This is a genomic window from Bacillus velezensis, from assembly GCF_001461825.1.
Classification (GTDB): Bacteria; Bacillota; Bacilli; order Bacillales; family Bacillaceae; genus Bacillus; species Bacillus velezensis.
The window spans coordinates 1-57671 of record NZ_LLZC01000022.1; the positions used below are offsets into that span (position 1 = coordinate 1).

Here is a 57671-nt window from a genome sequence, read left to right on the forward strand (position 1 = left end):
TTGCTCCTGTTGCTCCCGTTGCTCCTGTTATACCCGTTGCTCCAGTCACACCCGTTGAACCGGTTGGGCCTGTTATTCCGGTTACACCAGTTGCGCCTGTTGATCCCGTTGATCCCGTTACTCCGGTTGCGCCTGTTTCTCCCGTTGAGCCCGTGACCCCAGTTGCGCCAGTCGCTCCGGTTGGACCCGTGATTCCGGTTGGGCCTGTCGATCCCGTTGGGCCCGTGACCCCAGTTGCGCCAGTCGCTCCGGTTGGACCCGTGATTCCGGTTGGGCCTGTCGATCCCGTTGGGCCTGTTATTCCGGTTGGACCGGTTGCTCCAGTCGCGCCAGTTGAACCGGTTGGACCGATTTCTCCAGTTACACCCGTTGCCCCTGTCGGTCCTGTCGATCCTGTTGCTCCTGTTGGGCCGGTTTCTCCGGTTGAACCTGTGGCTCCTGTTACTCCAGTTGATCCCGTTGAGCCAGTCGCGCCAGTTTCTCCTGTTACTCCAGTTGCTCCAGTTATACCCGTTGCTCCAGTCACACCCGTTGAACCGGTTGGGCCTGTTATTCCGGTTACACCAGTTGCGCCTGTTGATCCGGTTGAGCCCGTTATTCCGGTCGCTCCCGTTGGGCCCATTTCTCCAGTTATACCGGTTGCGCCGGTTGCGCCGGTTTCTCCAGTTGCTCCGGTTACTCCAGTTACTCCTGTTGGGCCAGTTTCTCCGGTTGAACCAGTTACACCAGTTGAGCCCGTGACCCCAGTCGGGCCAGTAACTCCTGTTGGCCCTGTTACTCCGGTTATACCAGTTGGGCCGGTTTCTCCTGTTGCACCGGTTTCTCCAGTTAATCCCGTCGCACCAGTTGAGCCGGTTTCTCCAGTTGCTCCTGTTGCTCCCGTTACTCCTGTTGCTCCTGTTACTCCAGTTGATCCTGTTGCTCCTGTTACTCCAGTTGATCCTGTTGCTCCTGTTACTCCAGTTGATCCTGTTACTCCAGTTGATCCTGTTGCTCCTGTTACTCCAGTTGCTCCTGTTACTCCAGTTGCTCCTGTTACTCCAGTTAGTCCTGTTACACCAGTTATTCCCGTTACACCAGTTATTCCCGTTACACCAGTTGGACCCGTTTCTCCGGTTGAACCTGTTACCCCTGTTGCGCCAGTCGCTCCGGTTATCCCCGTTGCCCCAGTCACTCCAGTTGCTCCGGTTGATCCCGTTACTCCGGTTGCGCCGGTTTCTCCGGTTACTCCGGTTGGACCTGTTGCTCCTGTTGGACCCGTGATTCCGGTTGGGCCCGTTTCTCCAGTCGCCCCTGTTACTCCGGTTGGGCCCGTTTCTCCGGTCGCCCCTGTTACTCCAGTTACTCCAGTTGCTCCAGATATACCCGTTGCTCCAGTTGCTCCGGTTGGACCGGTCTCTCCTGTTACACCTGTTGATCCCGTTACACCAGTTGGACCCGTTTCTCCGGTTGCTCCCATGATTCCGGTTGGACCCGTTTCTCCCGTTGAACCTGTTACTCCAGTTGGGCCGGTTTCTCCTGTTACACCTGTTGGCCCTGTTGCGCCGGTTAGGCCAGTTTCTCCGGTTGGGCCAGTTACACCGGTTGCGCCTGTTTCTCCCGTTGAACCGGTTACACCAGTCGAGCCGGTTGTTCCTGTTACTCCGGTTGAACCCGTTGCTCCTGTTATCCCCGTTGCTCCAGTCGGTCCTGTTGCTCCTGTTACTCCAGTTGATCCCGTTGCGCCAGTCGATCCGGTTACTCCCGTCGCTCCAGTTTCTCCTGTTGAACCAGTTACACCAGTTGAGCCGGTTTCTCCTGTTGCTCCTGTTGGGCCAGTTTCTCCGGTTTCTCCTGTTACTCCAGTTGCTCCAGTTATACCCGTTGCTCCAGTCACACCTGTTGAACCGGTTGGGCCTGTCGATCCCGTTGGGCCTGTTATTCCGGTTGTACCGGTTGTTCCAGTTGAACCAGTTACTCCCGTTGCTCCGGTTTCTCCCATGGCTCCGGTTGCCCCGGTTACTCCTATTGCTCCGGTTTCTCCTGTTGGACCCGTGATTCCGGTTGGGCCAGTTTCTCCCGTCACCCCTGTTACTCCTGTTGGACCCGTTTCTCCCGTTGAACCTGTTACTCCAGTTGGGCCGGTTTCTCCGGTCGAACCTGTTACACCTGTTGCCCCTGTTATTCCGGTTGAGCCTGTTGGTCCGGTTGGACCGGCCTCTCCCGTTGGGCCGATTTCTCCAGTTACACCCGTTACCCCTGTTGGGCCGGTTGCTCCGATTGAACCTGTTGGTCCGGTTGGACCGGCCTCTCCCGTTGGGCCGATTTCTCCAGTTACACCGGTTGCTCCGGTTGCCCCTGTTGCTCCAGTTACACCAGTCAAGCCGGTTGGGCCTGTTATTCCTGTTATTCCTGTTGCTCCGGTTGAACCGGATGCACCCGTCGCCCCGGTTTCTCCTGTCGATCCCGTTGGACCAGTCTCCCCAGTTGACCCGGTTGATCCTGTCGCGCCTGTTACCCCCGTTACTCCGGTTGAGCCGGTTGATCCCGTTGCACCAGTTGAGCCTGTTACTCCCATTGCCCCGGTTACACCAGTCGAGCCGGTTGATCCCGTGGTTCCGGTTTCTCCTGTTGATCCGGTTGGGCCAGTTGAGCCGGTTGCGCCAGTTACACCAGTTGAGCCCGTGACCCCAGTCGGGCCAGTAACTCCTGTTGCCCCTGTTACTCCGGTTATACCAGTTGGGCCGGTTGAGCCGGTTGAACCTGCTACCCCAGTTGCTCCGGTTATGCCAGTGGCGCCCGTTGCGCCGGTTATTCCTGTTACACCGGTCTCTCCTATTGCGCCGGTTGGGCCTGTTACTCCAGTCGCTCCGGTTGGACCGGTTTCTCCCGTTGGGCCGATTTCTCCAGTTACACCGGTTGCGCCGGTGGCTCCTGTTACACCCGTTACCCCAGTCGCTCCTGTCGATCCCATTGCACCCGTTGAGCCGGTGGCTCCTGTTGGCCCAGTTACACCAGTCGCCCCGGTTTCTCCCGTTGGGCCGATTTCTCCAGTTACCCCGGTTGACCCGGTTGACCCAGTTCCTCCTGTTGGGCCGATTGCCCCCGTTGCGCCGGTTTCTCCTGTTGGTCCTTCTGGGCCGATTGCCCCAGTCACTCCCGTTGAACCCGTTTCTCCTGTTGATCCTGTTGCTCCAGTTACTCCCGTTGCTCCGGTTTCTCCTGTTACACCTGTTGATCCCGTTACACCAGTTGGACCCGTGATTCCGGTTGGGCCGGTTTCTCCAGTCGATCCTGTTGCTCCAGTCGAGCCGGTTGGTCCCGTTACTCCTGCTGGGCCGGTTTCCCCGGTCGAGCCAGTTTCTCCGGTTGCGCCAATTACTCCAGTTGGACCGGTTGGACCAGTTTCTCCCGTTGCTCCGGTTACTCCTGTTGCCCCAGTTGGGCCGGTTGCTCCGATTGAACCTGTTGCTCCGGTTGGACCGGTCTCTCCCGTTGGGCCGATTTCTCCAGTTACACCGGTTGCGCCGGTTTCTCCCGTTGAACCAGTTGAGCCGGTTACTCCTGTTGCCCCGGTTGCCCCTGTTGCTCCAGTTACACCAGTCAAGCCGGTTGGGCCTGTTATTCCTGTTATTCCTGTTGCTCCGGTTGAACCGGATGCACCCGTCGCCCCGGTTTCTCCTGTCGATCCCGTTGGACCAGTCTCCCCAGTTGACCCGGTTGATCCTGTCGCGCCTGTTACTCCCGTTGGGCCTGTTGGGCCTGTTGAGCCGGTCGTTCCCGTTGCTCCTGTCGGCCCGGTTATTCCTGTCGCACCGGTTTCTCCGGTTACTCCCGTCGCCCCGGTTACTCCAGTTGAACCCGTTTCTCCTGTCGATCCTGTTGATCCGGTTACACCAGTTGAGCCCGTGACCCCAGTCGGGCCAGTCACTCCTGTTGATCCGGTTACACCAGTCGGACCCGTTTCTCCCGTTGAGCCAGTTGCTCCTGTTTCTCCTGTTGGACCAGTCTCCCCAGTTGACCCCGTTTCTCCTGTCGATCCGGTTGGGCCGATTGCACCCGTTTCTCCGGTTGCGCCTGTTGCTCCTGTTATCCCCGTTGCCCCAGTCACTCCCGTTGATCCCGTTGCTCCGGTTGAACCTGTTACCCCGGTTGTCCCCGTTACACCAGTCACTCCTGTCTCCCCGGTCGGACCTGTTATTCCTGTCGCTCCGGTTGGGCCGATCGGGCCAGTAGCCCCTGTGGCTCCCGTTATCCCCGTTGCCCCAGTCACTCCAGTTGGACCCGTTTCTCCCGTTGAGCCAGTTGCTCCTGTTTCTCCTGTTGGACCAGTCTCCCCAGTTGACCCGGTTGATCCGGTTTCTCCTGTCGATCCCGTTGCGCCGGTTATTCCTGTTACACCGGTCTCTCCTATTGCGCCGGTTGGGCCTGTTACTCCAGTCGCTCCGGTTGGACCGGTTTCTCCGGTTGAACCAGTTGACCCTGCTGCTCCTGTTGGTCCAGTTACTCCCGTTGAACCAGTTGATCCCGTTATACCAGTTACCCCAGTCGCTCCTGTCGATCCCATTGCACCCGTTGAGCCGGTGGCTCCTGTTACTCCCGTTGCTCCGGTTGAGCCGGTTGGGCCGGTTGGGCCGGTTGGGCCGGTTACACCCGTGACCCCAGTCGGGCCAGTAACTCCTGTTGCCCCTGTTACTCCGGTCGATCCCGTTTCTCCTGTTGCACCTGTTACTCCGGTCTCTCCTGTTGCACCAGTTATCCCAGTCGCTCCTGTTACTCCCGTTGAGCCGGTGGCTCCGGTTGGACCGATCTCTCCCGTGGGCCCAGTTGAGCCTGCTGCACCAGTAACTCCAGTTGGACCGGTCGAGCCGGTTGGGCCTGTTGCTCCAGTTGAACCGGTCGCTCCTGTTGATCCTGTTACTCCAGTGGCTCCGGTTAACCCCGTTTCTCCGGTTGAACCTGCTACCCCAGTTCCTCCTGTTGCCCCGGTTGAACCTGTTGCGCCAGTTGGGCCTGTAACCCCGGGTGCACCCGTTGACCCAGTCGCTCCTCTTGCCCCGGTTGAACCTGTTGCTCCCGTTACACCAGTTACTCCGGTCGCTCCTCTTGCTCCGGTCACTCCTGTGGGGCCCGTCACTCCTGTGGGACCTGTAATTCCTGTAACGCCAGGTTCACCCCCGGTTTGCGCCAATGAAACGTCGTCTATTAAAACCGTGCCGGAAGAAACTTTACTTAATACAATGACGGCAGAGGCCGCGCCAGAAGGCACACTGCTTGTTTTATAGATTTCAGACCATGTGTGAAAGAGCACGTTCGGCAAATTTCCGGGTGTAATATTTTCTTGAATGGAACTGATTTGTTCACCTGCTGCGCTGATATAGATGATCTGGAGAGTTACTTGGGGACTTGGCTCATTTCCGAGCGTTGCGAGTGATACGAATAGAGTCAGTGACTTGGCTGAAATGGGAACGATTTGACTGAGGTAAGCATATGGCTGAGCTCCAATAAATTGCGCGGAATATCTCCCTGAATGTGCAAACAAACTGTTAATCTGGGTATTGGCCGAACTCCAACCCGCTAATGTGCCGGTTTCAAAGCTCCCGTTTATAATCGGATTATTCATTCAATCTTTTTCCCTCTCCTTCCCGTTGTTGACCGTCTTACCTATTAAGACAGCATATTAATACGGGCTGTGTTTTGACAACCTAAATAAAAAAGGTGATTTCTATTCATCACCTTAGTCCGATCCTTGAATGGGGAATCCCGTCGCAATGAGGGAGCGGTTTGCCGCTGCGACTTGTGTTACGAGATTCGAAGAAAGGACGGATAAATAGAGCTGGTACGCGGCTGTTTCATCCGCCTTCATTTCGTCGATGTACGTAAAAGGAATTCCTATGATTTGTCCGCCTGAAGAAAAGAGGTTCCGCTCTTGTCTCTGTGTTTGTATCGATACGCCATTTCTTTGCAGATCGACAGCTAAGACCAATGAGAAATGAGACGCGAGCGGGTCTAATTCCACATTTACTTGTATGACGGCATCCGTTTTCACCAATTGATCTGTCGGCGCGGCTATCACTGTGCTTAACACGTTTATCGGTGTTCCTTCTAACGGAATCATCATCTGGTCTGCTGTATTGTGAAAAGCTACCGCAGGAACCGCTCCCGGCGGACCCTCAGGCCCCGGGGGACCGGGCGGACCCGCCTCCCCTTGCGGACCGCGGGAGCCGGCGGGTCCTCTTTTGCCTTCGGGACCTCGCAGCCCGGGTACGCACAAGGCAGATCGATTTTCATCTGAAGATGGAAACTGTTTTTCCGTCTCTGTTTCAGGTCTTTCAAGTTCACATGGTAATTGTTCATACCGGCGTTTCATATGTCTGCTCATATATTTGTAAGGTTTCTGTTTCAATATCATGTATTGATCACGGCCGCTGCTCATATTATCACCCCGGCAATATTCTATTCGCACTGAAGTCATCATGTGCAGGCCCTTCCCATTCCCTACAGAAATAAAAAAGGCAGACCTGAGTCTGCCTTTTTTCTTCTACCATAACCCTAATACTTTCCACCATAATCCGCCGATCACAAGCCATGTCACAATATGGACGATTGACAGGATAAAGCCGATGGACCACCATTTGCTTTGCGATATATAACCCGCTCCGAAAAAGACCGGAGCCGCTCCCGAGCCGTAATGCGTCGTAGAACCGAAAAGGTTGCTGAAAAACGCCAGGCTGAGCGCCGCCAACAGCGGCGGAGCGCCTGCCGCCACGATGACGGCGAGAAATGCCGCATACATGGCGCTGATATGCGCGGTTGCGCTCGCAAAGAAGTAATGCGTGTAATAATACACGACAATCAGAATCATAAATGCCACAATCCATGAAAAACCGGAAACAGAAGATTTCATCATATTGCTGAACCAAGACACCATACCGAGCTCATTCAGGAAATTCGCCAGCATCACAAGCGCCGCGAACCAAGTCAGCGTATCCCATGCACCTTGTTCTTTTTTGATGTCCTCCCATGTTAATACCTGTGACAAAAGCAAAACGGATAATCCGATCAGGGCCGTCGTCGTTGCGTCAATATTTAAGCTTCCTCCGAAAATCCACAGCGCAAGCACCAATAAAAAGACGATGACCATGGAGAGTTCGGATTTTTTAAACGGACCCATTTCTTTCAATTTTTCCGTTGCGATTTTAGCCGCATCCGGTGTTTCTTTAATTTCCGGCGGATACAGCTTATAAATGACGAGCGGCGTAATGATTAAGCTCGCCAATCCCGGTACAATGGCCGCGATTGCCCAGCTTGTCCATGTGATGTCCACCCCTGCGACATCGTGGGCCAGCTTGGCGATCAGCGGGTTCGCCGCCATTGCCGTCAAAAACATCGCAGACGTAATCAAGTTTCCTTGAAAACCGGTTTTTAATAAGAAAGCGCCGATTTTCCGCTCTGTTCCGTCTGCCGGCGTTGATCCGAAAGTTTCGGATAATGATCTGATAATAGGAAAAATAATGCCGCCCGCCCGTGCCGTGTTGCTCGGAATGGCAGGTGATAAAATTAAATCACTGAAAAGCAGTGAATAAGAAAGGCCGAGTGTTTTCTTCCCGAACCGTTGTACGAATACGTAAGAAATCCTGGCGCCGAGCCCGGTTTTGATGAACCCCCGGGAAATAAAAAAGGCGATGACAATCAGCCAGATTGTCTTGTTTCCAAATCCGCTTAACGTATTTTCAATAGATAGCGTTCCCGTTAACGCGGTGACTGCCAATGCAAAAATTGCAATTGCGCCCATTGGCAAGGGCTTGGAGATAAAGCCGATAATTGTTGCGACAAAAATAGCGAACAAATGCCATGCTTTAGGTTCAAGTCCGGACGGCGCGGGAATAAACCAAATGATTAATCCCACAGCAACAGTAATAAGCAAAGGAATGATTTTTACTGCCTGCTGTTTTTTTGCGTCTTTTTCTGAAGCCATTACAGGTCTCCTCCTATTTTGTTGTCTTCCATCCCCTATCCCATTTTACTACTTAACTAAGTTAATAAACGTTTTTGTTAATTAAAAAACACAAAGGAATATTTTCCTTTGTGTTTCTTGTTTCTTATTTTAATATGCCCGACCCGGCTTTAGATATAACATCTGATTTTACATTTGATGATGAGCCGATGGAACCGTGCAATGACGGTGTCCAGCCGACGGACTGACTTAATCCGTTGGCTGCTGACGCGTTAATGGAGGCGCCGTTTAAAAGAGTGCCGTCTTCATGAAGCGCTTTTCCGCCGCTGAAGACGCTGATGACTTTATCAGCAGCCAGTCCCGGCACTTCAAAGACATTATTCTGGGCATACATTTTTGACGCGTGGCCCGCACCCCACGCATAGCTGAACGGGTATGCGGCGCTTTTCGAGCCTGCGTAAAAATTATTATAAATATGAACCTGCCCGTACCGGACCCGCGGTGCGCGCTGGACGATGTTCTGGTAATAGTTATGGTGAATGGTCACCTTCAGTTTTCCTTCATCCGACGTCTTGCTGTCGCTGTTTCCGATGACGGAGCCTTTGTCATGGTCATGATATTTATTATAGGACAATGTAATATAATTCGCCCCGTTGGCTATATCCGTCTGGCCGTCATGGTGCTGATATTTTCTCCCGTAATAGTAGGGAAAACCGCTGTCGGGATTCGATCCGTCATTAAAGGTGCAATGATCGATCCAGATGTGCGTCGCGCCGTTAATGGTGATATTGTCATATTCCGAGTTCCAGTTGCCGCTGCTGCCGTCCGTCGGGTCCCATTGCGGAAAATAGTCGTAAGCGTCTTGAAATTCAATGTTGCGGATGATGACATTGTCGACGCCGTTCTTTATATTAAAACTTCCGCCTGTCACTTTGGCATTTGAACCCGAGCCGATGATCGTCGTATTTGAAGGAATGTCAACCACGACCCGTGCCTTCTGGTTTTTTTGCGATCGCTGTCTGGCGTCTTCCTGGGTGCCTGACGGCGCTTTTTTTCCCCATTTGTCCGGGTCGTACGCCTTCAGATAGGCGTTGAGATCATATGCCGGATCTTTATAATCATTAAAGCCGAGCGTTTTATTGCGGTCGTCCGTATTCATATTGATTGTGCCTTGTATGTAAATAATCTTCGGTGTGCTGTTGGCGCTTCCCCCTAATGCAGAAACGAGCTGCTGTCTGTTTGATACGGTGTATACATTCGATGAAGAGGCTTTCGCGCCGCCGGTTGTCCCGCCGGAAGCGGCTCCCCAGCCGTCATTTGTTCCTAACGTCTGCCGTCCCAGATCAGCGGCATAGACGTCCGCAGGGATCATACATAAACAAATCGCCAGCATAAGTAACATTTTTTTCATGAATTGTGCTCCTCCTGATTCTGTATTCCAATTTATTACAATTGAATTGTATCAAATCAGTTGAGAAACAGCACCGAAAATGTACAGAATGTGCCTTTCGGTTTTATTGCGGAAACCGCAAAAAAATCCCAAGGGACCGAAACCCCCTTGGGATCTGTTCAGCTTACGCCCATGATTTCACTTTTTCGTTATCCGTGACAAACAGAAGAACTTTTCCTTCATCTAAGCGCTTTTCAAATTGTGATGCTTCCTCTTCTGAAAAGCCGATTTCGTGAATTTTGTTGCGGAGCTCGTCGCCTTTTTTATTAAACATATTGCCGACCGCGTGTTTAATGCCCGTTTCTTTCGCTCCGATGGTATTGACATCAGTATTATCGGCCAGGCGATCCGTTCTGTCGTCATCATGTGAAAGCACATATACGTCCTCTTTTGCAACACCCAGCTGCTGAAGCTCTTTTACGTCCTGCATCAGTTTTTGATCATTTGTATATTCTCTTACTACCGGTTTCATTGATAAGTCCTCCCTTTTGTTTTTGTATATTGGATGTTTACCCGCTCAATCAAGGATCAAACAAAAGAAAGAGAGTTCCGTGAAAAAACGGGCAGGTTGTCGGTGGATATTTTCTGGCGGGACATGTTACAGTAGGGAAAGCTACTTTTATCAGAAAAATAAAAATCTTCATGAGCCGATTAAGCAGGGAGGTGGTTCCTATTCATTACTTTTCACCGGAACAGCGATTTAACGCTTGGGTTGTCAGTGATTTAGTGAAGCAGGTATTCCGCCGGCATACCCGCTGCCCGGATGGAATAAAAGAGCTTACGGCCTTTGCTGAAGATACTTTTCATATTAATATCGATTTCGTTTTCTCTATCATTATCAATATCGGTGATATCGAATCCGTTCTGCCGAAAGAAATTGAAAATAGGCTGGGTTCTTATCTGACCGCGCTTCAGCCCGTCGTTACCGCTGACATGCTTCATTCTTCAAAAACGAATGCCTATGAATATTTGGAACATGAGAAAAACACCGATGTGTACCGGTTATTCTATTAAATATGCATATAAGGAAAGAAGGGCCCTGGCCCTTCTTTTTTTATGACCGCTGACGGTTTGATTTTGTAATCGGGAAATGGTTCGTGTTACATTTGGAACAACCACTTATCTTGAAGGAGGATTCAGTATGCCGAATAATCAGCAGCAAATTCAATTGGCAAGACGCCCCAAAGGCGTTCCCGCTCATGACGATTTCCGCTTTGAAACGATTGCCGTACCCGAACCGAAAGACGGCGAAGTGCTTGTGAAAACGAGTTATGTGTCCGTTGATCCGTACATGCGCGGACGGATGCAGGATACAAAATCATATGTAAAGCCCTTCGCTTTAGATGAAGCCATAACAGGCGGAGTGATTGCCGAGGTTCTGACAGACGGCGATAAGCTGAAAAAAGGAGATGTTGTGATCGGAAATCTCGCGTGGCAGGAATATTCAGCTGTCAATGAGTCCGCCCTCCGCAAGTTGGATACGGATATCGCACCCGCCCAGGCGTATCTCGGCATTTTAGGGATGACCGGACTGACCGCTTACTTCGGGCTGCTCGATATCGGCCGTCCGAAAAAAGGTGAAACCGTTGTCGTTTCAGGCGCGGCGGGCGCCGTCGGCTCAACAGTCGGACAGATTGCCAAAATCAAAGGCGCGCGGGTTGTCGGCATCGCCGGATCTGATGAAAAAATCGCGTATTTGAAAGAGGAGCTTCAATTTGATGAAGCCATTAATTACAAAACGGCGGATGATATTCAAAAAGCGCTGGAACAGGCATGTCCTGACGGCGTCGATGTCTATTTTGACAATGTCGGCGGACCGATTTCAGATGCGGTGATAAACCTGCTGAATGAATTTGCCCGCATTCCGGTATGCGGAGCGATCTCATCGTACAATACCGAAAGTGAAGAAGAAGACATGGGCCCCCGCGTCCAGCCGAAGCTGATCAAAACAAAAGCGCTGATGCAGGGATTCATCGTCAGTGATTATGCTGACCGCTTTTCTGAAGGCGCGAAACAATTGGCCGAATGGCTCAAGGACGGAAAGCTTCATTATGAAGAAACGATTACGGAAGGATTCAGCAATATTCCTGACGCGTTCCTCGGCCTGTTTAAAGGAGAAAATAAAGGCAAACAGATCATCAAAGTCAGTGATCTAAGTTAACATGATGATGAAAAAAAGGAGGGCTTTGTCCCCTCCTTTTCTGTTCATTTGGGATCAGCCGCGAAGAATCAAAGTAAGAAAGCCGTCTTCATCCGGCTCCGTATCTTCCAAAGTGAATCACGCTGCTTGAAAGCAGGCTAAACTGATTTGATTGTCTTTTTCGATGCTTGCCGCCCATTCCCGCACGCTGGTAAACTCAGGGTCAGTCAGCAGTTTTTGCAAGATCTGTTTTCCGTACCCTTGAAGCTGGTATAAAGGATTGACGATCAACCCGATATACGCCCGTTCCTCCACAAACTCTATAGAGGCCATGCCTGCCGGACACTCCCCGTCATATGCCATAATGACAGTATCGTCTTTATCTTTATTCAATCGTGCATACCACGCGTCTAATGGCAGCATCGCATCCATTCTCCGTTTGATATTATCGTTCTTAAACCAGTGTTCAAGTATTTTCAGTTCGGGTTCCTTCAATATTTGACATCTGTCTATTGAAACCATCTTCCCGCCCCCGCCTGAACCTTTTCTATTATTTTACAACAAAAAAAAGAAGGGCTTCCCGCCCTCCGTTTCTTATTTCTCAGATAATTTTCCGCCTGAATAAACGGCCTCTTTCAGCTCAATTCCGAGTGATTTGGCCATTTTTTTCAATTTGGATTCTTCCATCGGCGTGACAAGGCTGAGTACGGTTCCTTCTTTACCGGCCCGCCCCGTCCGGCCGGATCTGTGGATATATCCGTCTTCATTCGGCATGTCCGCGTGAATGACGTACGGAAGATCATCGATATCGAGTCCGCGCGCCGCAATGTCAGTCGCCAGAAGCAGCGGAAATTCTCCCCGCTCAAACGCTGATAATATCTTTGCCCGCTCCATTTTTTTCGCTTCTCCATGCAGAATGCCGAGATCCACGTGGTGATAGGCGAGTTTTTCCGCATAGACGCTTAAATTTCCGATATCTCTGACGAACACGAGCGCCTGCATGCCGTTCAGCCGTGACAGCTTTTGCAAAAGCTTCACTTTATCCCGCTGATCGCAGACGAGATATTGATGCGTGACGCGCGCTTTTTCCGCCGTATTCCGCTCCACTTTCAAAACGGCCGGTTCGTGTGCGATGGTATTCAGCACCTGTTCTGTTTCCGGCTGCAGCGTAGCGGAAAAGCTTAAAAGCTGTCGGTCTTTCAGCGTCGTTTTAATGATTTTTTTCATCGTTTCGCGGTGTTCCTGTGTCACGAGCTGATCCGCTTCATCAAGAACGATCGTCTTGACTTCATGCATTTTCAGCTTTTTCGCCTGAATCAATTCGAGCACCCTGCCCGGTGTGCCCGCAATGATATGCGGTTTATTTTTGAGCTTTTCCACCTGCTTTTTCACGTTTGCTCCGCCGATCAAAGACAAGGCGCGAAGGTCGGAGCCTTTTTTCCACTCCTGAATCACTTGGAAAATCTGCATCACCAGCTCGCGGGACGGCGCTAAAATGATCACTTGCGGATGTTTCTGTTCCGGGTTGATCCGCTCCAGAACCGGAAGCGTGTACGCCAATGTTTTTCCCGTTCCCGTCGGGGATTCGGCGATGACGTCTTTCCCTTCCATGATCACCTGAGCGGCTTTTTCCTGAATGACGGTCGGCTCCTGAAAACCTGAGGCCTCCCAGTTTTCGGCGATAAATGGTTGTGTATGCTGTAAAAATGGCCATGTTTGGGTCATGTCGTTCTCCTCAATTCTTAAAATCTACTCCATAGTATCTCAAATGCACGCGCCAAACGCAATTTTCTTTTTCCTTCCAAGCCTTTTAACAAACGGTCTCCTCCTTTATAATCATAAATGAGAAAGACACATGATGAATAAAGCGTGTCTGATAACGATAGAGGTGTAATGATGAGTATTTTATCCGTAAAAGATTTAAGCCACGGCTTTGGTGACCGTGCGCTTTTTAACAATGTATCGTTCCGTCTTTTAAAAGGGGAACACGTCGGCTTAATCGGAGCAAACGGCGAAGGTAAATCAACGTTTATGAATATTATTACCGGAAAGCTTGAGCCTGATGAGGGTAAGGTTGAATGGGCGAAAAACGTGCGCGTCGGCTACCTCGATCAGCATACCGTGCTTGAAAAAGGAAAAACGATCCGCGACGTGCTGAAAGATGCGTTCCATTACTTATTTGCAATGGAAGAGGAAATGAATGAGATTTACAACAAAATGGGCGAAGCGGACCCTGATGAGCTTGAGCAGCTGCTTGAAGATGTCGGTGTCATTCAAGACGCCCTGACAAACAATGATTTCTACGTGATTGACAGCAAAGTTGAAGAAATCGCCCGCGGCCTCGGCCTGCAGGATGTCGGCCTTGACCGCGACGTCACAGACTTAAGCGGCGGACAGCGGACGAAAGTGCTGCTCGCCAAACTGCTTTTGGAAAAACCGGAAATCCTTCTGTTGGACGAACCGACCAACTACCTTGATGAACAGCATATTGAATGGCTGAAACGCTATTTGCAGGAATATGAAGATGCGTTCATCTTAATTTCTCACGACATTCCGTTTTTAAACAGCGTGATCAATTTGATTTATCATGTGGAAAATCAGGAGCTGACGCGTTATGTCGGCGATTACCATCAGTTTATGGAAGTATACGAAGTGAAAAAACAGCAGCTCGAAGCCGCCTATAAAAAACAGCAGCAGGAAGTCGCAGAGCTGAAAGATTTCGTCGCCCGCAACAAAGCGCGCGTCAGCACGAGAAATATGGCGATGTCCCGCCAGAAAAAGCTTGATAAGATGGATATGATCGAACTGGCGGCCGAAAAACCGAAACCTGAATTCCATTTCAAGCCTGCGAGAACGTCAGGCAAGCTCATTTTTGAAACGAAGGACTTAGTCATCGGCTACGATACTCCGCTGTCACGCCCGCTCAATCTCAGAATGGAGCGCGGACAGAAAGTCGCCCTGTACGGCGCAAACGGCATCGGGAAAACGACGCTGTTAAAAAGCCTGCTCGGTGAAATCCAGCCGCTGGAAGGCACGGTGGAACGGGGCGAGCATCAATACACGGGCTATTTCGAGCAGGAAGTGAAAGAAACCAATAACAATACGTGCATCGAAGAAGTGTGGAGCGAATTTCCTTCCTTTACCCAGTACGAAATCCGCGCCGCCCTCGCCAAATGCGGCCTGACGACCAAACACATTGAAAGCCGCGTCTCCGTTCTCAGCGGAGGAGAAAAAGCGAAGGTCAGACTGTGCAAGCTGATCAATTCAGAAACAAACCTGCTCGTGCTTGACGAACCGACAAACCACCTGGATGTCGATGCGAAAGAAGAGCTGAAACGCGCGCTGAAAGAATACAAAGGCTCCATTCTGCTGATTTCCCACGAACCCGAGTTCTACATGGATATCGCGACGGAAACATGGAATTGTGAATCTTGGACGACGAAAGTGCTGTAAACAAAAAAAGGAACTCCCGCCTGAGCGGAAGTTCCTTTTTTTCTTAATGTCCGGCTTTTATTCCGGCGAGATGTTTGCGTCCCATGAGAAGGACAAGCATGCCGACAAAAACGACGATCCCGCCTACTGTATATGGTGTGCTTGCAGTGAAGTGTTCTGACAGCATTCCCGCAATCCACGGAGCGAGCGCACCGCCGATAAAACGGACTGAGCTGTAGGCTGAAGACGCGATTGAACGTTCAACCGGTGCAGAACCCATTACAGCGGTTGTCATGATCGTATTCACCATACCGAGAACAGCACCGGCGACAACGATACACGTAATGATCAACGTCTGATGGTCAGTCCAGATCCCCATGACGATGAGAATGACCGCAAAGGCGATAAAGAGAACGACGAGCGAACCCACTGTTCCCAGCGCTTTGTGCACGAGCGGCGCCGTAAAGACTGACGTAATTGCCAGCAATAACCCCCAGCCGAAGAAGACGTATCCAAGGCCGTGTTCATCTAAATCCAGCACGAACGGAGAATAAGCAAGCAAAATAAAAAATCCAAAGTTGTATAAGAATGCAGATACTGCCATTGTCAAAAGGCCTTTATATTTGAGCGCCTTCATCGCATCAAACACACCGACGCGTTTCGCCGGTTTCGGCAGCTTCGGCAGCATGAGTGAAATCGCGCAAAGCGCTATGAACATGAGGACAGACACTCCGAAGAACGGAGCGCGCCATGAAATGCTGCCAAGCTCTCCGCCGGCAAGCGGCCCGACGGAAATCCCCAAGCCGAGCGCAGCCTCATACAAAATAATGGCTTTGGCGCTGCCGCCGACAGATACCCCGACAATGACGGCAAGCGCGGTTGAAATAAAGAGAGCATTCCCAAGCCCCCAGCCGCCGCGATAGCCGACAAGCTGAGCGATTGAACTTGAGCTTCCGCCGAGAGCGGCAAACACGATGATAAAAATAAGTCCGAGAAGCAGCGTCCATTTTGCGCCGATCCGGCTTGAAATCGCGCCGGAGAAAAACATCATAAAACCGGTAACGAGCAAATAACTTGTAAATAACAGAGATACTTCACTAGGTGAAGCATGTAATTGTGCGGCGATTGCCGGAAGAATCGGATCGACAAGACCGATTCCCATAAAGGAAATAACACAGGCAAACGCAACCGCCCAAACGGCTTTCGGCTGGCTGAATAAGCCTGTTTTCTGTTGTGATGATGTATCCATTTGACCAGACCTCCTGTTTCATCCATTAAAAGAAACGCTATATCCATAGCGTTTACAGCAAAATCATTCGATTGATTGAATGGCGCGGTCAGCTTTTTCTTTCATTCCGTTAAGGCGCGTTTTAAAATGCTGAAATGTGCTGATCTTCTCATCAATCATCTCAAGCTGGTGGTTCAAAGCCTGCTGAATCTCTTCCAGCTTTTCTTTCCGTTCCTTCGGATCCAGTGACAACAAGTACCCCTCTTTGTTTAATTCCAGCTGACGGCTCATCTCCATAAACTGCTGAAGCTCCTGAAGGGAAAAACCGAGCACTTCTTTTGTGCTGGTTACTTTTTCGAGCTCCTCCATATCATCTTCAGAGTAAAGCCGGACGCCGCCTTCTGTCCGTTTAGGAGCAGGAATCAAACCAATCTCCTCGTAAAAACGAATGGTTCGTTTTGTCAATCCGCTTCGCTTGGCAACTTGATCAATCTTCATCCATTCCAAGGTGAATCCCCCTCTTGTCGTATCTGTTTCTATTATACACCATTTGAACCTTAACGTAAACGTAAACTTTTTTACGCCTGATAAACTTTGCTTGGACAAAACGTTTGTCTTTAAAGCGCCGGGAGACATCTGTGCAAGATAAAAAAAGCCGGTATGACCCGCCATCTTCTCGGGGGCCGTACCGGCTTTTCTTAATTCTCAAGTTCTTCAATCATCAGTGACAATTCGGTCCAGCGCTCCATCGCCGCTTCAAGCTCTTCAGCCGTTTTTGCCTGTTCGGCCATCAGTTCTTGAATCTTTCCGAAATCACTTCCTGCTTCAGCGATTTCCGCTTCCAGACGCTGATGCTTTTCTTCAAGGCCGGCGATTTTGTCTTCGATGCCGTCCCATTCGATCTGATCCTTATATGAAAGCTTTTTGCGCTTTTTCTTCGGCTCTTCTTCCGCCTTTTTCTCTTCGGCCGGCTGTTTTACCGCCGTCTTCTTCGCTTTTGCGTGTTCCATGTATTCACTGTACGAACCTTGGAAACGGGAAATGACACCTTGTCCTTCAAATACGATCAGGCGGTCAAGGACGCGGTCAAGGAAATAGCGGTCATGGGATACGGTGATGACGACGCCTGGGAACTGTTCGATATAATCTTCGAGCACGCTTAATGTTTCCGTGTCCAGATCATTGGTCGGCTCATCTAAAAACAGCACATTCGGTTCCTGCATCAGTACATTCAGCAAGTACAGACGGCGCTTTTCCCCGCCCGACAGCTTTCTGATATACGTCTGCTGCATCGGACGCGGGAACAGAAAACGCTCAAGCATTTGTTCCGCGGTGATGACATCGCCTTCCGCCGTTTTGACGATTTCAGCCGTCTCTTTTATATATTCAATGACTTTCATATCACCGTTCATTTCGCTGTGATCCTGGGTGTAGTAGCCGATCCGGACCGTCTGCCCGATGGTGATATTGCCGCTGTCAGGCTGAATTCTGCCGGCGAGGCTGTTTAAAAGTGTCGTTTTCCCGATTCCGTTCGGCCCGATGATGCCGATTCGTTCCCCCGGGATGACAAGCTCATTAAACTGGCTGATCAGCGCTTGGCCGTTATAGGTAATGGAGACGTTATCGGCTTCGATCACCTGTTTTCCGAGACGGTGGGAGCCGATCGCGAAATCGAGTGATCCGGAGACTGCCGGCCCTTTTTGCTCTTTGAGCGCCTCCGCTCTGTCCACTCTCGCTTTTTGTTTCGTCGAGCGCGCTTTCGCCCCTCTTCTGAGCCACGCCAATTCGCGGCGCAGGAGGTTTTGACGTTTTGTTTCTTTCTGCTCCGCCAGCGCTTCCCGTTCGGCCCGTTTTTCCAGGAATACTTCATAGTTTCCTTTATACGTATAAAGGCTGCCTCTCTCAAGCTCGTAAATTCTGTTCGTCACCCTGTTCAGAAAATATCTGTCGTGCGTGACAAGCATAACGGCGCCCGGATATTGCGATAAGTAGCCTTCCAGCCATTCAATCGTTTCATTGTCCAAGTGGTTTGTCGGTTCATCCAAAATGAGCAGGTCAGCCGGCTGGATGACGTTTTTCGCAATCGCGACGCGCTTTCTCTGGCCGCCGGACAGCTCGCTGACATCCTTCATCAGATCGGTGACGCCAAGTTTGGTTAAAACCGTTTTGGCTAACGTATTCGCCTCCCACGCATCATTCGCGTCCATTCGGGCCTGCGCATCAAGCAGCTGTTTCTGGCGCTGGTCATTTTCCGGTTCTTCATTCAGCGCCTGAAGCGCTTTTTCGTATTCTCTCATCGTTCTCATGACGGCTGATCCGCCGGAATAAATATGCTCAAGTACGGTTTGTCCGGCCGGAAGCTCAGGGTCCTGATGCAAAAACTCAATATGCACGTTTCCTGAGGCCGTAATCTCGCCTTCCTCCGTTGATTCAAGGCCGGCAATGGTTTTCAGAAGCGTAGACTTCCCCGTTCCGTTCGGGCCGATTAAACCGATTCTTTCATTCTCTTCAATATGAAAGGAGATATGGTCGAATAATGTCTTATCTCCGTATGTTTTATAAAGGTTTTCCGCTTTTATGATGCTCATGGTCCCTATCAATCCTCACGTAAGTTCATGTGTTCATTTTAAATCAGGCGCTGGAATAAAACTAGTAAAAGGACAGACAAATTTCTTGGAAGAGATCATTTTGTCCGAAGAATGTTTCCGCCTCTCCTTTTATACACTGGAGGGGAAGAGGTGATGACATGATCAGCGTCAGTTTGTGCGTTATCGTGAAAAATGAAGAGGAAGTGCTTGCGGGCTGTCTTGATTCCGTCAAAGACATTGCGGATGAAATTGTGATTGCTGATACGGGCTCGACCGACCGGACGAAAGAAATCGCGGCCCGTTATACGGATAAGATTTATGATTTTGAATGGATCGATCACTTTGCGGCCGCCCGTAATTTTGTGTTTTCGAAAGCGGAAATGGATTATATTCTGTGGCTGGACGCCGACGATATACTGACGGAAAAGGACCGTGAAAAGCTGATTGAACTGAAGGCGTCGCTTTCAAAAGAGGTGGACGCGATATCCATGTATTATCACGTCGGCTTTGATGCTCGGGGAGAGGTCAGCTTCAGATACCGCCGCAACCGACTCGTCAAGCGTGAAAAAGGGTTCCGCTGGATCGGAGCCGTGCATGAGTATCTTGAAGTATACGGAAACATCATAGAAACCGATATTGCCGTCACACACCGGAAATCCGAGAAAAAGCACTCGCCTCCCTCAGACCGCAACTTGAAGATTTATGAGAAAATGGCGGAAAACAGTGAAACGATGACACCGCGCGATTTGTTTTACTTCGCGAATGAATTAAAGGATCACGGCCAGTATCAGCGCGCCATCACGTATTATCACCATTTTCTTTCCACAAAACAGTGCTGGATCGAAGACGAGATCAGAACGTGCCAATATCTATCCGATTGCTACAGGGCGGTCGGCCATGAAGAGGCCGCCATGACATCTCTCTTAAAATCATTTCTGATCGATTGTCCGCGGCCGGAGTTCTGCTGCAGGCTCGGCGACTATTTTGCGGAGAAACGGCAATACCGGCAGGGCGTGTTTTGGTATGAGCTCGCCCTATCCGCCAAAAGCAGTGATGCAGGCTTTACCCAGCTCGAGTACTCCACCTGGTATCCCCATCTGCAGCTCTGCGTCTGCCACTGGCAGCTCGGCGACAGAGAAAAAGCGAAGATTCATAACGACAAAGCCGCCTCCTATCATCCGTCACATCCGAGTGTCCTGTATAATCAAAACGTGCTCGGCACATAACATCGAAAAAAAGAGCTGCCCCCGTGTGAAGGGCAGCTCCTTATTGATTACGCTGTCGGAATTCCTCCGCTTACACTGTAAATTTGGGATGTCACATAGCTCGATTCTTCTGAGGCCAAAAAGACATAAATCCCTGCTAGCTCCGCCGGCTGTCCGGCACGCTTTAATGGGACGGCCGGTGTTTCCTTGCCGAATTTCGGAATGTTTTCACCGGGCTGTCCTCCCGAAATCTGCAGCGGCGTCCAGATCGGCCCCGGCGCTACCGAGTTGACTCTGATTCCTTTATTCGCCAGCTGCTTTCCTAAGCCGACGGTAAAACCGATAATGGCATGTTTCGTCGCGGCATAATCCAACAGCATCGGGCTTGGATTATACCCTTCTACGGACGTTGTCGTAATAATAGACGCGCCTTCCGGCAGATACGGAAGCGCGGCTTTGACGAGCCAATACAGCGAGAATACGTTGACTTCAAATGTTTGATAGATTTGTTCTGTGGCAAGATCGCTGATATCATCCACTGCCTGCTGTTTGCCGGCGACAAGAGCGAGCGTGTCAAGACCGCCAAGCTCTTGATACGCTTTTTCCGCCAATTCTCCGCAAAACGTTTCATCGCTTAAATCTCCCGGCAGCAGAACGGCTTTTCTTCCCTCTTTTTCAATTAACGCTTTCACTTCTTCGGCATCCGGCTGTTCCTCAGGCAGATAGTTAATCGCCACATCCGCCCCTTCCCGGGCATAAGCAATCGCGGCGGCCCGGCCGATACCTGAATCGCCGCCGGTGACGAGGGCTTTTCTTCCCTTCAGCTTGCCGGCTCCTTTATAGCTTGTTTCACCGCAGTCCGGCACAGGCTTCATCTCTTTTTGCAAACCGGGCGGTTCTTGATATTGTTTTGGAAATTCATCATGATCATATTTCGTCAGCGGGTTGTGCAGATTTGCATCAGACATACAAGACTCTCCTTTATCATTGGTGATGTATTCGTATGTGTACCCCTTTAGCATGACGGATCAAACGTGTAAGTGCAGTTTTCGATTGATAAAGGGAAAACAAAAAAGGAGCCCGTAAGCTCCCTTTTTTTATGACTCTCCGAGTACGTTTTCAGCCATTTTCGCTAAATGCTGGGCGCTTCCCGAAATTTCCTGCATCGTGGCAGAAATTTGTTCAACCGCCGCCGCTTGGCCGTCCGTGTTCTGGTTGATGGATTCAATTGAGTCCTCCAGCCCTTTCAGCAGGCTGTGGATTTTTTTCGTAATTTGGTCAATTTGGCCGACATTGTCTTTTGAATGAGTGGCAAGCTTGCGGATCTCATCCGCCACCACGGAAAAGCCCTTGCCGGATTCTCCTGCTCTCGCGGCTTCAATGGCCGCATTCAAACCGAGCAGATTGCTTTGATCCGAGATGCCCTTGACAGTGACGGAAATGTCGGCGATTTCTCCCGCGCTTTCACTGACTTGTTTCGCCTGAGTGGAAATCCCGTTCATCTGTGCTGAGAAACCGCTGATGGATTCTGAGATATCCGCGATGGCCGAAGCGGTCTGCTCCACGACGGCGGACAGGCTTTCAGCGACATCATGAAGCTTGGCTGATTTTTCAAGGCTCGTGCCGAGACCGACGCCGCCGATGACTTTTCCGTTTTCATCGTGAAGCGGAATCGCTCTGGCGATCAGCGGAAATCCGAACAGCTCTTTCGGCACCATGCTTGTCTTCTTCTGATTCATGCGGATCGCGTCTGTAATGATGTCCCCTTTTTGCAGCGGGTCCCCCGGCTTTACGTTAAGAGAAAACGTTTTAGCCGGAATATTCACGATTAATTTTTCTGTATCATAAATTCCGATGGTGATGTCATCTTGGATCAGGCTGTTTAAAAAAGGCGCAACTTTGACAAAAGCGTCAAGCAGGCTGTGCGTTTGCTGCTCCGTCTGTATACTCATTTCTTTCACTCCTTCTTAATATGGGAATTGCCGTTTTTCATGCTGAACCGAAATCCATTTCAGCGTGGTGAATTCTTCAAGGCTCCATTCGCCGTTCAGCCTGCCGAGACCTGATTGCTTCTCGCCGCCGAACGCGACGTTCGGTTCATCATTAATGGTCGTATCGTTGACGTGAATCATGCCGGTTTCGATCCGCTTAGCAAACTCAACGCCGCGCTCAACGTTTGCCGTATGCACGGCTCCGCTTAAACCGAACGGTGTCGCGTTTGCGATGCTTACCGCTTCATCCTCCGTTTCAAACGGCATGATGCAGACGGCCGGTCCGAACAGCTCCTCCTTCGCGATGCTCATCTCAGGTTTCACATCTTTTAAAATGACGGGCTCAGCGACCGTTCCGCTGAATCGGCCGGACAGCACCGGAACCGCTCCCTCTTCTATCGCTTTTTCGACAGACCGTCTCAGACCTTCCGCCTGTCTCTCATTGATTAAAGGACCGATAACCGTATCAGGGTCCATCGGATCGCCGACTTTCAGCGATGACACTTTCGCTTCGTAAAGCTCTGTAAATTTGTCATATACAGATGTGTGAACGAGCACGCGGTTCGCCGACATACAGATCTGGCCTTGATGCGTAAACCGGCTGAATACGGCCGCATTGACGGCGTATTCAAGATCAGCATCCTCAAGCACGATCAGCGCGCTGTTTCCGCCAAGCTCCAACAGCGGTTTTTTAAAGTGTTTGACCGCAAGCTGTCCGATATAGCTGCCCACTCCGGTTGAGCCTGTAAATGAGATAATCCGCGGCACGGGATGCTCAACAAAGCTGTCGCCGATCTCCCCGATATCCGTCACGATAACATTCAGCAGCCCGTCCGGTACGCCGGCCGCTTCAAAAATTTTCGCGATAAGCGTTCCGCCGCAGATCGGTGTTTCTTCATGAGGCTTCAGCACGACGCCGTTCCCCGCGCCGAGTGCCGGCGCAACAGATTTCATCGAAAGGAAAAACGGGAAATTAAACGGGCTGATCACTCCCACGACTCCGGCGGGTATTCTGTACAGCCTGTTTTCTTTTCCGTCAATCGTGGACGGGAGAATTTTCCCTTCCATCCGCACCGGAAATGTTGCGGCTTCTTTTATCATATTTTTGACAAGTCCGATTTCAAACTCAGCCTTCAGCCGTGTTCCGCCAAGCTCCTCCATGATTAAGTAAATAATCGCTTCTTCGTGCTCTTCGATGAAAGAAACGGCTTTTTCCAAAATGGCCCGCTTTTTAAAAGGGTTTACTTTGTCCCATTCTTGTTTCGCAAGAGCCGCGGCGCGATATGCCGCATCCACGTCATCAGACGTCGCTTTTTGGAATGAGGTGATGACTTTTTGAGTATAAGGATTTCTGTTTTCCAATACGTTCCGGCTGCTCCCATCCCTCCATCGGCCGCCGATAAACTGCTTATTTAGTTCTTCATATTGAAACATGTAAACATCTCCCTTTCACCGAAACTTGAAATTAGTTGATGAGTCATCTTTTGTATCGGTCTTAAGGTGAGAAAATTGAACTATTTCACAATAAAATTCCCGTTCCTTCCGTGCATCGACGCTTTTTAGCTTTGTCCTTTTAAAGTGGAAAATTCTTTAATTGACTGCGAGAAATTTCGACAATATAATACAAACGTCAGTGTATATAATGATAAGAATATTATGAATTTTCAGGAGGACCCATATGTCTTTACTATTTCGGAAAAAGCCGCTGGCCGACTTAAAGGCCCAGAGCAAACAGACCAGCCTGTCCCGCTCGTTAAGCGCTTTTGACTTGGTTTTGCTCGGAATCGGCTGTGTTGTCGGAACGGGGATTTTTGTGATTACCGGGACTGTGGCCGCGACAGGCGCAGGACCGGCTTTGATTCTGTCGTTTGTGCTCGCGGGTCTTGCCTGCGCGCTCGCCGCGTTTTGTTATGCGGAATTTTCTTCCTCCATTCCGATTTCAGGCAGCGTATATACGTATTCATATGTCACTCTCGGGGAGTGTCTCGCGTTTTTAATCGGATGGGACTTAATGCTTGAATATGTCATCGCGCTTGCCGCCGTCGCAACCGGCTGGTCATCCTATTTCCAATCGCTTCTTGCAGGCTTCGGGCTGCATCTTCCGGAGGCGCTGACCGCCGCACCCGGCAGCAAAACGGGTGCCGTGTTCAACCTGCCGGCCGTTATCATTATTTTGGTCATTACCGCGATTGTTTCAAGAGGCGTGAAAGAAAGCACCCGCTTTAACAATGTCATTGTATTGATGAAAATTGCGATCATTCTGCTATTTATCATTGTCGGTTTCGGCTACGTGAAACCGGAAAACTGGTCGCCGTTTATGCCGTTCGGAATGAAAGGCGTCATCACGAGCGCCGCGACCGTTTTCTTCGCGTATCTCGGATTTGATGCCGTGTCAAACGCGTCGGAAGAAGTGAAAAACCCGCAGAAATCAATGCCGGTCGGAATCATCGGCGCGCTCGCCATCTGCACCATCCTTTACATTACGGTATCGCTCGTCCTGACGGGAATGCTTTCGTACACCAAGCTGAATGTCGGAGATCCGGTATCTTTCGCGCTTCAATTTGTCGGCCAGAACAAGATAGCAGGCATTATTTCCGTCGGCGCGATTATCGGGATTACAACGGTCATGCTCGCTCTGCTTTACGCTCAGGTGCGCCTTACATTTGCGATGAGCAGAGACGGCCTTTTGCCACGCATGTTTTCCAAGGTTCACCCGCGTTTTAAAACACCGTTTCAAAACACATGGGTGACGGGGATCATTGCCGCCGGGATCGCGGGTTTTATTGATCTGGGAACCTTGGCGCATCTCGTCAACATGGGAACCTTGGCGGCCTTTACGGTCATTGCGATCGCCGTCATCGTTTTAAGAAAGAAACATCCGGAGATCAAATCTTCCTTCCGTGTTCCTTTCGTGCCTGTTGTGCCGATCATCAGCGCATGCTTATGCCTGTATCTCGCAAGCAGCCTGCCGGGCGTGACATGGATCGCCTTTGTCATCTGGATCGCCGCCGGGATCGTCGTTTATATGATGTATTCGAGAAAACACAGTTTGTTAAATAAATAAAAAGGGAGGCTCTTTTTTCTGTTTGAGAAAGAAGAGCCTTTTTTGCACTTGATAATTCATTCACCTTATGAATAATATGGTGTATGCTTCGTTTACATAAAAAGGAGGAGAATCACTTTGGCAATTGCCGCCCCGCTTAAAGAAAAACCTGTCCATCGTCCCGAAACAACCATGTATTCTATTTTGTTCATTATCGGGATCTGTCATCTGCTGAACGATTCACTGCAAGCGGTGATTCCGGCGATGTTTCCGATTTTGGAACGTTCCATGAATCTTACATTTACGCAGCTCGGAATGATCGCCTTTACGCTGAATATGGTGTCTTCCGTGATGCAGCCCGTCATCGGCTGGTATACGGATAAACGCCCGATGCCGTATGCTTTGCCGCTCGGACTCACCGCAAGCATGCTCGGCATTTTAGGTCTCGCGTTCGCCCCGTCTTTTCTGACGATTTTATGCTGTGTCTTTTTTATCGGCCTTGGCTCCGCCGTCTTTCATCCTGAAGGATCGCGTGTCGCCTACATGGCCGCCGGCGAAAAGCGCGGCTTGGCGCAATCGATTTACCAAGTCGGAGGGAATACCGGCCAGGCGATGGCGCCCTTGATTACCGCGCTGATTCTCGTTCCGCTCGGTCAATTCGGCTCTGTCTGGTTCACGCTTGTCGCCGCAATCGCTGTGCTGTTTCTCATTTATATCGCCAAATGGTATAAAGGCCGCCTTATTCATTTGCGCGCCGTAAGTAAAAAATCACCGGCCGCCGCTGTGCAGACCGTGATTACAAAACCGATTATTCTCGCCCTTATCATGATTATCTTCTTAATTTTCGCGCGCTCCTGGTATGTGAGCGCGATCGGCAACTTTTATACGTTCTATGCGATGAATGCCTATCATGTCAGCATTCAGCAGGCACAGAGCTACATCTTCGTCTTTTTATTTTTCGGAGCAGTCGGAACGTTTCTCGGCGGGCCGCTTGCAGACCGTTTCGGAAAGCGGAACGTCATCATCGTTTCGATGATAGCATCGGCTCCATTGACGATTTTTCTTCCGTTTGCGGGGCCTGTCATCGCCTATGGCGTACTGGCGCTGATTGGTGTTGTTCTGATGTCCAGCTTCTCCGTGACGGTTGTCTACGCGCAGGAGCTTGTTCCAGGCAAAATCGGAACGATGTCAGGGCTTACGGTCGGGCTCGCCTTCGGAATGGGCGCGATCGGAGCCGTTGCGCTCGGAGCTCTTATTGATTCAGCGGGATTGACGCCGACCATGACAGCCGTCGCCTTTCTGCCCGTTTTAGGTCTGCTCGCCTTTGTCCTGCCGAGCGACAAAACATTAAAAGAATGGCATTCATAAAAACAATCCCTGCCGAAAAGGCAGGGATTTTATGTTTCAACCGTATAAAAATGGGTGTCAGGAACCGCATATTTCGGAATAAACCCGTCTCTGAAATCGGGAAATGCTTTTTGAATTTCATCAATCCATTTTTTCACGTTTTTGATGTACGGCACGTAAATCATATTGACTGTCGCCTCGTCATCAATGTGATAGTACCAGCACAGATTGAATTCGTTCTCCGTGACGAGCGTAAAGCCTGAAAAATGATAAAAAATCAGCGGGGTGTCATTGACATATACAGCCCCGTCGCGCAGGCTGACGTCATATTGCTCAATATTCCACAGCGCCGCATTCGCGCCGATCGACTCCGTGACATGAACGTGTTCAAACTGCGCGGGCCACTTTTCAACATACCTTTGGTCACCGTATGTCTTTTTTTCTTCATTCATCTCCACCGTACAATAGGAGATGCAATCCTGTCTCCACTGCCAGACCGCCCGATACGCTTCCCCGGTATTCCGCGCGCCGACAAACCCGGTGTTGTACTGCCCTGTCAGCTTGTAATAAGACGCAAACCGTTCTGAATTGCGGTGATCCGTCAGAAAAAGGGAAGCATCCGGCTTTTCCGCAAACAGCTCGCCCGCATCTGAGAAGAAAAAGAGATCGGTGTCCAAGTGGGCAAAATATTCAGCTTCATCATACTCTGTCATCACATGGAACAGAAATGCCGGCTTCAGCGTCCAGCAATATTCATGAAACGTCCGGCCGCCCTTTGCTTCAAGCAGCTCCGGGTCCTCCATTTCATGGAGCTGAACCGCCGTGACATGTTCCCACGGCACCTGCTGAAGCAATTCATACGCTTTCTGATCGACACACAGCACATACAGATGAAAATCCCGGCAATGCTCATGGAGAGAATGAATCATCGGCATCAGTTTAAAGATATGCGTTCTGGAAACAATGGTTGAAAAATGATATTTACTCACCATATCACATCCAATTTATTTAAGATCCACATGCAGTAAATCAGCAGCCAGCGCTTTGAACGCCCTTGCAAAGTGCGTGACGCCCAGCTTTTTTTCCGCTTTTGCCAAAAGCTTCCCGACCTCCGGCAGATTGAAGCTGTTCGCCGTGATCCGCGGGCTTTTCGTCTTCCAGTCCGGGTCGAGGTTGCGGTCTTTAACCGCGTGGAGCAGTTCGAGAAAAATGTGCAGCAGGCTTTCATATTTCTCATAATCAAGCAGCACTTCGATGTCTGCCATCATGCTGTTGGTTAACTCCGCGTCAAACGGGCCGTTAAACGCGAGGTGCACGTCAAGCGAATGAATGTCATTGTACTTGTCGCACATGTACGCGATGTTCGCCCTGATGTCATCAACGGAAGCGCAGTTGCTCGGATGCTCCTGATGGACGCTCATGATATCGCGCCGCAGCTGAAATCTCATTCCCGACTGATGAAGCCTGATGCCGAGATCATAATCTTCAAAGCCGTATCTGACAATGCCTTCATCAAACAGGCCGAGATCTGCCACGTGCTGTCTCTTGACTGACGAATTGTTCGTAATGAAAAAACGCCACGGCAGACGGTAGCCGTTCAAATCATCTCCGTATTTTTCCAAAATGCTTTTCAGCACACGGATAAAGTCGGTATCTAAATCAAAGCATTGGTCAAGAAAACTTCCGTCTCTGATGTCACCTTCTTCAAGGAGCGGCTCTTTATCGCCCGGCAGCTCTTCATACAGTTCGGCGAGTTTTTCCTTATGCTCTTTTTCAAAACGGTCATAATAAAAGCTGTAAATCCGCTTCCAGAACATACCGCATACGACAAGATCGTCCCGGTTCTCATGAGCCTTGATATGCTTCGCCACCAAATCCTTTTCGGCAAGCATGTCGCTGTCATGGAAGATCAAAATATCGCCTCTGGCATTGCGGACCGCCTGATTCCGGCCGTAAGCGATCCCTCTGTTTTCTTTAATTCTCACAAAAATCAGCGGGAAATTCGCGCTGAATGATTCAAGCATGGATAAGGTTCCGTCTTCCGAACCGTTGTCAGCCACAATCACTTCGAACGGCTCTGTGCATTCCTGTTCATTCAGGGACAGCAGGCTGTTATAAAGCCTCTCCTTGGAATTATATGCGGGAACAATGACGCTTGCCTTCACTTTTCGTTCACTTCCTGTATATGATCATTTATTTGTTATCATCCTCAGATGCAAAGCCGCTGAACTCCGGGCAGACGGCGCTGACCGTCCCGATCACCCGCTTCAGAATGTCCTGGTAAAGCTGATGGACAAACGGCAGGTCGGTCCGGTCCGTCTCATGAATCTGCCGAATGTCGCCGGCTGTAACGATCCGGTATCCGCTGAAATGATAGAAAATCAGCGGACTTCCGTCTTCGAGCACAAGACGCCCGTCCTTCCATGAAAACGTGTGGCGGCCGTAATTCCAATGGCCGATATTCACGCCGGGCGTGGTGATGTCACACACGTTCGGGAACAGGCCGGACATGTAATCCAAGTAGCCTTGATCTCCGAATTTTCCTTCGCCCGGCGCATTTTTGCATTCCTCCAGGCAGCGTTCTTTCCACCATCTGAGACAATCTGTGCCGGCACTGTCGGTTTTGAAGCTGAGAAAACCGGAATTATACCGGCCTAAAAGACGCTGCAGCATGTCGATTTCCTGTTTTTCAAATGAGGGAATGACGATATCGCCCCGTGACAGAAGCACCGAACAATCCGGCTGATTGTCAAAAATCGCGCGCGGATCAGCGAAGAAAAACAAATCGGCATCAATGTACGTGACACGTTCTAATTCCGGATGTCCGTCCAGCACGAATTCGAGAAATACCGGCTTCACCGTCCAGCAGTATTCGCTCTGATCCCTCGTCCGCTTCAGTTCAAGGAGCTCCTCATTTTCCAGTGCGGACACCTGAATCAAGGTGACATTATCCGGCCGCATTGCCTGAAGCACGTCATAGGTGTCTTGATCCATACACAAAGTAAAAATGGGGGCGTCCGCCTGAACCGCTTTCAATGAGCCGAACAAAGCGATGGCCTGATACAGCCTTCCTTTTGATAAAACTGTGCAATATGCGCTTGTCACGTCTTTCTCTCACCTCTGTTTCTGTTACTTTTGAAAAAAGGCTTTATACCATTCGATCGTTTTTTCCAATCCTTCATCAATGGTATGCGCGGGCGTCCAATTCAGAAGCTTCCTCGCCTTTTCCGCCGATAAATATTGGTGCTTGATTTCATGGCTTCCCTGGTTGAGCACTTTCGGCTTGAGGTCACTGTCCATGGCCTTAAGAATTTTTTCTACAAGCTCCAGCACCGTCAGCTGAATCTCATTGCTGAAGTTGAACGCTTCTCCCGCAAGATTGAGCTCCTCCATCTTTTCCGCCAGCAAAAGGTATGCCTCGACCGCATCCTCGATGTAAAAATAATCACGGATAAATGTGCCGTCGCTGCGGATTTCCGGCGCTTCACCGTTCAGCACGAGCTGAATCGTCTGCGGAATAATCCGGTTGAAGTTCAAATCTCCGCCGCCGTACAAGTTGCCGCAGCGCGTAATACAGACCGGAAGTCCGTACGTATTAAAATATGTGTGGCTTAACAAATCGGCACAGCTTTTTGATACGTCATACGGATGTTTGCCCTGAAGAGGCATGTTTTCATCGTACGGCAGTGTCGGCTGGTCGCCGTACGCTTTATCACTGGACGCGACGATCACCCGCTTGATGAGCGGATGCCTGCGGCACGCTTCAAGGATGTTCCATGTGCCGAGAATATTGGCTTCAAATGTGGAAATCGGATTGCGGTTTGCGACGCCGACGATCGCCTGAGCGGCTAAATGAAAGACCGTGTCAATTTCATATTCGCCCAGCGCCCGCTCAATCACATCCAGATCCTCAAGCGCGCCCTGCACGATATTCATTTGCTTCACTTGTTCTCCCTGATACAGGTTCGACTTGGGCACAGTGTCACGGACAAGTCCCGTCACATTGGCCCCCTGATCGATCAGTTCCTTCACCAAGCAGCTTCCTAAAAGACCTGTACATCCCGTCACAAACACATTTTTATTTTTCCAGAAACTCAAACTTGATCACCATACCTTCCATACATGTTGTCCCCGGTCCCACATCTTGTTGATTTCCAGCAGGTTTTTATACGTATCGATCGCCGTCCAGAAACCGTAATGCCGGTATACCGCCAATTCGCCGTCCTTCGCCAGCTCCTTCAGCGGTTCTTCTTCAAACATGACGTCCCTGTCTTTCGGCAGATAATCAAATACCTTCGGGCTGAGCACGAAAAATCCGCCGTTGATGATGCCTTCACTTGAGGTTTTTTCAGAAAAGCTTTTCGCCATACCGTCTTCAACCGTCAGCGTTCCGAATTGCGAGGTCTTTTCTATACCGGTGACGGTTGCCGCAGCCCCTTTTGATTGATGATAGCTGATCAGATGAAACAGGTTGATGTTGGCCAGTCCGTCCCCATACGTCATAAGAAAGGTTTCATCACCGATGATGTCCTTCGCCTGTAAAAGCCGCCCCGCTGTCTGCGTGTGTTCCCCCGTGTCTAAAAAAGTGATTTTCCACGGCTCGGATTTTCCCAATATCCGCACTTCTCCGGTAGAGCTGTCCAGCGTCATGCTGTGATTCTTCCAGTCATAATCTAAGAAATATTCCTTAATCATCTCTCCTTTGAAACCAAGAAGCAGGATAAATTCGTTCACGCCATAGTATTGATAGAGTTTCATAATATGCCATAGAATCGGTTTGCCGCCTATCATGGCGAGCGGTTTGGGACGTTCATTGGTGATTTCGCTCATTCTCGTTCCTTTTCCGCCGCAGAGAATGACTGCTTTCATCTCTACCCCTCTTCTCTGTGAATATTGGATTCGAAACCGCCCGTATAAGAGAAACCAACCCGATAATTTGTCCGATTCTCTATCACCGGTTTCAAAATCTACTGTAAGATATGAGAGATTGGCGCCCTTTGTGACCAAAAGCTCTCTCTTTTTTCAGATTGGTGAAGATACACACAAAAAAAGAGCCTTACGGAAATTCCGTAAGGCTCTTTCTATTATTTATTATCCTGATTCAGCTTTTCTTTGCCGTAACGATATTTAGACGGATCAACCGGCGTAAAGTCGCTCAATTTGTGGAATCTGAGCAGGTCTTTGTACATCACGCTGTCAGACAGCTTCAGCTGCTCTGTGACTCTGGCTTTCAGGTTTTTCGTTTCCTGATTGCCTTTCAGTTCTTTTCCTGTCTTCGTATCGTATACGACATTGGAGATGGAAGTATATTTCGGCGTGACGTAATCTCCGTTACGGAACGCCACCGTATCATCATGGTCTTTCGAGAAGAGATCGGTGCCGAAATTAATATATTTCCTAGAATCGATGCCTTCCAAGTGAAGGATCGTCGGCACAACGTCCATTTCACCGCCGTACGTATGGTTCACCCCGCCTTTTTTGCCGGGGATGCGAATCATAAGCGGCACACGCTGATTCTGCGCGTTTTGATAAGGCGTAATTTCTTTGCCGAGAATTTCTTTCATCGCGCGGTTATGGTTTTCAGAGATTCCGTAGTGGTCTCCGTAAAGCATAATCACCGAGTTGTCATATAAACCGGATGACTTCAGATCTTTAAAGAACTGTTCAAGCGCCTCGTCGAGATAACGCGCCGTCTGGAAATAGTCATCCACAGTCGCGTCGCCCGTTTTCGCTTTTTCGATCGTTGCGTCTTTTTCATCAAGCGTAAACGGATAATGGTTCGTCAGCGTGAGCAAATGCGCATAGAACGGCTGTTTCAGCGATTGAAGCTTCGGAATGGATTCTTTGAAGAATGGTTTATCCTTCAGCCCCAAATTGACAAGGTTGTCATCAGACATATCGTATGTGCTGGCGTCAAAGAATTTATCGTAGCCGATATGTTTGTATATCTGGTCACGGTTCCAGAATGATTTGTAGTCACCGTGTAAAACGGCGCTTGTATAGCCCTCACTTTGGTTAAGGATGGCAGGAAGCGATTGATACGTGTTTTCCCCTTTTGTCACGAAGGCTGACCCTTCAGGCAGTCCGAACAGGCTGTTATCCATCATCAGCTCGGCGTCAGATGTTTTACCTTGGCCCGTTTGGTGGAAAAAGTTATCAAAGTACGTCATGTCCTCTCCGCCGCGGGCGAGTTTATTCAGGAACGGCGTGACTTCTTTTCCGTCAAGTTTGTAGTTGATCAAAAACGTTTGGAAACTTTCCAAGTGAATCTTAATAATGTTTTTGCCTTTGGCCTTGCCGAAATACTCGGCGTTCGGCTTCGCATAATGCGAGGATGTGTAGTTTTCAACGCTCGTCAGGTCATCGCTGCTGGCATATGCCCGCTGTGATTCCGTCTGCGCCGTCTGCACGCCGTCATAAATCGTGTAATTATAAAGGCCTAAGTATTTTACAATGTAATTGCGGTCAAACGTTCTTGTCAGCAGCTCCGGGCGGTCCTCTTCGGCAATCGCCAGGTTCACGAAGAACAAAACAATACCCGTCACGATAATTAATGACGTATACCGTTTTTTCAGCTTGAATTCCTTCAGCTCACGTCTCCACACCAGAAGCGCGATTAAAATAATAATATCAACAAAGTATAAAATATCATGGCCGGACATAATGCTGAAGATGCCGTCTCCCATATTTCCGACATTACCGGATTGCTTTAAGTTCGGGAATGTCAAGAAATCATCGAAGAATCGATAGAATAGGATATTTGCATACAAAATAAACGTCATGATGAAATCAATAATCACCATGATAATCGCTGATTTGCGGCCTTTCGCAAACAATGCCAGTCCTAAAAAGAAAATGGCGCTTGAGAACGGATTGATCACAAGCAGAAACTGCTGCGTCGGACCCTTCACCCCAAGGTTGAATTCAGCATGATAGGCTAAATACGTTTTGGCCCAAAACAAAATAATAGCCAGTACAAAAAAACTAAGTCTGTAAGAAAATAATTTCTTCATGGCAACCTCTACTTTCCTAAACACTTTAAATCTGTATTCTTACTTTTTGCTTCAATTCCTGCTTTCCGAGCAAAACGAAAGCATCACACAGCCCCATAAACACACCATTTTAAAAAACGATATATTTATCATTCGTGTCATGCCCATTGAACATCTTATCCCGCCAGCCATTAGACGCAGGATATCCGTTCTTCGTTTCACATTTTTTTCTGGCATTAAAAGGTACCGTATCAGACCCGGTCTGAAAAATAGGAGATACCAAATATAAGAATAACACAAACTTCTAAAAACGAAAAATGAATATCAAAGACAGCCGCCCAACAGGCGGGCTGAAGTTATTGTATGCAAAGGGGTTGAAAAACTTGAAGATTTTTTTGGCTGATGTAAAAAAAGGACTGGAGTCATCCAGTCCTTCTCATCATATCGCTCAAATCCCCGCCCAAACATCTTTTGCGTAAATGCCTTTTGTCTGGAGGTCCAAAAGCCATTCTTGCGCTTGCCGTTCGTCTGTTTCGTGGACCGACTGATACGCTTTTTGCAGCGTTGCCTCTACATCGGGCGCCATTTTGCTGCCGTCGCCGCATACGTAGAGGTGCCCTCCCCGGCCGAGGATGGAAATTAAAGCGCCGGCGTCTTTCGCCATTAAGTGCTGCACATACGTTTTTGGTACGCCTTCTTTGCGGGAGAAAGCCGTATGAAGCGTCACGATTCCGTCTTTTTCATAAGCTACAAGCTCGTCACGGTAAATAAAATCATGATCGTTTCTGCATCCGAAATACAGATGAGCCTCCCCTAGCTCTTTTCCTTCTTTTTTTAACGCCGCCCGGGCCTGCAGAAATCCGCGGAACGGGGCGACTCCTGTGCCGGGACCGACCATAATAATCGGTTTTTCCGGATCTTCCGGCAGCCGGAATCGTGTTTCCGGAGTGCGGACAAACATCACGATACCATCCTCAGGGCCGCGATCCGCTAAATAATTCGAAGCGACTCCGCGATACTCACCCAAACCGCTCCGGGCGGGGCCGCGAACGACGCCGACGGTAATTGAGGCCTGCCCGGGATGTTTCCGAGGCGAACTTGAAATCGAATAATACCGCGGCTTCAGCGGGCGCAAAAGCTCCAGAAATCGCTCAAACGGAAGTTCACACGCTTCATATTTTTCAAGGAGATCGAGCATCGAGACGCGCGATGTTAAGATTTTCTCCTGATAGACGCCCTCCTCAAGAAAATCTTCCAATTCCCGTTTGTGCGGCGGGCAGACCGTATAAGCGGCCATTTCCCGGATTTGAGCCCTTGATGCCGCTTCCTGCAATTCAACACAGCTGCTCAGAAGATCATGCAGCCTGACCGGCCGATCGAGCGGGAGATGAGCCGCGCTCTGTCCGCTGGCCGTCAGCAGCACTTGATCATTCCCATTCAGATTGAGCCGGCGGAGAACACGGCTGACCTGCTCCTTGCTGTTTACCGGCAGCACGCCGAGATGATCCCCTTCATGATAGGCAGCCTCTTTCGGCAGAGTGATTTCGATATGCCTTGTACTCCGGCCGCTTTCCGGCGCCTGAAGTTCCCTGTTTTCCGCAACGGATGCGTAAACCGCTTCATACGTCTTTGCCAAAGGGGACCCGCCAAGCCCGCTGACAAATTGAAGGCCCAGCGAACTTCGCTCTTTTTCGGCATTTTCATTCAGCTTGAGACCGAATGCCTTCATGGCGTCCGTCCACATGCTTTTTTTCCATTCATCAAGCTTTCCTTCAAAATCGCCGCTGACGTCCCCTTCGCCTCGGGAGGAAAAGCGTTCCGCCCCTTTTTCGGCAAGCTTCTCATCAATAAGCCTCGGCACGGCCTGATATGTCGCCGCCCAGTTATGATCACCGCAGCCGAAGACGGCATATCGGACGCCTTCCAGCTCCCCGGGTTTGACTTCTTCAAGCCATTGAACGAATTGTCCCGCGTTGCTCGGAGGCTTTCCGTTATAAGAGGACGTAATGATCAAGAGAGCTCCTTCTTTCGGCAGTTTTCCGATCCGGTCATTTAAAGGCGCCGTTTCAGTCCGGACGCCGTGCATCCCGGCAGTATCGGCAAGCTCCCGCGCCACGCCTTCTGCGGTTCCCGTATCTGAGCCGTACAGAATCAGAAGCGGTCGGTTATCAAGCCCGATAATGGATGCGCCTTTTGTTTCCCGTTTTTCTTTTTCGACGTCTTCCGCCGATTTTTCAGCCGCCGGTAGGGCTGCCGCAACGGCTCCTTTGTTTCTCGGCCGCACCCGGATATGAAAGTCGCCGGGCTTGATCGTTAGCGTCTGTTTAATATCGAGCTCATAATCGGTGTGATCGATAAAGGTAAAATGCTGCAGAATCATCCCCAGAACAAGAGTTGCTTCATGCAGGGCGAACTGCATACCGATACACGCCCTCTGACCGTTTCCGAACGGCTTATACGCATGTTGAGGCACTTGATCAGGATGTTCAAACCGCTCCGGATAAAATTCCTCCGCATTGTCTCCCCACGCGTCTTTATCACGGTGAAGCTGGGGAATTAAGACGGAAATTCTGTCTTTCGGCGTGATCGGATATTTCCCGCCGATCACCGTATCCTCTTTCGCATAAAGGCTGAACGCAGGCGCGGTCGGCCATAAGCGCAATGACTCCTGCAAAATCATTCGGATATAAGTAAGATCCAGCACTTGTTTATATGAAGGAACGGGATCGGTCAATACCCGATCGGCTTCCTCATAGGCTTTTTCCAAAACACGGGGATGTTTCAGCAGAAAATAGATGGCAAAGGAAAGCAGGCCGCTGGTCGTTTCGTGGCCGGCAATTAAAAACGTAATGATTTGAAACCGGATATTTTCATCATCAAGTTTTTCGCCCGTTTCCGGGTCTTCCACATTCAGCATTCTGGCCAGCAGATCCTTTTCATCCCGGCCGCCTGACCGGCGCTCTGCGATAATACTGTCTACTAACGAAAACATCGCCTGAATGTCATGATGAAATTGGCGTTTCGTCCTGATCATAAGCTTATCCTGAACATCAAGGCGCTGCATTTGGTGCATCGCTTCATCAAGGGCGCGCACCATGCTGTTGATAAACGGATGAGGCGTTTCCCTGTAATAGCTGTTAAACCGATAGTTAAAGCCGCAAAGCCCGATCGTATCGAGCGTCAGGCGGGTCATATCAGCAGGCACATCAACGGCCTCATCCGGGTTCAGCCTAGCCCATTTTTGAATCAGCTGCACCGCGATATCAGTCATCATCGAATGATAATCTTTCATCGCGCGCTGGCTGAAGGTCGGCATCAGAATATTATGCGCCTTTCGCCAGTTAGGCTCATGCGTCCAGCTTGTAAACAGCCCGTCACCGGAAAACGCCCGGACTTTCTCTAAAGCCCCTTCAATGCTTTTATCGAACCGCTCTTCATCACAAACCTCTTTCACCAGTTCATGGCCGGACACGACGATAATGGCGCCCGCCGGCGTATGCAGCTGAAAAATAGGCCCCTGCTCGTTTGCCAGTTTGATAAGCGACATTGTAGGCTTGTCTTTATCAAGCAGAGGAAGATTGCCGAGCGGGCCGAATGTCTTCGGCTGCGGAATCGGACCTGTTTCCTTCATGAATAACACCCTTTCTAACACGTTGATGCGTTCCTTCCAACTACATTGCCCTTTTCACCGGCCGATTATCCGCCGTCACGGATTAATCATCGGATTGACGATCGTTAACGGTTTTTTCTATACTGGAGAGGCTTGTTAAATACAGAAATAAGGTGAGTTCACATATGGATTTTGAAATCAAGTTTTTATCGTTTTATGTCATTCAAGTGGAAGGAAAAGACGAACAGGCAAACAAACAGTTCAAACATTTCCAGACCCTTGACACGGAAGAATTTGAAGAAAGCGAGCTGAAGGATTTTCTTGACGGGGAATTGAAGAAAATCGTCAAACGGAAAGCCGAACGGCATCCGCAATCCGAGCAGGTCCCCACAAAAATCGGCCATTTTATCACGGAGCCGGGCCATAAGCTTGATTCAAATCCGAATTACAACCTTTTCAACCGCGCCAGACTTGCGGATACGAAGGAAGCATTTATCGAAGCAAGCGAGCAGTTCGTCCGCACTTACCTTGACACGAGCGCCGTGCGCGGCGGTGTTTTTATCGTGGCATCGGCCGTTCCGCGCAAGTATTTTGAAGACAAATTCGTCTTTATGATGAAATGCGATTTCGAGCCGAAGGTCGCCCGCATCTCAGACGCCTCGTCTCTCATTAAAAAGGTCGAAATGGCCATCACGACAAAAAACATGAAAAGCATTCAATATCCGTATATGCCGGAAGAAGGCATGACGGAAGAGCATGAGCTGAAAATCCACCAGGCCTCGCACGCCCGTTATTTCGAAGATTTTCTCAAATTTGTCGAATACGGCGAATCGATGCCGGAAATCATGAAAAGCCAAGTCATGAACATGGTGCAGGAGCACGTGTATGAAACGTTTGAAGAAAACAGCGAAGAGCTTCAGCAGTTTGAGCACGACATTGAAATTTGGGAAGCGAGTGAAAAGCGGGAAATTCAGGAGCGCCTCGACACCCATCAAGTCATCGAGGCATCCGCACAGATCATTGAACACACGCCGGAAGCCGAGCTGAAAATGAAAGTCGGAGAAACAGAGATTAAAGGATTACTGGCTGATTTCGGCGAATCCATCCATCTCGCAAAAGTGAACGGGCGCTATGTCGCGCTCATTGAGGCGGAGACGATCTCGTTTGAAAAAGGCAGTTCGCCGGTGGAGTTTCACAAGCCTGAGGGGCTGCATGAGGTGATTGAGCGGATACGGAATAAATCTGAACAAGACTGACAAAAGTCCAGACGCCATGTTCTGGACTTTCTTTATTTAATAAGGCTCTTTGAGCAATCGATAGCATTCACTGATGATGTCTTGGACGCCGGGCGTTCCCTTTATCTCGCGGCGGACGATTTCAGATGAGAGATTCTGCACCTGCAATGCCCGCTCCGCCCGTCTTTCGAAGTATGCTTGACATGCAGTTTCATGGTTTTCGTGTTTTTGCAGTTCTTCACTAAGCACAATCGCATCTTCAATCGCCATCGCCGCTCCCTGCGCCAATGTCGGCGCTCCTGCATGGACGGCATCCCCGCCCAGAACGACGCGGCCTCTGTGCCACGGTTCTTTAACCGCCATCTGCTCAATCTTATGAAACAAAACGGGATATTCCTTTGACATATTCTCTGTCACAAACTTTACTCCCGGAAATCCGTGCAGCAAGTCTTTCACCCGTTCAAAACGCGTGTCCTCGTCATCCCTGAAGTCAGCGTCATACGGCCGGATGATAAATACGTATCCTGTTTTTTCAGAGAGCGGCACGACCCCGACCTGCGTCTGCCCCTTTTTATACATCAGTGTTGAATCATGAAAAACCGGCTCGGGAAAAGAAATGTAAAATCTGTGCGCTCCCATGCCGAGATACTCTGTTTTCACTTCTCTTTGCAGCATTTGATTGCGGACAGCGGAGCGGATGCCGTCAAAGCCGGCGAGGATGTCAGCCGTCATCGAGGTTCCGTCAGCACAATGCACCGTTATGTCATCTGCTGTTTCTTCGTAAGACACGACTTTTTTACCGAGAAGAATCGTGACCCCCGCCGCTTCAGCATGCTTTTTGAGGATATCGTTTAACGTTTGCCGCAATATATTATTCCGCCCCGGCAATGAATCATCTAAAAACGCCTCACTCACTTTAAACTGCAGCGTTCCGTTTTCATCATGCTGCTTCAGCCATTCCGTTTGGAAGCCGTGTTGGCAGCATTCATCATACACACCGATTTCCCGCAGCACCCGCAGCGCATTTTGAGGCTGGAGAATGCCCGCTCCGCTTTTTCGCATGCCGGACGCCGCCTCGCAAAGGGTCACTTCAAAACCCGCTCTGCCGAGAGAAATCGCTGCGGACAGACCGCCGATCCCTCCGCCCGCTATGATGATCTTTTTCACTTCATGGTTCATCCCGATACCGCCTTCTTTATTTATTATTCATTAACTATTAGCCACCTTACTATATAGGCTGAAAAACTGTCAATCTTTATAGGTTGCCTTTTGAATCCGGCAAGCTTATACTTTGAATCACTAAAATGGTACGGAGGCTTACAAAAATGGAGTTGAGACATTTGCCGGATTACTCGCAGATTGCCGGACGCGCTGAGATTTACGCCGATATGGATGCTGAATCATTGAAAACATTTTTGACGTTATTTGATATGTCTAAAAAAATGAATCAGGTCATGGAGCATTATTTCTCAAGTCACGGATTGTCCGAAGGGAAATTCAAAATTTTAATGTTTCTGTTTGACGCACCCGGCCACAGCCTGAGCCCGACGGAGCTGGCGAAAAAATCCAATGTCACCAAAGCGACCATCACCGGGTTGATCGACGGACTCGCACGGGACGGCTTTGTAAACCGCAGCCGGCATACCGGCGACAGACGAAAAATCAGCATCGAACTCACAAAAGAAGGAAAAGAAAAGCTGATGCTGTTTCTTCCCGGCCACTTCTCCAATATTTCAGGAGTCATGGAAAGCTTCACCGCTGAACAAAAAGCGGAATTGACAAAAATGCTTGAAGTATTATTTGATAAGCTTCTGCTGTTATCCGGCGGCAGAATATAAAAAGGCGCCCCTCTCAGCAGGGCGCCTTTTTCGCGCGGTTAATCATCACTGTTTAAAATCCCGAAAAACCGAAGCAGGTTAATAAACAAGTTGATAAAGTCGATATAAAGCGTCAATGCCATCAAAGGAATCAAGTCAGCCGTGATGTCCCGGTGCTTGATCTGGTTCAGATCGTATAAGATGTACATTGAAAACACAATCGTTCCGATGACGGAATACGCCATCATGGCGGCGGAATTCAGCGGGCTGAAAATATTAAAGATCCCCACTGCGAGAAGCGCGATAACAGCGACAAGCAAGAAGGACCATAAAAACGACAAGTCCTTTTTCGTCTTAGCGCCGATCGTGCCGAGCACCGCAAAAATCACAAACGAAGAACCGAATGCCTCCAATACAACATAGGCCCCCGCTGCGGACGCATAATGGCTGATAATCGGAAACAGCGTCATTCCGGAAATGAAAGCGAATGAAAAGACAAACACATATCCGACGGCTTTTTTTCGGCGCAGCCAAAACGCGGCGATGATCATGACGACCTCTAAGATCGACAGCGGCAGCATCAATGCCGGCGGAATGAACTGGCCCGTATACAGGCCGATTGTCGCAACTAACAGTGTAAACACAAATACCGTTATAATGCGCTGCATAATAGATTGTTTGCTCTCATAAGCAGCAGTTTGCATGTCAAAAGTCCTCCCAAAAAATGATCGTGATAGGTCTATTATAAATAAAATAGGAGAAATTTGCATGATTTTAAGAAGATTTTAAGGATATCAGGCCTGACGTTTTGCTGCGCACTCCTGCATATCCATGAAATCATGCAGTTTTTTCGTCAAACCGCCGTGCCCGAATCGGATTTTCCCCTTCTGCCCCGGCGTTTTCGCGAAATCGAGGAATGCCAGCACATAAAGACGCCTGACGGGAATCGGAATGACGCCCGCATCATAAAACCAGCCGTCAATTGTATTGAGCACGCCTTTGTTAATGCCGTATTGCTTCGTGCACCAATGCAGAAAGCGCACTTCGGGAAGGTGCAGATACCGGCTCTCCCGGAAAGGAACAGTTGAATGCTTCATATGTACCGCCTCCTGTCATTGGCTGTTTTTTAAGATTGTTTTACTTCTTTGCTCTTCAGGGAAAATCGATATTTCTCCACCTTATCAATTTGTGTCACTTGGGAATTATGAACCGTAATCTGAACTGTCCCGAAATCGAGCGTTTCCAGCGCGCTGATAATCTTTTCGATCACATGCGGATCTACGTTTCCTTTGGACGTCATCATGCTCCCCCTTTATGTCTGGCCGTTCGTCTTTTGACAATGAGCGTTTTAATTCATACTATTCTGATAAGAAATATATAATTATACTATTATGTTTTCATTCAGAAATCAATAACATTTACACAATTTTTGGATATGTTTTCTTTGCAAAAACTTTCACTTCCTTCGCTTTGACATAAACCGTGTCGCCGACGCCCGCCCCCAAGGCGTCATATTGCTGTTTTTAAGAACACAATCTTCAAGTTCCGACATATTTACATTGTTTTCCGCTGACAAAAAAAGCGCCCCGCCTCTGGACGGAGCACCTTTTTTCTATGCTTTTGCTTCCTCGATCACACATGTGACACCCATGCTGGCGAGCGCCTGCTCCAGGGAGCCGTAAGTTTGATACTCTGAAAAATCAAGCCCTAATTGGATAGAAGTCTGTGCCACATCAGGCCGAATTCCGGAAAACACGGTTCTGATGCCGAGGAGAAATAACGTTTTCGACAGCATATACAATTGCTGCGCCACCATCGTATCGACAATGGGCACACCGGACAGATCAATCACAAGGTTTGTGATCCGTTTGGCGACACAGTTTTCCGGCACCGTCTCCAAAATCACGCGCGCCCGTCTCGTATCAATCGATCCGATGAGCGGCAGAGTGCCGATCGTATCCGCGATCAAAATAACCGGACAGCTCAATTCGGAAATAAGCTCCTGCTGAGATGACAGCCTTGCGATCATTAATGTCTGAAACTGTTCAGTAAAATCCGTCATCAGCTGATCAAACGAGCTGTTGACAAGGTGATTCCAGCGGCGGGCATCCTCGTTTGTTACGATGTCCTGATGCTCATCCATAAAACGGGTGACCGCCTCCCAAAAGACGGTTCTTGAATTGCCGATCGCCTCAACGACCTCATGAACCTCCGCGTCCTGCTCCACTCTGCTTTTCGCTACCTGTGCGGCCCATTTTTCTTTGTTATGCTGAAAAACGGCCGGGTCTTCCAAAAAAGCGCTTGCGATGACCGTGTTTGTAAAGGTATGCTGCTCGATCAGCAGCCGTTTCATTTCCTCACTTAATTGATCCGCAGAATAAAAACGCCCTCTCAGCTTCCGTCTCAGCTTGAGCCATTTTTCCGTCAGCTCTGCCGAATGTGTAATAATATAATCATGAAGTAACTGGTCTTTGTTCACTGCCGTCTCCTCTTTCAAGAATATGTACTTTTGTCTAAATTATAAATCGGAATCGCCGATCGCACTAGAGAAATTAAAAAAACCGGCACATTAAAGCTTTTGATTGCTTTTTTCGGCAGGAGGATACACTATAAAAGAAATGAAACAGGAGGTCAGTATGATGATCAAAAAAATCGCGACAGTCGCCGTATACACTGATGATCAGCAAAAAGCGAAAACATTCTGGACGGAAAAAGCGGGGTTTGAAACCGTCGCCGAGCATCCGATGGGCCCGGGCGCCTTCTGGCTTGAGGTAGCGCCCAAAGGAGCCGCCACTCATTTGGTTATTTATCCGAAATCGATGATGAAAGGCGCCGAGCATATGAAGGCTTCTATCGTATTTGAGTGTGAAGATGTCTTTGCCGCATACGAACAGATGAAAAAGAACGGCATCACCTTTTTAGATGAACCGAAACAAATGGAATGGGGCAGCTTCGTGCAATTTAAAGATGAGGATGGTCATGTCTTTCTCCTGAAATCGTAATCCGTCAGGCATCTCAATTGACTTTGAGAATCATTTTCATTTAAAATGTTGGATAAAGCGTAGAAATGATTGGAGAGATGCCAGATGTTCGTGCAAATCAGAAAAATGACCGTAAAAGAAGGACATGCCGACAAAGTAATCGAACGCTTCAGTTCAGAAGGCGTGATTGAAAAGCAGGAAGGTTTGATAGACGTAACGGTCTTGGAAAAAAAAGTCCGCCGCGGTGATGAAGAAGTCGTCGTATTAATCCGCTGGGAGTCAGAAGATCATTGGAAACAATGGGAAAAAAGCGAAGACCACATAGCGGCCCATAAAGCAAACCAAGGCAAGCCGAAACCTGATTATATGCTTGGGACGGATGTCGGTATGTATCATGTCAGAGCCGTTAAAACAGGCGTACACGAAAAATAATAAAGAGCATTTGCCCCAGGGCAATGCTCTTTTTATTTTTTCTCCTCATACGGCAGGACAAACAGCGGTTTATCGGGCTTCCATTCCGCATACAGCACGTCCTCCGTTTTTTTGATGTTCAGCTTTTTCAGCTCCTGAGTCAGCTGCTTTTCTTCCAGCCCGGCTTCTTTCAGATTTTCATACAGCACTTCGCCGTCAATAATCAGCGTGACCGGCAAAGAGACCTGCTTCGGCTTTATTTGCATGTCGCCGTTTTTCGTCGTATCATATTGAAATTTCGGCAGGACGCTGACCATCCCGTTTGTTTCTAAAATCGCGTACTCCGCTTCCTGTATGGAAAAGCAATTCGCCTGTCTGAGAAGGCTTTGCAATTGATTAATGTCCAGCTTATTCTTTTTCAGCACATCATATTTCAGTTTTCCTTTATGTATGATAATACTCGGCTCGCCTTCCAACAGCTTTCTGGTGCTTTTTACTTTCTGCGTAATCAGTTCGATGAGATAAATTAAAACTCCCCATAACAGAGAAGCAAAAATGATTTCAATAATCCTGACGTTTTTATCATACACCGCATTTCCGACCAGTTCGCCGAGGATGAGCGCAGAAATAAAATCAAACGGCGTAATTTGCGAGAATTGAGTTTTTCCAAGCAATTTTAAAATCACAAATAAAATACCCAAACCGCATACTAACTCCCAAGCCACTGTAAGTAAATGTCCCATATTCGCACCTTCTTCTTAAAAGTCATTACCATTATGGACATTCGCCTGTTTTCTATACAGCGGCCGGCAACACACAAAAAAACGCAGCCGAGGCCGCGTTTTTTCACTTCTGCTTACTGTTTTTGATTCGATCTGACGACCCGTAAACACACCTCAGCGGCATAACCGGCGGCCGCTCCGGAACCCGCAAACATCGCGGCAAGCCCCAAGCCCATTCCTTCCCAGCCGCCGACACCGAAAATGCTGTAAACAACCGTACCGAAAGCAGTCAGGCCCAGCACCGCCAAAAGGCACTCAGGCCACATCTTTTTCGGCCATTTCTTACGGAGCACAGCCGATACGGCAAAGTTAAGACAAAATGCGGCCAGACAGATCAGATAAAAAAACCCCATGTCTTTTGCACCTCCGTCATGAGGAGCTTTTTATTTGCTCATCTTTTTTTCAAACAAATGATAACCCGGCGCGAGTCCTTTTGATTCGTACCCCATTCCGCTGTAAAACGACTGAAGCGCCTTGTTTTCGGACACGCAATCGAGCCGGATTTTCGTTTTTCCCGGACAAGACACACCCGTCTCCGCCCAAGTCATGATTGTCCGGCCGAGCCCCGCCCCTGCAAACTGCCTGTTAATCGCCAGCCGGTGGAGATATACGGACTCCTCATGTCCTTCATCGCCCCAAAGACGTCTGTCCCACCCGCTTGCTTCGGGAAGCAGCATGACGACGCCGGCCAGCTCTTCATTCTGCCTGAATAAAAAAACATACCCTTTGGCGATCGCCTCCCGCATATTGTGGGTATCTTCCCCTTGCAGAAGGCCGCTCCACTGGTTCGACCCTTTATCGCGAAGCCATTCTGCCGCTTGCACGAGCAGATCCATGACCTCTTCTTCATCATCCTTCCGGGCGGGGGTGACCCGGAATGCCCCCGCCTTCTCCTCCGTAATCGTAAATGGTGTCATAAAATCCTCCTGTAATCAGAATATTCGACACCTTTATTATAGACCAAACGCTGAAAGGAAAAAAACAGCCGTCATGTTTGAAGGCCGTTTAAAAAATTTTCTTCTTATCACGTTCTTCTTTTAAAATCTCAACCGCTTCCCTGAAACGCATAGAGTGGACGATTTCACGCTCACGCAGAAAACGGAGTGAATCATTCAGGTCAGGATCATCGGAAATATCAATAATCCATTGATACGTCGCTCTCGCCTTTTCTTCAGCCGCAATATCCTCATATAAATCAGCGATCGGATCTCCCTTCGCCTGTATGTAAGACGCTGTGAACGGAACTCCGGCCGCATTGTGATAAAACAGCGCGCTGTCATGGTTGACGTAATGATCACTGAGCCCTGCATCACGCAGCTGCTCCGGGGTCGCATCTTTTGTCAGCTTATAAATCATCGTCGCAATCATTTCTAAATGCGCAAACTCCTCCGTGCCGATATCCGTCAGCAGGCCGATCACCTTGTCAGGAATCGTGTAGCGCTGGTTTAAGTACCGGAGCGCTGCGGCCAATTCGCCGTCCGCCCCGCCGTATTGTTCAATGAGAAACTTAGCCAGCATCGGGTTGCATGTACTGACTTTAACCGGATACTGCAGCTTTTTTTCATATACCCACATTTACAGATCCCTCCTTATACTTGCCATGGCCAAGGACCGCGGCCCCAGTCCCATTGAGCGCCGACCTGACTCACGCCGAATTGCAGAAGCGGTCCGTACTCAGGTTCAAACCGCTTTCTCAGCTGTCTTGAGTACCGGGAATATTCATGAAACTGCTGAAGCGCGAGACGGTCATGGGGATGCGTATCCAGATAAAGCGTCAGCTCCACCAAGACAAAGTCCGCCGCCTGGATTTGTTCCAGCAGCCGATAATATTCATCATCAATCTTTTTCGCCATATTCGATTCCCCCCCGATAAGGATTATCATAGAAATCGTAAAGATCCTTCCAAAGGGTCCCTTTTCTCAATGCCTCCATCGGAGAAAACTGCTCCAAGTGATACGGCTGAAACCGCATATAAAGATGCGGCGGCGTTCTGTAGTATTTTCTCCCGATCGGCGGGCAGGGATCAAACCGGCTGTGGAAGGGTTTATAGGATTTGACCGGTGTAAACGGCTGATTTTCTTTCATTACGATCCTCCTTTCCTAAACACATGACCTTAATAGGTATGAATCCGTATCGGCATTTATGCCCTGTAAGAAAATAAAAAAGCCCGTTAAAAACGGACTCAATGCAACTCATCTGGAATTTGAAGAAAAAAATCATAATGAAAAATCTGATTGAAAGCGCTGATAATGTTTCAATGTATATTCCGTAATTTGTTGATCATATTCAGGATATTCATATCTCAATAAAACAGCCACTGACTTTGAATATGCTCTGAAGAGACCTTGGCAGTCAAACAATGCCTTCCACACGCTTTCATAAGTATTGCCGACATAAGTATTCAGCAGGATTTCCCAATCTTTCGCATTCATGTAATGTTGAATATACTTATAATTCTTCCCTACACTTAATGAAAACTGATTCTCTATCCCGATATTCCACGCAATCATACGCAAAACATTAGGCCTTAAAATGTCATTCATATGATCCAGCGCAAACAGTATTTCTTTACGCATTAATCCTTTAATCACATAGGTTGAAACCATCCAAAATTCATTGCAGCAATCATCAAACTCTCTGGGGGTCGGTTTCTTTATATGATATTGTTCATCACTCGCAATAATCTTACGGTTGATTCGGTCATCCTTGTCTAATACTATTTCCGCCAAACCATCACTCTGTGTAAAATAATCCTCTGTTTGACTCAGAGGGATTAAAGTTAAGTCGATTTTATGATGATCTTTAAATAGCATTAGATAGGAGAACCAGTCTCCGAGTTCCGGAGGGAAAAGTTCCATATCTTCAGGTTTTTGCATCATCATTCTTTCGCCAAACTGATCCAGCCAGCTGTCGTCAGATGTGAAGGAGTCCATATCGGTCACAAAATAAGAAATATCATAGTCTTGAAATCTGTCTCTCGGTACATTTTTATTGGTTCTTGATCCCTCTAAAGTGACAAGACGGATTCTCTCGTCCTTCATCGCAATATCAAGAATCAATTTCATCATTTCGTCTTCACTTCTCACATGTAAAACCTCCCGATAAAGAGATTTTTACAGATCATGCTTTTCAGTTTATAAACAACAGAAAGAAAAGGTTTGTGAGCTTGCTCATGATTTACAGAAAGCCTTATGTACTTGATGATTTTGCTCCAATCGTAACACAGCTGCAAGAACATGAGAAGAGCACTCCTGCTGTTCCAAGAGTGCTTTTTCCCGAATGGTCAGATATATTGGCTGTCCCGATGATGATGATGGAACGGGTAGCCGCCGTAGCCTCCGCCATAGCCGCCAAAACCGTACCCCGGATATCCCCCGAAGCCGCCGTAGCCGCCAAAACCGCCGTAACCGCCAAATCCGTATCCCGGGTAGCCGTAGCCTCCGCCGAAACCGTGTCCCGGATATCCTCCGAAGCCGCCGTAGCCGCCAAAACCGTACCCCGGGTAGCCTCCGAAGCCTCCATAGCCGCCGCCAAAGCCTCCGCCGTAAATCGGTCTTCTTTCATTCATGATTTATCGCTCCTTCACATAGGTTACAGTCCAGTTTATGACATCCGGAAGGAAACGTATGGGCATCCGCCCAGTTTTGGCGAAATAATCAATAATTGCTTACGGAGATATACGATACAGGCCGACCGCATAAGCAAAATAAAAAGGCCGGAACTTATGCCGCCCCGGCCTGTTTGTCTTTATTCGCCTAAATCTACATTGTGATAAACCTGCTGTACGTCTTCCAGATCTTCCAGCACATCGATCAGCTTTTCAAATTGAGCTTTCGCATCTTCCGGAAGCTCGACTTCATTTTGCGCAAGCATCGTCAGCTCGGCAACCGTGAACTCTTCAACGCCGGCATTTTTGAATGCCTCCTGCACGGCATGGAATTGGTCAGGCTCGGCATACACGATAACACTGTCATCCTCTTCTAAAATATCGCGCACGTCCACATCAGCTTCCATCAGCAATTCCAGCGCTTCATCCGCCGTCTTGCCTTCAACGCCGATAACGGCGGTCGCATCGAACATGTAAGCGACAGACCCGCTCACACCCATATTTCCGCCGTTTTTCCCGAATGCGGCGCGCACTTCAGGCGCCGTGCGGTTTACATTATTCGTTAACGCATCAACGATGATCATTGAACCGTTCGGCCCGAAACCTTCGTAACGCAGCTCGTCAAAGTTCTCCTCCGCGCCGCCTTTCGCCTTTTCAATCGCACGCTCAATAATATTTTTCGGCACACTGTACGTCTTCGCGCGCTCAAGCACCACTTTTAACGCCTGGTTCGATTCCGGATCTGGCTCGCCCTGTTTTGCCGCCACATAAATCTCACGGCCGAACTTCGCGTAAATCCGGCTCGTATTTGCGTCCTTCGATGCTTTCTTTTCTTTAATATTGTTCCACTTACGGCCCATTTTGTTCCACTCTCTTTCACGAATTGAATCTGTATGATAAATACTCTGCTTCTATTATACCTCAGCGGTTAGGTTGTTTCGAGTGTAAGACATTAGAAAAAACAGGCACGCTTAAAATCACCGGAGCGCAGTAAGCCGAATGTGAGGGTTATCATACAAAACATAAAAAGCCCCCCTTCATACAGGAAGGAAGTCGCAAGCCAAAAGATTCATTTTATTCTTATTACCTATTTCCTACACTGTATATCCCGACTCACGTGGTAAAATTTTGATATCGAACAAAAGAAAGGATATGGTCATGAAAGTTTTCGAAGCAACCACCCTCCTCGCCGCCGCCAAACAGCGCGCGGGTGAATACAAAAAACTGCGCGGCCAGATGGTCAATCTGAAAAAAGCGTTTCAAGGCATGGCTGACCTCGATGACAGCGACTTCTCAGGCCGGGGCGCAAATAACATCAAAGCTTTTTTCCAGGACCAAGCAGGCGTTACTGACAGCTGGCTTGATCTGATCGATATGAAAATCGCATTTCTCACAAGCCTTCCCGGCAAGGTCGAAGACGCCGGACTTTCCAATTCGCATGTGGAGGAATCATTTCTGGAGCACGAGCTCACCCACGCCCTCAGTAAATCAAAGGCGATTATGGAAGAGCAGAAAAAGGACATGCGCTCCATCCTCGGAGAGATCGAAGACATCATCTCGCTTGATCTGTTTTCAACCGAAAGCACAGATCAGAAGCTCTCTTCAGCTGACAAAAAAAGAATCGAAACGATACATAAACTCGGCAAACTTGATCACGATCTAACGAAAGAATACGCAGAAACCGAAGCGAACGAACAGTTCATCCAAGCTGACTTCCAGCAGCTCCAAAACGCTACAGGCAAAGGAAAAGGCGCCACGCCGCTTCACTACAACGCCAAAGCGTACCGTGAAAGCGACATCCATAAGAAGAAAGGCGAGATTGCAAGACATTCAGATGCTTATTTGACGATTAAAAAGGAAGAAGCGAAAGAGCGGGAGATCAAGGATCTGAAGAAAAAGCTGGCCGATGGTGTCACCGATCCGGATGAATATTTGGAAATCGCGAAAAAGATCGGCTATGAAAACCTTGAACCCGCTCAGGTGCAATATGTGATGCAGCTTGAACAAGCAAAACAGCTCGAAGAAGTCGGAGAAACGGCTTGGGATATCGTTAAAGGAGTAGGCGTCGGCCTTTATGATGTCGGGAAAGACACCATAACAGGCGTCAAAGATCTGGCTGTCGGCGCATGGGATTTTTACCATCTCTCTGATGAACAAAAAGTCACTAAAACCATATCGGCTGTATTGAACACGCCCTCCTACGCAAAAATCATATGGACAAACCTGGCCGATTCGTGGAATGATAAAATGGTTAACGGAGATGCGTATTCAAGATCCCATTACATCACCTACGCCATCGGGAGCATTGTCGGACTCAAAGGTTCCGGCTCAGCTGTAAAAGTATCAAGCAAGCTCGCCAAAACAGGCGCCGCCAAAGTGGATAACGTCTTGGAAGCCGGAGAAAAAGCGGCTGTAAGACATGTGAAGACCGGGATTGAAAAAGGAAAAGACTATATCAATTCCGTTTCGAAAAATAAGTACGAACCCGCACTTGCCGGAATAGCACAGGATATTGAAAATACTCACAATGTGAAGAATACTCCTTTGTTAAAGAAAATTATAGAAGAAACTAAAGAATCTAGCATTCTGTTCACCAAAAGAAACATTCCAGGTGTTGCAACTGGTAAAGCAATTCCAAGCAGAGGGCTTCAGCTTCAAGAAAGACTAATGTACAATAATGGTAAATTAGGGGTTATCCCTCAAGAAGTACGTAAACAGCTCCTTGGAAAGGAGTTCAAATCATTTGATGAGTTCAGAAAAGAATTCTGGAAATCAATAGCAAACACTGAATATGCAAATGAATTTAATAAAAATAACATAGCAAGAATGAAAAACGGGAATTCCCCTATCGCGCCTAAAAAAGAGCATTACGGTAAACATAAGTCATATATTTTACACCATAAACAACCTATTGATAAAGGTGGGGATGTGTATAATTTAGATAACCTAATTATTACTTCTCCCAAAATGCATCAAGAGATACTAGATCCGGCTTATCATTTCGGAAAAAAAGGAAGTAAAAATTAAATGTAGAAAGGAAGAATTAGTCTTGAATAAAATGTCAAAAGAAGAATTAGTCTCATTGGTGAAAAAAATTATGAATCCTGAATTAGAAGATGAGGTTATTGGTAAATACATCGATTTATTAGAAGAAAATGTCCCTCATCCTGCACCAAGTGATTTAATTTTTTGGAGCGATGAAGAATACACAGCTGAGCAAATTGTGGAGATTGCTCTAAACTATAAAGAAGAGTAATCACACTATAGCCCGTAACCTTCAATAACAATCAAGATGTTTTGTCCAATTAGGACTCTAATGGTGAAATTTTAAAGTTCTCATATAATTTACACCGATGGACTTAAATAGTACCCCCACCGTCTATTGGTATTGGAATCTACAAAACAAAAATAGCTCTTCTCTACTGGGCTATTTTTGTTTCTGGAGATGATTTTATGGAGACTCAAAAAATGGATTTATTATGTCAAAAAACAGTAGAACAAAATAATGAAATGATTCCAGCAGAATGGGAAAGAGTTATTCTTTATGCGGAAATACTTGACGATTCATCTGAGGTTTTCTTTTATTTCAATACTCCACATAGTGAAGATTTTATCTATTCTCATAACATTCCTGAGCATTTCCATGTCAGTGAGGAGATTTATGAGGGGCTGTTATTTGACTTACATGACTTATTCGAAGAATTACGTAATGAATTTAAAGAAAACAATCAAGATATATGGACTAATCTAACACTTAATCTGGCGATAAGCGGAGAATTCTCGATAGATTATAATTATGAAGACGCTATTCAATCTCCATACACCATTTCTGAAAGGCAAACAATCTGGACTTATAAAAATGCAGGAAAATATCCTAAGAGTGAACCTTTAAAATCCTTTTTAGAACAATATCTAAGTTCTCAAAATTAAAATTTCCCCTCCTTTATTGGGGGGTTTTTTGATACAAATGATCCTTACAAATTACCAATTATAATGCTGGAGGCTGATTCTTTTTGGAAAATGAATTAAATGCATTATATAGAAGCATAGCTGAAACCGTTAACGAAATGATACCTGAACCATGGGAGAAATTTTTGTTCTATGCTCAGGTTTCAGAGACAGGCGGAGGCACTTACTTTTTTTATAATTCTCAAAATGAACCTAATCATTTTAAGTACAGTCTTGAAATTCCGTTTGAATTTGATATTGACGAAAATGAATTCGATCAGTATGAGATGGAATTATTTAAACTAAGCGAAAAATGAGAGATGTTTTCAGAGATCATGATCAAGAATTATTTTATTCCTTCACTCTTAGCCTAGAGAAATCAGGAAAATTAACTGTCAACTTTGATTATACAGATTGGTTTAAGACAGATTATAGTTTCAGTGATCAGCTTATCATCTGGAAATTTAAAAATTTAGGAGAAGAACCTAAGGATCCATCATTACAAAAATTAACAAAAAATATTCAGAAGAATATCCTGAAAATCCAATTTAATAAAGTTGGGATAATGATGTTAGAAAAAGCTTATCTAAAAATAACTGATGTCATAGGAAAAATAATTCCTTCTGAATGGAGCAAAGTTGTTCTTTATGCAGAAATACTAGACGGCTCCAGAGAAGTGTATTTTTTCTTTCAAACACCAGAAAACGATGAATATATATACTCTCACGACATTCCAGAACAATTTCAGGTCAGTAAAAAAATTTATACCGAACTACTACTAGACCTCCAAGAGTTGTTTAAGCAGTTACACACTGAATTTAAAGAAAATAATCCCGAAGCATGGACAAATTTGACACTGAATCTTGAAAGCTCTGGAACGTTTTCAATTGATTATGATTATGAAGATGTTATTGAATCTAGTTTGGACGAATACGAAAGACAAATGATTTGGGAGTACAATAACTTGGGTATTTACCCTGAAGATGAAGAGGACAAAGAATTTGTTAAGGATTATCTAAATATTAAATAATGGCTTCAACAATTCAAAGGTAGAGGATCATCAATGGAAACTCAAAAAATGGGTGAACTATATCAAAAGATTGCTGAACATCTAAATGAAATGATTCCATCTCAATGGGAACAGATCGCTTTATATGCTGAAATACTCGATAACTCGGCGGATATATACTTTTATTTTACAACACCAAATAACAGTGATTATTTATTTTCTCATTATATACCTGAACACTTTGATGTGAGTGAAGAGATTTACGATCAACTGCTAATTGAACTTCAAGAGCTATTTGAAAAACTAAAAGAAGAATTTAAACTAGGCAACCAAGATATTTGGACTAATCTCACTTTAAAATTAGAAAACACCGGAAAGTTTTCAATTGATTATAATGATGATGATGTTTTATCCTCTGAACTTGATGACCTTCAAAGACGAGATGTTTGGAAATATCAAAATCTGGGCATATTGCCAGCTGATGAGGAAGATAGAAAATTTATAGAAGAGTATCTAAACATATAATAAGCTTTCAAACGGCTAAAAAAATTAAAAAGGATTCTGATATTGTGGAAACTGAAAAGATGGGAGTACTGTATCAAAAAATAGCTGAGCAAATAAATGATATTATCCCCTCTGAGTGGGAGAAGGTTGCTCTTTATGCCGAAATTTTAGATGATTCTTCAGAAGTTTACTTCTTCTTTACTACTCCACAAAATCAGGAATATATATATTCACACGATATTCCTGAACATTTTAATGTTGATGAAGATATATATGACGAACTTCTATATGAGTTGCATGATTACTTTGAAGAGTTACGGGATGAATTTAAAACAAACAATGAAGACTTATGGACAAACCTCACTTTACATCTCGAACGAAGCGGTAAATTCTCAATTGACTACGATTACACCGATGTCATCGCCTCAGACTTAAACGGAACACAACGGCAAGTGGTATGGGAATATCAAAACTTGGGGATTTTGCCTGAAGATGAGGACGACAAAGAATTTGTAATAAACTACTTCGGTCTATAAATCAATAATGGCCCAGCCCTTCTTTGCTGGGCTATTTTTTATAACTAGGATTTCTAGACGATTGAAGGTGAAAAGGTTGGAAAATAAGAAAATGCAAGATCTGTACCAGATTATTGGTGAGAAATTAAATGACATCATACATTGTGAATGGACAAAAATATATTTTTATGCAGAAGTATTAGATGACTCTACCATGGTTCTCTTTCACTTCAAGACACCAAATGTCAACTGATTTATTCGCAAAATATACCAGTCCGATACAGTGTAAGTAAAGATATCTTCAAAACTTTTTCAAGAGAAATCCGAGAACTCTTTGAGGAATTAAGAATTGAGCACAAAAAGAATAATGATAAACAAAACAGGCAGCATCCAGTAAACGGATGCTGCCTGTTACATCGTTATGTATCGTCTGAAGAAGTCATTTATTTTGTTTTTTAAATATGAAAATAGATATGACGGTAAATATGATGGCTGTAATGACAATGACCCACAAGCTCGCAGCCGTACTGATAAAATGGCCGTTTAACTTGTAGACGATCCCGTAATGCTTTTCATATTCCTGTATTTGGTCCGCAGAAGCATGTTTAAATACTTTATCAACTGAGTCTGTCATAAACGCTTTTCTGAACAGAACAGCGGTGTGGCTGATAGGGAAATACATAATAATCTTCTGCACAAACACCGGTACGCCGCCGATCGGCACATATACTCCGCATAAAAAACCAATGGCTGTTCCGACAATCGTACTTAACGTCGAAAATGCATTTTGTGTATGAATAAACAGCGTTAAAAATAAATTTATGGAACTTGACAGTGCAACTGAAAGAATAATGATCCCCAATACTTCAAGTATATCTGTACCGCTTAAAAGCTTGCTGCCTGTTGAAACGAGAAAAATTTCACAGCCTAAAAAGGCGATGAAAGAAAAGATCAAGCCGATGACAAATGAATGAATGACATAGCTCAATTGGATGGTCGCCCTTGATAAAGGAGCTGTTAAAAAGTCATACGTTCTCTTACTTTCTTTATCTTTCACCATAATTCCGAAAGCGCCTAAAGTCGTTGTCACAGCTGTAATGGACAGCAATCCCGCCACCATCCATTCGTTCACCATTGCTTTGGAATCATCTGTCGAACCGACCAAGGCCTTAATGGCGTCCAGCTGTGTCTGCTGTAAGAACACGGCATATAACAGAATGACGATAAATACTGACAGCAAAGAAAGAAGCAAAAGCGTTCGATCACGGAAGTATATTTTTATATTTCTGCTGATTAAACTGGATAAAGACTTCATTTATGCAATGCTCCCCTTTACTGGCAAACTGCTTCCTTGTTCCTCGATAATATGGATAAACACATCATCCATATTCCCTTTAATCACCTCGAAAGATTCAATTTTTCCTTCAAGACCTTTCAAAATGTCCAGCGCATGGAGAGTGGACTCTACACGAAGAGAATAAATAGAGTTTTTAACCGTAAAATCCAGTTGTTTATTTTCAAACCATGCCGTCGGATCAACGCCTTGCTTAAACATCATATGCAGACTGTCAAACGCATATTGATCTTTCAGCTGACTCGGTGTACCCTCTGCGATCAGACGTCCTTCTTTGATGACCACAACGTTATCAGCCACAGCGGCCTCCTCCATGTAATGGGTCGTTAAAAAGATCGTCATGTTTGTTTCTTCCTGCAGCCTTTTAATCGCATTCCAAACAAATACTCTCGTTTGCGGATCAAGACCTGTAGTAGGCTCATCTAAAAATAATATAGTCGGTTTATGGATGATGGCACGGGCAATATCAGCTCTTCTTCTTTGTCCGCCTGACAAATCGCTGTATTTTTTCTCCTTAATATCATCCAATTTTAAATAGTCTGTTACAAACTGATAGTTCTCTTGCACTTGTGCCTTGCTTAAATGATAATATTGTCCGCGGTTCATGATATTTTCATAAACGGTCAATCGTTCATCCAAAATGCTCTCTTGGAAAACGACTCCGATCTTTTTGCGGATATGATTATTCTCTTTCCCCTCACCAAGCGTATAACCGTCTATTACCACTTTTCCGGATGTCTTTTTAATCAGCGTACAGAGAATATCGATAGTGGTCGATTTCCCTGCACCGTTCGTTCCCAGAAATGCAAACAGCTCACCGCGTTTGACAGAAAAGGATACCCCTTTCACTGCTTCAAATGATCCATATTTTTTGCGCAGATCCGTTACTGTAATAATGTCTTGTTCTTCTCCCATTCTGTTCACCTCGAAAAGTAAGATTCTATACCGTTGTTCACTAACTTTATATCGTCATTCCCGCCAGGATTTTCCTCATTTTTATCCAACTTTATTATGATTCCTGAAAATACCATCTTGATTACGCACATAAAAAGGCTTCTTTTCAGCAGCCTTTTTATCGTTTGATATGAACATAATGCTAATTCCCAACCTTATGCTCGTTCTTAATCTAATAATTGTTTATATCAATAAAACCATGTCACATGTTTTTACACTTTTTTCACTTATTATCTTGAGTAAGTTCTAAAGTTATTTTCTTGTTTCCTAACTTTGCTGCCAACGGAAGGAATATAATCAGTCCCATTAATAACATAAACCCTGAGATTAAACCGATAATTGAAAAATTAATATATATCTTCCCGGGGTCTATCAAGGAGATAACGACAGCTAATAAAGCACCGGAAAGCACACCTAAAAGCAGGCCAATAAAAAGATAAAGCAAAATTTGCGTAAGTATAACGTTGATGATTCCCCTTTTGCTTAAAGAAATGGTCCGTAAGATAGCGAATTCTCTTCTTTTCGAATTGATATTATTAATTAGCGAACTAAATACACCGATAGTAATACTTATCAGCATAACTGATATAACAACAATGAAGATAGACCATCTTTGATAAAACATATCCTTTGATTTTTTTAAAGATTCTTTATAGCTATTGATTTGGATTTCTGGAAACTGTCCTTTCATTTTCTCAAGTTTACCAATCATCTGTTTCGCATGATCTGTCTGGACAAGCAATTTAGAAAATACAGTGGCATCCGTTCTGTATTTTATTTCTTTCCAATCCATATAGACATCAGAATCCTTTAATCTATTCGTAATTGCCCCTATTTTATACTTTCCAGTACTAATAATTTTTTGATCTGTATCCGAGTACTTCCCAAGTTCAACAGTATCTCCTATTTTTAAACTGTGCTTCCCAGCAAAGTCCTCTGAAATGACAATGATATTCTTTTTATCATCTGGCAATCCAGTGAAAATTCCTAATTTCTGCATTCTTCCTAGATCACTTAACGAGTAATCAAATGTAATACTTCCATTGCCATTCATTAATTCTCCAGACGATTGAGTGCTAATTGAGCTTGTATACTCTATTCCATTTATTGCCTCTATTTCCTTTTCCAGTTCAATTGCGTTAATTGAAGATTTATCGCCCAGTCTGCTCGTTAGAACAACACTGGTAGGAAACTGCTCTTTTAATGCATTTTCCTCATTTTTTTGTATAGTGTTAAGCATTACAGATCCAAAAACCGTTATAATCATCATCGTACTGATTGTTAATATAACAAAAGTATTTTTTTTAACCTGTGGGATAACATTTTTAATCGCCACATACGAATTAACTCCTGAAATTTTCTTTATGATTGGTGCGAGGAACATTAATAACGGCCCTAAATAAACCGGAAATAACACGAATATACCTGTCAATAATAAGATAGAAGCCAGCAATAGACAAAATACTTGTCCTCCGTCCTCTTTAGGTATAAACTTCCCAAACAAAATTGTAATAACGCTAAGAATAACAAAAGATTTGCCAATGAACTTATTATACTTATATGTTCTGAAATTAATTTCCTCATTTTCCTG

The 57671-nt window shown here is 47.2% G+C and carries 52 protein-coding genes and 3 pseudogenes (1 of these 55 running past the window's edge); 18 read left to right on the forward strand and 37 right to left on the reverse strand.

Features of this window, described 5'->3' with window-relative positions; all coding sequences use genetic code 11:
• The 5 genes from AR442_RS18580 to AR442_RS18600 all read right to left on the reverse strand — a co-directional run.
• On the reverse strand, nucleotides 1–5602 hold a 5602-nt coding region (locus AR442_RS18580; RefSeq protein ID WP_060557621.1), incomplete at its 3' end, for an NTTRR-F1 domain.
• Between the two features lie 114 nt (nucleotides 5603–5716).
• Nucleotides 5717–6415, reverse strand: a complete 699-nt coding sequence (locus tag AR442_RS18585; RefSeq protein ID WP_053285231.1) for a hypothetical protein — start codon at nucleotides 6413–6415, stop codon at nucleotides 5717–5719.
• A gap of 105 nt (nucleotides 6416–6520) precedes the next feature.
• The gene (locus AR442_RS18590) at nucleotides 6521–7957 is read right to left on the reverse strand and encodes an anion permease (protein ID WP_007408966.1); all 1437 of its coding nucleotides are present in this window, start codon (nucleotides 7955–7957) and stop codon (nucleotides 6521–6523) included.
• A 124-nt stretch (nucleotides 7958–8081) separates the two neighbouring features.
• Nucleotides 8082–9347: a pectate lyase gene (locus tag AR442_RS18595; RefSeq protein ID WP_053285232.1), complete on the reverse strand. Its 1266-nt coding sequence runs from the start codon at nucleotides 9345–9347 to the stop codon at nucleotides 8082–8084.
• 163 nt (nucleotides 9348–9510) lie between these two features.
• Nucleotides 9511–9858, reverse strand: a complete 348-nt coding sequence (locus AR442_RS18600) for a YflT domain-containing protein (RefSeq protein WP_003155650.1) — start codon at nucleotides 9856–9858, stop codon at nucleotides 9511–9513.
• 191 nt (nucleotides 9859–10049) lie between these two features.
• Between AR442_RS18600 and AR442_RS18605 the strand changes: the two genes are divergently transcribed.
• Nucleotides 10050–10400, forward strand: coding sequence for a DUF3212 family protein (locus AR442_RS18605; RefSeq protein ID WP_007610002.1), 351 nt, complete (start codon nucleotides 10050–10052; stop codon nucleotides 10398–10400).
• A 127-nt stretch (nucleotides 10401–10527) separates the two neighbouring features.
• On the forward strand, nucleotides 10528–11547 hold the full coding sequence (locus tag AR442_RS18610) for an NADP-dependent oxidoreductase (RefSeq protein WP_053285233.1): 1020 nt from the start codon (nucleotides 10528–10530) through the stop codon (nucleotides 11545–11547).
• Between the two features lie 120 nt (nucleotides 11548–11667).
• On the opposite strand, the pseudogene AR442_RS18615 reads toward AR442_RS18610, so the two are convergent.
• Nucleotides 11668–12048, reverse strand: a pseudogene (locus tag AR442_RS18615) (GNAT family N-acetyltransferase); the annotation flags it as partial.
• 72 nt (nucleotides 12049–12120) lie between these two features.
• A complete protein-coding gene (locus tag AR442_RS18620) occupies nucleotides 12121–13251 on the reverse strand; it encodes a DEAD/DEAH box helicase (protein WP_014417161.1) in 1131 nt (376 codons plus the stop codon).
• A gap of 171 nt (nucleotides 13252–13422) precedes the next feature.
• Here AR442_RS18620 and AR442_RS18625 point away from each other — a divergent pair, with 171 nt between their 5' ends.
• Nucleotides 13423–14979, forward strand: coding sequence for an ABC-F family ATP-binding cassette domain-containing protein (locus AR442_RS18625; protein WP_053285235.1), 1557 nt, complete (start codon nucleotides 13423–13425; stop codon nucleotides 14977–14979).
• Nucleotides 14980–15022: 43 nt separating this feature from the next.
• Here the strand turns inward: AR442_RS18625 and AR442_RS18630 are convergent, their stop codons facing one another.
• From AR442_RS18630 to AR442_RS18640, 3 genes are all read right to left on the reverse strand, one after another.
• Nucleotides 15023–16207: an MFS transporter gene (locus AR442_RS18630; RefSeq protein ID WP_007408959.1), complete on the reverse strand. Its 1185-nt coding sequence runs from the start codon at nucleotides 16205–16207 to the stop codon at nucleotides 15023–15025.
• 63 nt (nucleotides 16208–16270) lie between these two features.
• Nucleotides 16271–16693, reverse strand: coding sequence for a MerR family transcriptional regulator (locus AR442_RS18635; protein WP_012117050.1), 423 nt, complete (start codon nucleotides 16691–16693; stop codon nucleotides 16271–16273).
• A gap of 191 nt (nucleotides 16694–16884) precedes the next feature.
• Entirely contained in the window at nucleotides 16885–18774 is a 1890-nt protein-coding gene (locus AR442_RS18640; protein WP_053285236.1) for an ABC-F family ATP-binding cassette domain-containing protein, read from the reverse strand.
• 158 nt (nucleotides 18775–18932) lie between these two features.
• Between AR442_RS18640 and AR442_RS18645 the strand changes: the two genes are divergently transcribed.
• On the forward strand, nucleotides 18933–20000 hold the full coding sequence (locus AR442_RS18645; RefSeq protein ID WP_053285237.1) for a tetratricopeptide repeat-containing glycosyltransferase family 2 protein: 1068 nt from the start codon (nucleotides 18933–18935) through the stop codon (nucleotides 19998–20000).
• Between the two features lie 47 nt (nucleotides 20001–20047).
• Here the strand turns inward: AR442_RS18645 and AR442_RS18650 are convergent, their stop codons facing one another.
• The 3 genes from AR442_RS18650 to yfmT form a co-directional block, all read right to left on the reverse strand.
• Nucleotides 20048–20947, reverse strand: a complete 900-nt coding sequence (locus AR442_RS18650) for an SDR family oxidoreductase (protein WP_021495145.1) — start codon at nucleotides 20945–20947, stop codon at nucleotides 20048–20050.
• Between the two features lie 129 nt (nucleotides 20948–21076).
• Nucleotides 21077–21931, reverse strand: a complete 855-nt coding sequence (locus AR442_RS18655; protein WP_014417157.1) for a methyl-accepting chemotaxis protein — start codon at nucleotides 21929–21931, stop codon at nucleotides 21077–21079.
• 15 nt (nucleotides 21932–21946) lie between these two features.
• Complete coding sequence (gene yfmT, locus AR442_RS18660) at nucleotides 21947–23404, reverse strand: benzaldehyde dehydrogenase (protein ID WP_007408954.1); 1458 nt, start codon at nucleotides 23402–23404, stop codon at nucleotides 21947–21949.
• A gap of 244 nt (nucleotides 23405–23648) precedes the next feature.
• Between yfmT and bcaP the strand changes: the two genes are divergently transcribed.
• Entirely contained in the window at nucleotides 23649–25034 is a 1386-nt protein-coding gene (bcaP, locus tag AR442_RS18665; RefSeq protein WP_014417155.1) for a branched-chain amino acid transporter BcaP, read from the forward strand.
• Nucleotides 25035–25151: 117 nt separating this feature from the next.
• A complete protein-coding gene (locus AR442_RS18670) occupies nucleotides 25152–26381 on the forward strand; it encodes an MFS transporter (RefSeq protein WP_014417154.1) in 1230 nt (409 codons plus the stop codon).
• A 29-nt stretch (nucleotides 26382–26410) separates the two neighbouring features.
• Here the strand turns inward: AR442_RS18670 and AR442_RS18675 are convergent, their stop codons facing one another.
• The 7 genes from AR442_RS18675 to AR442_RS18705 all read right to left on the reverse strand — a co-directional run bounded on the left by AR442_RS18675 (nucleotide 26411) and on the right by AR442_RS18705 (nucleotide 36983).
• Nucleotides 26411–27349 (reverse strand): putative nucleotide-diphospho-sugar transferase, encoded by a 939-nt coding sequence (locus tag AR442_RS18675; RefSeq protein ID WP_014417153.1) that lies wholly within the window; start codon nucleotides 27347–27349, stop codon nucleotides 26411–26413.
• A 15-nt stretch (nucleotides 27350–27364) separates the two neighbouring features.
• Nucleotides 27365–28525, reverse strand: coding sequence for a glycosyltransferase family 2 protein (locus AR442_RS18680; protein WP_014417152.1), 1161 nt, complete (start codon nucleotides 28523–28525; stop codon nucleotides 27365–27367).
• A 28-nt stretch (nucleotides 28526–28553) separates the two neighbouring features.
• Nucleotides 28554–29465: a putative nucleotide-diphospho-sugar transferase gene (locus AR442_RS18685; protein ID WP_014417151.1), complete on the reverse strand. Its 912-nt coding sequence runs from the start codon at nucleotides 29463–29465 to the stop codon at nucleotides 28554–28556.
• Nucleotides 29466–29489: 24 nt separating this feature from the next.
• Nucleotides 29490–30458: a GDP-mannose 4,6-dehydratase gene (locus AR442_RS18690; protein ID WP_012117042.1), complete on the reverse strand. Its 969-nt coding sequence runs from the start codon at nucleotides 30456–30458 to the stop codon at nucleotides 29490–29492.
• A 6-nt stretch (nucleotides 30459–30464) separates the two neighbouring features.
• Nucleotides 30465–31229, reverse strand: a complete 765-nt coding sequence (rfbF, locus tag AR442_RS18695; RefSeq protein WP_014417150.1) for a glucose-1-phosphate cytidylyltransferase — start codon at nucleotides 31227–31229, stop codon at nucleotides 30465–30467.
• A gap of 215 nt (nucleotides 31230–31444) precedes the next feature.
• Nucleotides 31445–33373: a lipoteichoic acid synthase gene (gene ltaS, locus AR442_RS18700; protein ID WP_053285238.1), complete on the reverse strand. Its 1929-nt coding sequence runs from the start codon at nucleotides 33371–33373 to the stop codon at nucleotides 31445–31447.
• Between the two features lie 427 nt (nucleotides 33374–33800).
• A complete protein-coding gene (locus AR442_RS18705; RefSeq protein ID WP_053285239.1) occupies nucleotides 33801–36983 on the reverse strand; it encodes a bifunctional cytochrome P450/NADPH--P450 reductase in 3183 nt (1060 codons plus the stop codon).
• 164 nt (nucleotides 36984–37147) lie between these two features.
• On the opposite strand from AR442_RS18705, the gene AR442_RS18710 reads away from it, so the two are divergent.
• Nucleotides 37148–38218, forward strand: coding sequence for a DUF3900 domain-containing protein (locus AR442_RS18710; RefSeq protein WP_053285240.1), 1071 nt, complete (start codon nucleotides 37148–37150; stop codon nucleotides 38216–38218).
• Between the two features lie 36 nt (nucleotides 38219–38254).
• On the opposite strand, the gene AR442_RS18715 is transcribed toward AR442_RS18710, so the two are convergent.
• Entirely contained in the window at nucleotides 38255–39376 is a 1122-nt protein-coding gene (locus AR442_RS18715) for an FAD-dependent oxidoreductase (RefSeq protein WP_053285241.1), read from the reverse strand.
• Nucleotides 39377–39522: 146 nt separating this feature from the next.
• Between AR442_RS18715 and AR442_RS18720 the strand changes: the two genes are divergently transcribed.
• Nucleotides 39523–40035, forward strand: a complete 513-nt coding sequence (locus AR442_RS18720; protein ID WP_053285242.1) for a MarR family winged helix-turn-helix transcriptional regulator — start codon at nucleotides 39523–39525, stop codon at nucleotides 40033–40035.
• Nucleotides 40036–40073: 38 nt separating this feature from the next.
• Here the strand turns inward: AR442_RS18720 and AR442_RS18725 are convergent, their stop codons facing one another.
• The 4 genes from AR442_RS18725 to AR442_RS18735 form a co-directional block, all read right to left on the reverse strand.
• A complete protein-coding gene (locus AR442_RS18725; RefSeq protein WP_012117028.1) occupies nucleotides 40074–40718 on the reverse strand; it encodes a Bax inhibitor-1/YccA family protein in 645 nt (214 codons plus the stop codon).
• A 90-nt stretch (nucleotides 40719–40808) separates the two neighbouring features.
• Nucleotides 40809–41111 (reverse strand): FMN riboswitch-binding regulator RibR, encoded by a 303-nt coding sequence (gene ribR, locus AR442_RS18730; protein ID WP_015416995.1) that lies wholly within the window; start codon nucleotides 41109–41111, stop codon nucleotides 40809–40811.
• Between the two features lie 29 nt (nucleotides 41112–41140).
• The gene (locus AR442_RS20190; RefSeq protein ID WP_003155693.1) at nucleotides 41141–41314 is read right to left on the reverse strand and encodes a YezD family protein; all 174 of its coding nucleotides are present in this window, start codon (nucleotides 41312–41314) and stop codon (nucleotides 41141–41143) included.
• 312 nt (nucleotides 41315–41626) lie between these two features.
• Nucleotides 41627–42493, reverse strand: a complete 867-nt coding sequence (locus AR442_RS18735; RefSeq protein WP_014417142.1) for an STAS domain-containing protein — start codon at nucleotides 42491–42493, stop codon at nucleotides 41627–41629.
• 160 nt (nucleotides 42494–42653) lie between these two features.
• Here AR442_RS18735 and AR442_RS18740 point away from each other — a divergent pair, with 160 nt between their 5' ends.
• Nucleotides 42654–43016: a VOC family protein gene (locus AR442_RS18740; RefSeq protein WP_007408938.1), complete on the forward strand. Its 363-nt coding sequence runs from the start codon at nucleotides 42654–42656 to the stop codon at nucleotides 43014–43016.
• Nucleotides 43017–43100: 84 nt separating this feature from the next.
• Complete coding sequence (hmoA, locus tag AR442_RS18745; protein WP_003155696.1) at nucleotides 43101–43427, forward strand: heme-degrading oxygenase HmoA; 327 nt, start codon at nucleotides 43101–43103, stop codon at nucleotides 43425–43427.
• 32 nt (nucleotides 43428–43459) lie between these two features.
• Here hmoA and AR442_RS18750 read toward each other — a convergent pair whose 3' ends face one another.
• The 9 genes from AR442_RS18750 to AR442_RS18790 form a co-directional block, all read right to left on the reverse strand.
• On the reverse strand, nucleotides 43460–44149 hold the full coding sequence (locus AR442_RS18750) for a YetF domain-containing protein (RefSeq protein WP_029973728.1): 690 nt from the start codon (nucleotides 44147–44149) through the stop codon (nucleotides 43460–43462).
• 113 nt (nucleotides 44150–44262) lie between these two features.
• On the reverse strand, nucleotides 44263–44541 hold the full coding sequence (locus AR442_RS18755) for a YesK-like family protein (protein WP_017419062.1): 279 nt from the start codon (nucleotides 44539–44541) through the stop codon (nucleotides 44263–44265).
• A gap of 30 nt (nucleotides 44542–44571) precedes the next feature.
• Nucleotides 44572–45105 (reverse strand): GNAT family N-acetyltransferase, encoded by a 534-nt coding sequence (locus AR442_RS18760; RefSeq protein ID WP_053285243.1) that lies wholly within the window; start codon nucleotides 45103–45105, stop codon nucleotides 44572–44574.
• An 88-nt stretch (nucleotides 45106–45193) separates the two neighbouring features.
• A complete protein-coding gene (gene cotJC / locus AR442_RS18765) occupies nucleotides 45194–45763 on the reverse strand; it encodes a spore coat protein CotJC (RefSeq protein WP_003155700.1) in 570 nt (189 codons plus the stop codon).
• Nucleotides 45764–45777: 14 nt separating this feature from the next.
• Entirely contained in the window at nucleotides 45778–46041 is a 264-nt protein-coding gene (cotJB, locus tag AR442_RS18770) for a spore coat protein CotJB (protein WP_007408934.1), read from the reverse strand.
• Complete coding sequence (gene cotJA, locus AR442_RS18775) at nucleotides 46025–46273, reverse strand: spore coat-associated protein CotJA (protein ID WP_003155704.1); 249 nt, start codon at nucleotides 46271–46273, stop codon at nucleotides 46025–46027. The genes cotJB and cotJA overlap by 17 nt, the downstream gene beginning before the upstream one ends.
• A gap of 132 nt (nucleotides 46274–46405) precedes the next feature.
• Entirely contained in the window at nucleotides 46406–47275 is an 870-nt protein-coding gene (gene ant(6) / locus AR442_RS18780) for an aminoglycoside 6-adenylyltransferase (RefSeq protein WP_053285244.1), read from the reverse strand.
• A 197-nt stretch (nucleotides 47276–47472) separates the two neighbouring features.
• Complete coding sequence (locus AR442_RS21130; RefSeq protein WP_014417135.1) at nucleotides 47473–47757, reverse strand: hypothetical protein; 285 nt, start codon at nucleotides 47755–47757, stop codon at nucleotides 47473–47475.
• A 179-nt stretch (nucleotides 47758–47936) separates the two neighbouring features.
• Nucleotides 47937–48656, reverse strand: a complete 720-nt coding sequence (locus AR442_RS18790; protein WP_003155709.1) for a YebC/PmpR family DNA-binding transcriptional regulator — start codon at nucleotides 48654–48656, stop codon at nucleotides 47937–47939.
• Nucleotides 48657–48954: 298 nt separating this feature from the next.
• On the opposite strand from AR442_RS18790, the gene AR442_RS18795 reads away from it, so the two are divergent.
• The 8 genes and pseudogenes from AR442_RS18795 to AR442_RS18830 all read left to right on the forward strand — a co-directional run.
• Complete coding sequence (locus AR442_RS18795) at nucleotides 48955–50823, forward strand: T7SS effector LXG polymorphic toxin (RefSeq protein WP_053285268.1); 1869 nt, start codon at nucleotides 48955–48957, stop codon at nucleotides 50821–50823.
• A gap of 22 nt (nucleotides 50824–50845) precedes the next feature.
• Entirely contained in the window at nucleotides 50846–51052 is a 207-nt protein-coding gene (locus AR442_RS18800; RefSeq protein WP_014417133.1) for a bacteriocin immunity protein, read from the forward strand.
• A 197-nt stretch (nucleotides 51053–51249) separates the two neighbouring features.
• The gene (locus tag AR442_RS18805) at nucleotides 51250–51726 is read left to right on the forward strand and encodes an antitoxin YezG family protein (protein WP_014417132.1); all 477 of its coding nucleotides are present in this window, start codon (nucleotides 51250–51252) and stop codon (nucleotides 51724–51726) included.
• A gap of 83 nt (nucleotides 51727–51809) precedes the next feature.
• Nucleotides 51810–52296, forward strand: a pseudogene (locus tag AR442_RS20725) (immunity protein YezG family protein).
• A 16-nt stretch (nucleotides 52297–52312) separates the two neighbouring features.
• Nucleotides 52313–52774: an antitoxin YezG family protein gene (locus AR442_RS18815; RefSeq protein WP_014417130.1), complete on the forward strand. Its 462-nt coding sequence runs from the start codon at nucleotides 52313–52315 to the stop codon at nucleotides 52772–52774.
• Nucleotides 52775–52807: 33 nt separating this feature from the next.
• Nucleotides 52808–53278 carry an antitoxin YezG family protein gene (locus AR442_RS18820; protein ID WP_014417129.1) on the forward strand — a complete coding sequence of 157 codons (471 nt, stop codon included), beginning with the start codon at nucleotides 52808–52810 and terminating at the stop codon, nucleotides 53276–53278.
• A 44-nt stretch (nucleotides 53279–53322) separates the two neighbouring features.
• Nucleotides 53323–53793: an antitoxin YezG family protein gene (locus AR442_RS18825; protein WP_014417128.1), complete on the forward strand. Its 471-nt coding sequence runs from the start codon at nucleotides 53323–53325 to the stop codon at nucleotides 53791–53793.
• 91 nt (nucleotides 53794–53884) lie between these two features.
• Nucleotides 53885–54144, forward strand: a pseudogene (locus AR442_RS18830) (TIGR01741 family protein); the annotation flags it as partial.
• A gap of 67 nt (nucleotides 54145–54211) precedes the next feature.
• Here the strand turns inward: AR442_RS18830 and AR442_RS18835 are convergent.
• The 3 genes from AR442_RS18835 to AR442_RS18845 form a co-directional block, all read right to left on the reverse strand.
• Entirely contained in the window at nucleotides 54212–55087 is an 876-nt protein-coding gene (locus tag AR442_RS18835) for an ABC transporter permease (protein ID WP_003155719.1), read from the reverse strand.
• Nucleotides 55088–56041 (reverse strand): ABC transporter ATP-binding protein, encoded by a 954-nt coding sequence (locus AR442_RS18840; protein ID WP_014417126.1) that lies wholly within the window; start codon nucleotides 56039–56041, stop codon nucleotides 55088–55090.
• Between the two features lie 262 nt (nucleotides 56042–56303).
• A protein-coding gene (locus tag AR442_RS18845) for an FtsX-like permease family protein (RefSeq protein WP_014417125.1) crosses the window boundary here: on the reverse strand, nucleotides 56304–57671 show its 3' portion. 1128 nt of this gene lie beyond the right edge of the window; 1368 of the gene's 2496 nt are visible here — the last part of the coding sequence; its start codon lies off the right edge, out of view; the stop codon is at nucleotides 56304–56306.

Bases quoted from the DNA above. Each gene is read 5' to 3' on its own strand.
- AR442_RS18620 (WP_014417161.1), bottom strand. From the start codon at position 13,251: ATGACCCAAACATGGCCATTTTTACAGCATACACAACCATTTATCGCC.
- AR442_RS18630 (WP_007408959.1), bottom strand. From the start codon at position 16,207: ATGGATACATCATCACAACAGAAAACAGGCTTATTCAGCCAGCCGAAA.
- AR442_RS18710 (WP_053285240.1), top strand. From the start codon at position 37,148: ATGGATTTTGAAATCAAGTTTTTATCGTTTTATGTCATTCAAGTGGAA.
- AR442_RS18650 (WP_021495145.1), bottom strand. From the start codon at position 20,947: ATGTCTGATGCAAATCTGCACAACCCGCTGACGAAATATGATCATGAT.
- AR442_RS21130 (WP_014417135.1), bottom strand. From the start codon at position 47,757: ATGAATGAAAGAAGACCGATTTACGGCGGAGGCTTTGGCGGCGGCTAT.
- AR442_RS18655 (WP_014417157.1), bottom strand. From the start codon at position 21,931: ATGAGTATACAGACGGAGCAGCAAACGCACAGCCTGCTTGACGCTTTT.
- AR442_RS18820 (WP_014417129.1), top strand. From the start codon at position 52,808: ATGGAAACTCAAAAAATGGGTGAACTATATCAAAAGATTGCTGAACAT.
- AR442_RS18625 (WP_053285235.1), top strand. From the start codon at position 13,423: ATGAGTATTTTATCCGTAAAAGATTTAAGCCACGGCTTTGGTGACCGT.
- AR442_RS18835 (WP_003155719.1), bottom strand. From the start codon at position 55,087: ATGAAGTCTTTATCCAGTTTAATCAGCAGAAATATAAAAATATACTTC.
- AR442_RS18595 (WP_053285232.1), bottom strand. From the start codon at position 9,347: ATGAAAAAAATGTTACTTATGCTGGCGATTTGTTTATGTATGATCCCT.
- cotJB (WP_007408934.1), bottom strand. From the start codon at position 46,041: ATGGCGAAAAAGATTGATGATGAATATTATCGGCTGCTGGAACAAATC.
- AR442_RS18610 (WP_053285233.1), top strand. From the start codon at position 10,528: ATGCCGAATAATCAGCAGCAAATTCAATTGGCAAGACGCCCCAAAGGC.
- bcaP (WP_014417155.1), top strand. From the start codon at position 23,649: ATGTCTTTACTATTTCGGAAAAAGCCGCTGGCCGACTTAAAGGCCCAG.
- cotJC (WP_003155700.1), bottom strand. From the start codon at position 45,763: ATGTGGGTATATGAAAAAAAGCTGCAGTATCCGGTTAAAGTCAGTACA.
- AR442_RS20190 (WP_003155693.1), bottom strand. From the start codon at position 41,314: ATGACGTCCAAAGGAAACGTAGATCCGCATGTGATCGAAAAGATTATC.
- AR442_RS18600 (WP_003155650.1), bottom strand. From the start codon at position 9,858: ATGAAACCGGTAGTAAGAGAATATACAAATGATCAAAAACTGATGCAG.
- AR442_RS18795 (WP_053285268.1), top strand. From the start codon at position 48,955: ATGAAAGTTTTCGAAGCAACCACCCTCCTCGCCGCCGCCAAACAGCGC.
- AR442_RS18790 (WP_003155709.1), bottom strand. From the start codon at position 48,656: ATGGGCCGTAAGTGGAACAATATTAAAGAAAAGAAAGCATCGAAGGAC.
- AR442_RS18815 (WP_014417130.1), top strand. From the start codon at position 52,313: ATGTTAGAAAAAGCTTATCTAAAAATAACTGATGTCATAGGAAAAATA.
- ltaS (WP_053285238.1), bottom strand. From the start codon at position 33,373: ATGAAGAAATTATTTTCTTACAGACTTAGTTTTTTTGTACTGGCTATT.
- AR442_RS18740 (WP_007408938.1), top strand. From the start codon at position 42,654: ATGATCAAAAAAATCGCGACAGTCGCCGTATACACTGATGATCAGCAA.
- AR442_RS18590 (WP_007408966.1), bottom strand. From the start codon at position 7,957: ATGGCTTCAGAAAAAGACGCAAAAAAACAGCAGGCAGTAAAAATCATT.
- AR442_RS18715 (WP_053285241.1), bottom strand. From the start codon at position 39,376: ATGAACCATGAAGTGAAAAAGATCATCATAGCGGGCGGAGGGATCGGC.
- AR442_RS18640 (WP_053285236.1), bottom strand. From the start codon at position 18,774: ATGAGCATCATAAAAGCGGAAAACCTTTATAAAACATACGGAGATAAG.
- AR442_RS18645 (WP_053285237.1), top strand. From the start codon at position 18,933: ATGATCAGCGTCAGTTTGTGCGTTATCGTGAAAAATGAAGAGGAAGTG.
- AR442_RS18585 (WP_053285231.1), bottom strand. From the start codon at position 6,415: ATGAGCAGCGGCCGTGATCAATACATGATATTGAAACAGAAACCTTAC.
- ribR (WP_015416995.1), bottom strand. From the start codon at position 41,111: ATGAAGCATTCAACTGTTCCTTTCCGGGAGAGCCGGTATCTGCACCTT.
- AR442_RS18755 (WP_017419062.1), bottom strand. From the start codon at position 44,541: ATGGGGTTTTTTTATCTGATCTGTCTGGCCGCATTTTGTCTTAACTTT.
- rfbF (WP_014417150.1), bottom strand. From the start codon at position 31,229: ATGAAAGCAGTCATTCTCTGCGGCGGAAAAGGAACGAGAATGAGCGAA.
- AR442_RS18805 (WP_014417132.1), top strand. From the start codon at position 51,250: ATGGAGACTCAAAAAATGGATTTATTATGTCAAAAAACAGTAGAACAA.
- cotJA (WP_003155704.1), bottom strand. From the start codon at position 46,273: ATGAAAGAAAATCAGCCGTTTACACCGGTCAAATCCTATAAACCCTTC.
- AR442_RS18840 (WP_014417126.1), bottom strand. From the start codon at position 56,041: ATGGGAGAAGAACAAGACATTATTACAGTAACGGATCTGCGCAAAAAA.
- AR442_RS18720 (WP_053285242.1), top strand. From the start codon at position 39,523: ATGGAGTTGAGACATTTGCCGGATTACTCGCAGATTGCCGGACGCGCT.
- hmoA (WP_003155696.1), top strand. From the start codon at position 43,101: ATGTTCGTGCAAATCAGAAAAATGACCGTAAAAGAAGGACATGCCGAC.
- yfmT (WP_007408954.1), bottom strand. From the start codon at position 23,404: ATGTTTCAATATGAAGAACTAAATAAGCAGTTTATCGGCGGCCGATGG.
- AR442_RS18725 (WP_012117028.1), bottom strand. From the start codon at position 40,718: ATGCAAACTGCTGCTTATGAGAGCAAACAATCTATTATGCAGCGCATT.
- AR442_RS18750 (WP_029973728.1), bottom strand. From the start codon at position 44,149: ATGGGACATTTACTTACAGTGGCTTGGGAGTTAGTATGCGGTTTGGGT.
- AR442_RS18760 (WP_053285243.1), bottom strand. From the start codon at position 45,105: ATGACACCATTTACGATTACGGAGGAGAAGGCGGGGGCATTCCGGGTC.
- AR442_RS18705 (WP_053285239.1), bottom strand. From the start codon at position 36,983: ATGAAGGAAACAGGTCCGATTCCGCAGCCGAAGACATTCGGCCCGCTC.